The organism is Methanosarcina sp. 2.H.T.1A.6 (genome assembly GCF_000979455.1).
In the GTDB taxonomy this organism is placed as follows: Archaea; Halobacteriota; Methanosarcinia; order Methanosarcinales; family Methanosarcinaceae; genus Methanosarcina.
The window spans coordinates 1-57,671 of sequence record NZ_JJOY01000039.1 but is presented as its reverse complement, the minus strand read 5'-3'; the positions used below and the strand labels follow the sequence as shown (position 1 = coordinate 57,671).

Sequence of the window (57,671 nt, the reverse complement as noted above, 5' to 3'; positions counted from 1 at the left end):
TACTCTACTATTCCTGTGCTTTTCCTATCCAATTTCTGTACTTTTTCTATTAAACACTATTTCTGCACATTTCTGTACTATTCTGCGATGTTGTTTTTCTATATTTTTCTTCCACGTATTTTCTTTATTCAGTAAATTTCCCATTATCAGCTTTCAGTTCTTCCGAACATTCACTTTCAGTGAGGGGCGAGCGCAGATATCCTTATATACTGGCAGCTGCATGTAAAAGAACTCATCAGTATATGCTGTAAAGAAGCTCCTTTAGAGAGCTGCTCCTGAGTTTTTCGTGTATTCTTTAAGGGTATTCGATCAGGGGCTACAGGATGCTGTATGCACTCCAATGGAGGAAGTATATGGTTGAAGCAAAAAATAACGAAGAACTAAGGCATCTTGTTCGGATTATGAATACCGACCTGAAGGGCGCAAAGCCCGTACAGTATGCTCTTACAGGTCTTCCCGGAATCGGGAGGCGTACTGCAATACTCATTGCAAAGGGCGCTGGGGTAAACCCTGCTGCTATACTTGGATATCTTCCAGATGAAGACGTAGCCAAACTCGACACTGCAATCGGAAGTTTTGAGGATCTCGTCCCTACCTGGATGCTTAACAGGCAGAATGACCTGGCCACCGGAGAAAACAAGCACCTGCTCGGAACAGATATAGTACTGACTTTCAGGGAAGACATTAACAACCTGAAGAAGGTCCGTGCCTACAGAGGTCTCAGGCACGAGAGAGGCCTTAAGGTCAGAGGACAGAGGACAAAATCCACAGGCCGCCGCGGATCAACTGTCGGTGTGAGCAGGAAGAAGTAATTTTTCGTTAAGGTGATTTGAAATGGCATATCCAGGTAAAAAAAGTAAAAGTTACGAGACTCCCAGGCACCCATGGCAGGAAGCCAGGATGGCTGCTGAAGTCCAGCTTGTGAAGGCATACGGCCTCAGAAACAAGAAAGAAGTCTGGAAAGCAGCTAGTATGCTCAGGATGTACAGATCCGAAGCCCGAAACCTGCTTGCAAACGTCGCTGGCGGTCAGGAAGGCGGACTTGAAGGTCACCTGAAGACTCAGTCCGAAGAAATTCTTGCCAAGCTCATTCGTTACGGTATTATCAAATCGGACGCTAACATTGACGATATTCTTTCTTTAAAGACTGAAAACATTCTTGAAAGAAGGCTCCAGACCCAGGTTCTCCGCCTCGGGCTTGCCAGGACAGTTGTTCAGGCACGCCAGTTCATCACTCACGGCCACATTGCAATTAACGGAAGAAAAGCTACAATTCCGGGAATGCTGGTCTCAAAGGAGGACGAGATGCATATCGGGTACTATGGAAACTCCCCTCTCATGAGTGAAGCCCACCCTGAAAGACCTGTCCAGGTAGCATCCTACCTTGCAGACAGCGCAACAACCCTTAAGGCTGCCGCTGAGGCAAAGCAGGCAAGAGAAAGACCTGCCGAAAGGAGAGGCGGTCCAGGTGGAAAGAAGAAGAGAGGAGGGAGGAGATAAACATGGCAGACATGAAATGGGCTGTGGCCCACATCAAATCCTCATTTAACAATACGATCATTACGATAACTGATATCACCGGGGCTGAAACTATTGCAAAGTCCTCTGGTGGTATGGTCGTAAAGGCTGCAAGGGACGAAAGCTCTCCTTATACTGCCATGCAGATGGCTGGCCAGCTTGCTGACCAACTCAGGGACAAGGGCATCCACGGCATCCACATCCAGGTAAGAGCTCCCGGAGGAAACAAGCAGAGAAGCCCCGGACCCGGTGCACAGGCTGCAATCAGGGCTTTTGCAAGAGCAGGAATCCGCATTGGCAGGATTGAAGATGTTACTCCTGTCCCGCACGACGGCACCCGTCCGAAAGGCGGAAGGCGTGTATAAAGAGAATTATTCAGAGAATTCTTCAAAATTCTCTTTTTTTAAGGTATTCAAAATTAAGGGGAATTAAGGTATATGACGATGGAAGTAGACATTCTGGAGTTATCGGACAGATCTGCAAAGTTTGTGCTGTCCAGGGTAAGCACGGCGTTTGCTAACGGCATCCGGCGTGCCATGGTCGCTGATGTACCCACTCTTGCAATCGAGTATGTAAACCTTTACGACAACACCTCCGTACTCTATGATGAACAGCTGGCTCTCCGTCTCTCCTTAATACCGCTTGTAACGGATATAGAGACGTACAGGCCTCAGGCTGAGTGCGACGTCTGCGAAGGAGAAGGCTGTCCTGCCTGCGAGGTCTCCCTGACCCTCAGTGCAGAAGGCCCTGGAATCGTCCATTCGCGGGACCTTATCTCCGCTGATCCCAAGATCCAGCCAGCAGATCCGAATGTACCGATTGTTGAGCTGAAAAAGGGACAGAAGCTTGTGCTCGAGGCCATTGCCCATATGGGCTACGGTAGAGACAGCGTTAGATGGCAGGCAGGCGTTGCATGCGGCTACAAAAACGTGCCTGTTATAACCATTGAAAACTGCGATGCCTGCGGGCACTGTGCAGCAGAATGTCCCAAGGACATTATCAAGGTTGAAGAGGCCGGAGCAAAGATTGCCGAGGATGACGTCATAAGGTGTTCCCTCTGCAGGCTCTGTGAGAAGGTCTGTGACATCAATGCGATAAAGGTGAACTATGATGAGAGCGCTTTTGTTTTCACCATGGAGTCCGATGGTTCATATACAGCTAAAGACCTTGTCCTTAACGCCGCACATGTGGTTAAAGGCAAAGCCGAAGGCCTGCTGACAATTCTGGATCAGCTCTGAATCCCGGTTCAACCTGGGTTCAAGCACCATTTTTCCGACCGTATTCTGGCCTGAAAACCCTCTTTACAGGGGATTTCCTGCGCCCGGATACTTCAGGAATTATTCCGTTTACTGCGGGATCTTTCAAAAATTATTGCCAGTGCCCCTCACGGCTCGAAACGTTTATATATTATCCATGATATTGTGAGGAAGTGCAAGGCGTAAAGCGCGCCGGAATTTAACAGGAAACAAGATGCGAGGGTTGCCCAGCCAGGTCAAAGGCGCTAGGTTGAGGGCCTAGTCTTGTAGGAGTTCGTGGGTTCGAATCCCATCCCTCGCACCAGGCTTTTTCTCTTTACTCAATAGGAGATTATACTATTTCTTATACTATTTTTCAGCTTTTTCTGTTTTTTCTTTTACTTTCACTATCAAAGCTTAAAATTCAAGCTGTTTGTACAGTTGATTATAGGCAGTCTCAGCTTTAAATTGAAAAATAATTATTTCATTTGTTATTTTTCAGTAATATTAGCCCGTTTTTTCAGGGCGGGAAGAAAGTTACCTGCTAAAAAAATATTTCGGCAGTATTACCTGCCGGAAGGATATACGCGCGATAGATTCTTACGATAGATTCTTACGATAGATTCTCTCAATAGATACTCACGTACTCTTATTTCACCAAAGCGATGCGATTATCAGATCCGGGAGCTACCGGAGAGAACGTCCTTAGATAATTTATGAGAGCATCTGTATCTATGGATCCTCCCGTCCTATCGACTCCTGCCTTCAGGACAGAGAAATGATCTCCTCCGTCGGCCAGGTAACCATTCACTGTTACGCGATAATAGCTGTTCGGATCGATAGAAGTGCCGTTGATCTTTATACTTGAGATCTCTACCTTTTCACCTGTGGGGGCACTTTCATTCCAGGCATAGCTAAAACCTTTTGAGACTTTCAGTATACGATTTCTTTTAGGAGAAGGGTTGTCGAACTGCTGCTCCAGCAAAGCATCGATCTGAGCTCCGTTCAAGGTCATTGTGACCAGGCTGTTTCCAAAGGGCTGGACGCTGAAGGCTTCACCATAGGTAACCTCACCGGGAAGTTCACCTCCGCTTACCTGCTCATATGTCAGGTTAGCACGAATACCACCCGGGTTCATAAAAGCTATCACAGCGCCGCCATAGTTTGGGTTAGAGGTGGCATAGAGCTGAGCATCGGCTATGACATCGCCAAGAGCGGATTCACCTGAATCACTATCTGATGTTGTAATATTGCCAGTAATGTTTCCGATCACCCTGGTTTCAAGGGGTGCAGCCAGCGATTTGCATTCCTTGACTATCTCGGTTACTCCGGAATCTTTTAGAACATCTCTGGATACTATGATGTTTCTTGAACTGCCTTTGACCACATCATAAGTCTCATTGCTTATTACAAGATCGATATCTGTGAGCACACTGCCTGTTGAGCCAGCTTCTGTCACTATGCGGCCGTCAATAACTGCGTTATATGCCTGGTGGGTGTGGCCGGTGATGAATACATCTACTTCATCGTCAGTGGCTTTAACAACATCTACGATGGGACCAGTCATATTCACACTCTCGTTATATAGTCCCTGCTGGAAGCCTCCATCATGGATTATTACCACTATGGTTTTTACACCCATACTTTTCAGCTTTCCGACATACCTGTTAATGGTCTCAGCTTCATCCAGGAACTTGAGCCCCTCCACTCCAGAAGGTACCACTATGGACGGTGTATCTTTCAAGGCTATTCCAATAAACCCGATGGGAACTCCCTGGATGTAGGTAACATTGTATGCCGGGAATATTGTAGCGTTAGTGCTCTCGTTGACTACGTTCGCAGCCAGGAACTGGAACCTTGCCCCTTCAAAGGATGAGTTCCCAGAGTAGCCATCCTTCGGGTGGCAGCCGCCGTTTTGAATGCGCATGAGCTCATCTGGCCCTTCATCCAGGTCATGGTTGCCCACGGCCGAAAAATCGAATCCCATCATGTTGAGGGCCTTTATTGTTGGCTCGTCGTGGAATAGGGCTGATGCAAGCGGGCTAGCACCTGTAGAATCTCCAGCTGAAACCACAAATGTATTGGGGTTCTTAGAACTGAGATCCTTTATGTGGGTTGCCAGGTACTCCATACCCCCTGTATCGACACGTATGGGAGCCCCTGTCTCATTATATCCTGTAATAATCTTGCTCGTGGGCGGCTCAAGCTGACCGTGGAGATCGTTGACGGCCAGGATCTGGACTTCTATTGTACCCTTTTCAGGCCCTGAAACTTCCAGGCAGCCCGATGAGGCCAGAAAGACCAGTATTATTAAGCCTAACTGAAGGGCAAAATACCGATTGACTTTGTTTATTGCACGATCACAGTTCTTTGACAGTATTAATCCCTCTTTAGTGCTGAATTAAAGCGATTTAAAAGCTCTCAAATCGATAGAGCCTATTGCAAAATCGACTTTATATAAATCTTTAATTATAATGGGTAATTGTTTGCATTTTTTATATATGTTAGTATGTCCCCTCCTCGGCCATCATTTTTCTTTCCAGTAAAATAAGTAGAAAATAAGGCATAATCAAAATAGAGAATATCAAATGATTCATTCTCTAGATGTCATTTCTATGATCTCAAAATTTCATAAGCATTTTCAAAGGTAAAAAAGATGGAAGTAAGCAAGAAGCTAACTGCGAAAACTTAAATAAAAATATGGTGCTGATTTTTTATGATAAACATAACTATAAGATTTACAATTTTATCTAGTGTCGCGTCAATCCTCAAGGATTAAAGGATTACGAATAGTTATAATCGGCTATATACGACATTTTACTGCTGATGCGACACTAGTCCCTTCTTTAATTCGTTACCAAGATAAGGCTTGTAATTCCTTTCTTTCGTTAATGCCGTAATTTACAGTTATCCCCCTAAAAGTACATTTAAAGAATAGTATTTTTGGACATAAAGGCTGGTTTATGTAAACAATATTAACTACTGAGTTAATTATCGAGTTTAATTATTTTTTGAGAATAAGAAGGATTTGAGAAAATGGCAAAGATTTAGACATGAAAAATATATGGATGGTATGTTATACACCATCCGGACTGATTTACGACTTTTCCCACCAAAGCCAGGCAGAGTATGATTTTTCCTTCATCCTGATGTCTCCGTTCTCGCAGGAAAATGCTTCGGATATATACTTTTGTAGTATTGCATCATGTTCGGTTGTGGTCGCGTTGACAATCCGTCTGTAATGATTAACTGCTGCTTCCATTTCCGGATAGATCAGTTCCCAGTAATCAGGGTACACGGTGACGTTCGGGTATATCCCCATGTCGTACAGCACTTTATATATGCAGTCAATCTGCGGGTAGATATTATATGGAGTACCGTGGACCCTCTGCCAGGCTTCCGCATACGTTTTTTCCCAGGACGGCATACCTGCGAACCAGTTCAGGTAGACATATTTCGAGGACATGTCGTTCATTTTAATCACCGCCTCTCTGATGTCCGGCATGGCCAGGGAAAACGAGGCGATAACTATATCGTATGGTGAGTCCAGATCTTTGATATCTACATCTTCCCACCTCTTCTGGATCCAGGAAACATTATTTAACCCATTTGTTTTGATGTTCTCTTTCAGGCAGTATAACATACCATCTGAAGGCTCGACGGCGGTGACGTGCTTGACCATGCCTGCGAGCGGTATGGTCAGTGTACCGGGACCAGCTCCGATATCCAGAACTTTTGAATCCGGAGTAAAATCAATCCGTTTAATCAAGTTTCTGGAAAAACTCCAGTTGTCCATCTTGATCTGCGTGTCATATTTTACTGCCTCTTCCATTGTCCAGAATCTGCCACTTTCAAAGTTCGTCTTCTTACTCTCTGCCATCATCGTTTTCCAGATCTCTCCATAGTCTGTAGTGTTATTCATCATGAAAATTCTCCTCAATAACTTTTTTCTCCTCAATAACTTTTCAAATTTTTCTCCGCACTTCTCTTCCCAATTCTCAGAAGTCTTCCTCTTCCATCCAGTCGAGCCACTGTACTGACCTGAGACCTCTCGCAGTTTCGTCATCGACATTGTATGCCTGTTTGTAGAAGTCCAGTACCCATTCATGGACTTTAATATCCTGGAATTTTTCCGGGTAACATGCCTTCGCTGTTATCATCAGGTCGATAGGGTATTCCAGGCGACGGGCGCAGTTTGAGGGCGTCCACGGCATAGAATAGACTTTTTTGTTCTTGATAGCGCTCAGTTCATTCAGGTTCTGGTAGTATGGCGCTTCGTAAAGTTCCCTGGCTGGATGGTATCCCCATGAGGTAGCCAGTAATATAACATCAGGGTCAATGGCAAGAACCTGCTCGGCATTCAGTATTTTTGCAGTGCCAGTATCCCTGTAGGCATTCTTCGCATGTACAATGCCTTCGATAGTGTACGATTCTGGTGTATCGATTCCCCATGAATGACCTGAACCTCCGGCTTTTCTGGCATTGGGTGAAAGACCTAAATATAATACTGAAGGCTTGTCGGTCTCAGGTATATCCCTGGTCCTGTCCGATATCATCTTCTCCGTGCTCTGGATGTAATCAGCTAACTCGAGAGCCTTCTCCTGTTTACCGAAAATTTGTCCGATAATTTTGATCTCTTCTCTTATGGTAGATAGGTCTGAGTTTGAGTAATATGTAGGTGAATACAGGACTATCACAGGGATTCCAAGTGATTCCATCGTATTGATTGTTTTATTCATTGTATCACGGTTGTCCCACCCGACTGAACAATCTCCTACTCTGAGAATTATTACATCAGGATCTGAACTTGCAAGAGCTTCGAAGCTTATGACGTTGTACTGTTGGGGCGTTAACCGGATTGTATCTTTTATCGAAGGGTCTAGGTAAAGCATTGTGTTTTGGCCATTCTCATACGTAATATTTTCTCCCTTGACACTCGGAATTTCTACTTTATTATTAGGGGTGATCGTGGTACCAACAGCCACAATATTATCCTGGACACCCAGGCTGATCATTACACATTCGACGAAGCCGTCACTTATCACGGCGGTTCTTGTGATGTTTTTCGGCACTTTTACCTGGACACCTCTCATATCCGTGATAATGCTGGATTCATCGTTTGTTGATGGGTCAGTTGCTGGTAAAGTGGCTTTTTCTGATGTGCATCCGGAAAAAGGCAAACTAACGAGTAAAATCAAAAACATACAAACAATCAATTTATTCATAAAAACCTCAACTTCAGTTGTTTACTGATTGATCATTATTTGTAGCGTTTTGTAACCTTCCAGGGAACAATACGTTTGAAAGTGCTGTTTTTATGCTAAATCTTACGTGTAAGTCGGAAAATCGCAGCATTCAATATTTTAATTTACATAAACAACTATTAATGATAATAATAGTTTGTAGCACTTTAATTTAACTTCTTATTAATATACTTGTCTATTTTGTGTTATGTATATTATTAGATGTTATCAATATTAAAAAAGATCTTATCATGTCTTTAGAAACCTTTACCTTATTGATGTGCTTTAGAATTCTGGTAGATGTCTGTCACTTCAGTGATGGTAGTAATCACCTATCGATCATATTACATTAAGTGCCAGCAATGAGGCCAGAATAAAGAGAGTGATTCCAGTTGAAACATTTATGACGGCCCGGTGTTGTGTTCTGATCATGTCCAACTCGTGGGCGGAAAATCCTAAAGAGAGCAGCGTCCCCAGACTCAGTACCGGTAACACGACGCCTATATTGTAAGCCATCAGGCAGTATAATCCCTGAAATGAACTTCTCTGGCCAGCCATCATGCCGAGTATCGCTAGATATGGTCCGCCAGTGCAGGGTATTTTAATCAGGCCGAATCCCAGCCCCATGGCAAAGCTGCACCCAACCATATTTATTTTGCTATAAGGCCGCAGCAAAGAAACGAACTTTTTAAACCCTGAATCCGAGAAGCTGTACTCATAGTGGAATAATTCCCTGATTATCATGGTAGAGCCGATGAAGAGAATCGAAACGATAATTGTATTTTTGGCAAGACTATACATGGAGGGTATGGTTGTACTGATCCTGTAGAAGCAAATGCCTATCAGTGCATACATAAAGAGCAGCCCTGCAGAAAACGCAATTACATTAATCAGCATTAAGTACCGTCTTTCTCCAGAAGCTGCCAGCGCGGTCATATATGCCATGACTGCGAGGATACACGGGGAAAATGCAGCCATGACTCCGGATACAAACGCAATGGGGACTGAGAACACTGGAATCGTGCCGACGGACACATAACTGTCTGTGATAATGTGACTGCCACTGTCATCCTCGTAATATACGGCAGATGGGGATACGTAAGAGGTATTGCCTCCCGATAGCACGTATGTGACCTTTTCCTCAGCTCCCGGCTGCAATGGTCCGCTCCAGAAAAATTGCCCTGAAACTAACCGGGAGCCCTCTGTCAGCCCTCCGGAAAGACTGACATTAATAGGTGTGTTTTCCTGGTTGGATATATACACGGTTACCGTGACATTACTGTCGCTTTTACTCTTTTTCACTGCAGTCGTATGCACGATCACTGGCGAAGCATATCCATAAGAAGACGCTATTGTATCCTTAATATTCTTTAGAACAGTTCCGTGCTCTCCCTCAAGGTTTGAGGGACCAATGATTGTATGGTTATCGATGATCAGATTCGGGATGTCTGTCATACCATATCGATCTACATAAGATGCGCCTTTTTGTGAATTGACCCTGATTTCCTGATAATCAACAGATAAGTCTTCTTTGCGGGCTTCTTCAACAGCCTGCCTGACTACTGGCATTACTTCGGTACACCGGTGGCAGCTTTCATCATAGAGATATATAACTGTGACAGGTTTCACATCATCCGCATAAGCGACTGAAGGCAAAGCAGTAAGAGTTATAATAATAATTATTAAAAATGTGAATAGATCACATACTGTTTCTTCCATTAGATTTCCGGAATACCGATGATCTATAGATCCTACCATTTTTAACCCTTTATACTAAACTGTCCTTTCTTATTTTTGCATATAATGTCTAATTTTTAACAATAACTGTTACGATCTTATATGATCTTATTTATAATACCCAATTCGATAGTATTATGTAGTAAAATGTAATAAAAAACAATCAATTATTATTACGGTGGTCGTATATGAACGATAATCCTAACAATAATCATCGAATAAACAAGCCGTCGAGTTGTTTTCTCTTTAAAAAGGGTTTAATGTTGTGTGTACTTATTGTGTTCCTTATAGTATCAGTAGAAGGGTGCATAGAAAAGACAGGACCGATTACAACAACTGCCGCAAACTTATCAACGACAGCAGACTCACCTGATGAACAATATCGTTACGTGACGGATATGCGTGGCGTGCAGGTAAAAGTGCCAAAGGACATCCAGCGTATTGCTACAATCGATGACGGGTTCGTTGAAGGTGTCCTGACGAATCTTAGCGAGATAGATAAAGTCGTGGCTATCGGGTCATGGTCACTCAAACGAGACTACTCATATTCATACACCACGATATATGGAAGTAATTATTCGTACGTACATGGATGGAATACAATGAAATACCTGCATCCATGGTTGAATGAAACGCCCTGTATTAACTCTCCCCAGGGTAACATAATCAGCTATGAGACATTGGCAGACGTGAATCCCGATGTTGTTATCATGCGGGTTGGGGACTGTACAATCGGCACCAGTAATGAGGAAAAAATCACGAAGACTATATCAGCTATCGAGTCTCTGGGTATACCACTTGTGGTATTGTATTCACCTTCATATTTTCAAAATTCTGACCTGGGAACGATGAGAGATGAAATGCGCGTGATTGGCCAGTTGTTTGGAAAAGAACAGAAGGTGATGGTTCTGGCTGATTACCTGGAAAGCACCGAGAAGATGATCCGGGAACGTACCCGAGACATACCTGACAATGAAAAGAGTAGTGTACTCTATATCGGTTTGTCTCCAAATGCCAGAAGATCTGGCGGGGCAGGGACTGTATCTGGTACTGACACGCCTGAATCTTACATTATTGAAAATATATGTAATGGTAGAAATGTGTACCGTGACACAGGCTCAGGTAAACTATTAAATGCGGAACAAGTGATGGCTTTAGATCCGGATGTCATACTTTTGCCCACTGCAAATGGATTCCACCCGCCGCGCGAGTTGTATGAGGCGCCGTATTATCAGAATCTTCAGAACATGCGTGCAGTCCTGAACAAACGGGTGTATGCCATGCCATGGACGCCAATGAACTGTGCACGCAGGACAGAATACCCTATTGATATGATGGTCATAGCCAAAGCCTGTTATCCTGACCTGTTCAGCGATATCAAGGTTCATGAGTTTGCCCTTGATTTCTACCAGGATGTATATGGCGTGAACAGGACAACTGCAGAGGAACTTCGTTCAAACCAGTGGCTGGATTGGACAGTGGAGTCTGATTTCTAGGTGTAAATCATGGAAGAAGTATCGACTGACGTGAAAATATCACCCCGTCCCGCCCTCGATTTTTTTGAGACGAGGAAATTGTGTATTATGCTTTTTCTCGCTGTTGTTATGGTGGCAGGTGGGATTATCACAATCTGTTTGGGGACATATCATGTTTCTATACTGGAAGTGTACTCTATCATCGCTACTCACCTGTTTTCACCGGATAATGTGGATTCTCTGAATAAACTGAAAAACACGATTATCTGGACTATCCGTTTTCCGAGGATCATTATGGCTATAACCGTTGGTATCGGGCTTTCTGTGGCAGGGTCGATTTATCAGGGATGTTTCCACAATCCTCTTGTGGAGCCGTACATCCTTGGGGTGTCTTCGGGAGCGGCTTTTGGTGCAGCTCTGGGAATCGTTTATCCTCATATCTTTATTTCTATACAGCTGGGTGCTTTCCTATTTGCCTCGCTCTCCGTATTACTGGCATATACACTGGCAAGGAACAGGGGACAGACGCCCGTGGTTACGCTTGTGCTCGCCGGTGTCATCATAGGCTCGATATTTTCCGCGTGCGTCTCTATCATGAAATACCTCTCAAACGACACACAATTGAGGGAAATTGTCTTTTGGATGATGGGTGGCTTCTACTATACCACATGGGATGATGTGTATCTAACTGTGCCTGTTGTGTTAATATCCGTAGCTATTATGTGGTTCTTCGGGTGGAAACTAAACGTCCTTTCCATGGGCGATGAGGAAGCTCGGGCTATGGGTGTGAATCCGGAAGTTTTTAAATTTATTTTCATTGTGCTGGCCACGCTGGTGACTGCCGTCTGCGTATCTTCAGTCGGAATTATTGCATGGGTCGGTCTGATGATGCCCCATGCCGCTCGCCTGATCCAGGGTCCGGATAACCGTTTTGTCATACCTACCGCAGCACTGATGGGGGGTGTTTATATTATTTTTTGTGATACGATTGCGCGTACTCTTACTTCGGCAGAAATCCCTATCGGGATTATCACTGCTATCGTAGGTGCACCTTACCTTGTGTATCTGCTGCGCAGTAAAGAAAAGGAGATTTTTGGGTGATTTATATGTTGAGAGTAGATAACCTCAGCTTTGGGTACAACAGCGTACCTGTATTCAAAGGGGTTTCATTCAGGGTAGAGAAAGGTTCTTTATGTGGACTTTTCGGGCCAAATGGTTCAGGGAAGACAACCCTGTTCAAGTGCTGCATGAGCTTCCTTAAGTACAATAGCGGCAGCATATCCGTTGACGGATGCGATGTCAGGAAGAAGAAGATCGGGGAGCTGGCAAAACTTGTCGCCTACGTGCCCCAGGAACACAAACCGCCCTTTCCTTACCTTGTCAAGGAAGTCGTGCTGATGGGCAGGACACCACACATGGGCGGCATCTTTGGCATTTCCGAGGAGGACAGGAATAAGGTCTGGGAAGCTATGGAAATGCTCGAGATCTCTCATCTCGCCGATAAGCCTTACAACCAGCTTAGCGGTGGTCAGCGCCAGCTCGTGCTTATCGCAAGGGCTATGGCACAGGATACGCCTTTAATGCTGCTGGACGAGCCTACATCCGCTCTGGACTTCTGCAATCAGATCCGGATCTGGGACATTCTAAAGAAAATATCCGCGAAAGGGACAACCATACTGGCCTGCAGCCATGATCCAAACCATATCTCATGGTTCTGTGATGATGTTGTTGTCATGTACCGGGGAGGTCTGGTCGCAAAAGGAAATCCGAAAAGTGTAGTATCCGAGCAATTACTGAGCACTATATTTAACGACATTTGCAGTGTCGGTTATATGGACCATCTGATGATGGTATACCCAAAGAATATCCAGGCCTAATGCCTGGTAGCTGCGATAACCAATTGTTCCCCATAAGTTCGCTATAGTAATTTTGGTAGTGGGTGTGAGTTACTGAAAACCAAGAGTTTCCAAATCTCTCCCTATTTATTTCAAACATGGGACATGTGCTCGTTTTTTCAGATTTGATCAATGACTCACCCCCCATTACCGTAATTTTTAATAGACAGGAAGGATTTTAGTATAGAATGCTTTTGAGCTAAATCTCACTAATAATAGTTTGCCAGCTATTCTCGCAATAACAGCAGGAGCAATTTCTGTAATCCGGCATTATTCCTTTCTTTTCTGTTTTACGGGCCGCCTTATAATCGTTTTAAGTTTAAGTCTATTTTTGGCATTTTCCAGCACCCTCTTATTTCTGCCGATTATTCTGCTTTTCATTGTTTATCATTAGTTCACTGTCATTTAAGTCATTGAACTCGATTTTGTGAAAGCATATCTCATCTTTTCCTATACTCTCGAACCATCTCTACGTACTCAGCCGCATTTTCTTTTATAGCCTCAACCTCTGACTCGTTAGTTTCCCTTTTTATCGTCCCCGGAACTCCGATAATAAGGCTGTTAGCCGGGAACGTCTTTCCCTGAGGCACAAGCGCATTTGCTCCAACGATTGAGTTTTTTCCGATCTCAGCCCCGTTCAGCACAGTTGAGTTCATGCCGATAAGCACATTATCTTCTATTTTGCATCCGTGAAGCACAGCCCCGTGCCCGACTGACACATTATCTCCAACCTGAACCCCATTTTCGGGGTCTGCATGAATCACCACGCCGTCCTGGATGCTTGTCCTGTTTCCGATCTTTATTTTGTTCTGATCTCCCCGAAGCACGGCATTAAACCATACGCTTGAAAAATCCCCTACCTCAACATCTCCTATTATGTCGGCAGAATCCGCAACAAAAGCTGTTTCCGAAATTTTCGGGCTTTTGCCTTTAAAATCCATTATCATCTTTATCCTCCGATTTTCAAGGTGCTATTTTTTCTTTATTTATCTTATTTCTCGCGTCTTTTATGTCGTTTTTCGATTTTAGCTCCTGCTATGCGTGGAGTCTTCTTTCTACAATTCTCAAAAATATCTCCGGGTTCAAACCTCATAACGGTTCAGATTGCATAACGATACACAAGGTATGCGATGACAAGTATTGTCAGGACGGGACGGAAGTTCGGGGTCAATTCCTTGTAGCCTGTATTTCTTCCTTCAGGTTTCTGTCGCTTAAGCATGTGGCCTATTATTGAACTGATTGAAGGGTTTGTCAAATGTTCCTTTTTCCGGTATCTGACCATGAGCTTAAAGTGTGTCACTGTCACAATAAAGGCCAGGACGAAAATTGCAAAGCCGGCGATTTGGAGGTATCCTGCATAATTCAGTAGTGTTCCAATGGCCAAAAAAGAAACAAAATATACCGGGATTGAGCGTAACAGTTCTTCTACCACAATGGGATCCCATTTCAAACTTTAGCTCCTTCTTCTCCTCTCAGTATATGTTTTTTTGTTACGTGCTTACTTTTGTTCATGACTTTAAAAACGTTATGTTTCCCGAATTGCGCCTCGCCCGAATTGCGCCTCGGGAGTACGCGGTCCGTTTCACTCGCTTCGCTCGCTCAAGCGGACTAATTTATAGTTTATCGCAGTGAGCTTCTCTTAAGAGGACTGAATTACAAATATCTCTGACCCGTACAACTTTATTCACTATACCGGGTCGTTCTTGCCACTCTCGACGCAGGAGAGCGGTCTTGCAAAGATAAAATCAGAAAACGCAAATTAAAGAAACAAAGTAAGCCGGTAAGAAATAAAGATAAGAAGGAAAAAATATCTCCAAAAGAAACCAGCAATTAAAAGCGACCCGAGCGCCTGAATTAACAGACTCTGGGGATCGGATCTCCAGCCGGCACGTCCACATAGCGCATGCCGCCGAAGCGGTTTCTTAGGATTACTTCTCCTTTGTTTTCCGCAGTAATTTCTCCGATAAGGGCTGCGTCTTTGCCGTAGGGGTGCTTTCTGAGGATGGAGAGGACTTCTTCTTCAAAGCCGGCTTTCACTCCGATTACCGCCTTTCCCTCGTTTGCAACTTCGAGGGGGTCCAGGCCCAGCATTTCGCAGGCTGCTGTGACTGCGGGCTTGAAGGGGATCAGGTCTTCTTCGAGGAGGATCCCTGTTCCGGCTTTTGCTGCCATTTCGTTGAGGGCGTTTGCAAGCCCTCCGCGGGTCGGATCTTTCATAGCTGTAATTACCGGTTCCCCTTCCGGCGTCCGGAGTTTCAGGATTGGTTCTATGAGTTTCCAGAGGGGCGCGGAGTCCGAGACAAGGTCGGTATCGAAGTCAAAACCTTCCCTGTGAGCCATAAGAGAGATCCCGTGGTCGCCGATCGTGCCTGTGACAAGGAGCCGGTCTCCTGGCTTCAGTCCCGAATCCCTTACCGGGCTGTCCGTTATGCCGAGGCCTGCTGTGTTCAGGATGATTGAGTCAAGGGCAGTTTTTTCCACGGTTTTTGTGTCGCCTGTAATTATAGGGACTCCAACTTCCGCAGCAGTTTTGTCCATTGTTTTGATTATCTCTTCAAACTCATGAATTGGAAAACCTTCAGGGACAATGACTGCGCAGGTAAGGGCAAGGGGCTTTGCTCCCATCACCGTGAGATCGTTGATGGTGCCTGAAACTGCCAGACGTCCTATATTGGTGTCCGGGAAGAAAGCAGGGGTTATCACGTGGCTGTCCGTTGTCAGCACAAGTTCGGAAGCGGGGTTAAAGTTCTCAAGTCTGACCGTAGACCCGTCATCAAGGCTTTCAAGGCCTATTGAGCCTGCGCTTTTGTTGCGGAAGTTTTTAAGGATAATCTCCCCTATAAGCTCCTGCATTACCTCTCCGCCTGCACCGTGTTCCAGGGAAATGGCATTTGCTTTCATATCCGGTCTCCTTTTACTTTTATCCGCGTTTAAACCGCTTTGAATTGCTTTACTTTCTCTGAGTTTCCTGTGCTCTTCCGATTCCAAGTTCAATAAAGCTTATCCAGGTCTCAAGGCTCTCCCAGTCATGCTTTGAAGTAAGGATGACCGGCACATCAGGGTTTAAGGAAAGGATGTCATCCCTCATTTTCTCTGCGTCAACGTCAACTGCATGTGCAATGTCAACCTTATTTATGACCGCAAGTTCTGCAGTTTTGAAAATCATAGGATGCTTGAGGATGATATCGTCTCCTTCAGTGACGCTCACCACAACCACCCTGAGGTGTTCTCCAAGCTTGAAGTCCACAGGGCAGATCAGATTGCCCACATTTTCAATAATAAGGAGGTCCGTATTGTCAAGATCGATCTCATCGAGGGCTTTCTCCACCAGTTTTGCGTCCAGGTGGCATTCCTTTCCAGTGTTTACAGGGATTGTCTGCACCCCGAGTTTCCTGAAACGTGAGGCATCCATCTCTGCGATGACGTCACCTGCGATTACCACTGTTCTGTACTTTTCTTTGAGGTACCTGACTGCCTCTTCGATCAGAGTGGTCTTTCCTGACCCGATGGCTCCCATAACGTTGACTGAGAAGACTCCGTGTTTGTCAAGGGCCGTCTTGTTTTTTTCGGCAATCTTATCATTTGCCTTGAACACATCGTGTCCCATGTGGATTACATGCATTAACATAAACATCACTCGGGGTTGCTTGGTTATCTCGATGAAAAAATCCGTTTGTTGTTTGTGAATTAAATTTTACGGATCAGGATGTCTGTTTAGGTAGATGTATGTTTGAATGTTTAGGTAGTATGTTTGAATGTTTAGGTAGTATGTTTGAATGTTTAGGTAGTATGTTTGAATGAGATTTTAAGTGAGTATTTTTAAGTGAGTATTTTTAAGTGAGTATATTTGATAGACCTGCTACCTTTTACTACATTTATATATTTGTCTGCCTGGAGGTTCACTTTTCTACTTCTGTCTCAATATCAATGCTTTTTATAATCAGTTCTCTGCCCCCTGTGATGCGAGCATTTTTTCCGCATACAGGGCATTCAAGCGCTGCGATGTATTCCAGAAGTTCGCTTTGGAGTTCGCCGTCCTTTCCTATCTGTGTTTCATCCACAGTGCCGGTGTATCCGCACTCGCATTCCAGGGAGGGTGGGATCATCTCTACAATGAACTCCGCATTTTCAGCAATGCTCCCCTCGGCAATGGCCTTAAAACAGAAGCTAAGTTGCTCCGGATTTGTATGGGCAAGCCTCCCCATTTTCAGGATTACATGCCTGACTTCCTGGGCTTCGTGAGCTTCGGCAGTTGCTATTACCTGCTCAAAGATCTCACAGGCGATGGAATACTCATGCAAGCCTGTTTCCTCCTTCCCGCGAGTACCTGAACCAGTTGTAGCACATACCTTCCTGACTGACCATACAGGGTCCCGTCGGATTTTTCGGGGTGCAGTCTTTCCCGAAGTTGGGGCACTGGGATGGTTTTGCTTTCCCTGTGAGGATGGCTGCACAGATACAGCGCTTCTGATCCTTTTTCTCCGCTTTTGCCCTTATCTCTGCAAGAGAAGCAGAATAAAGGTCTTCATGCTTCTTTGAGGCGTCTTTTTCCTCATACTCTTTCCTGAGCACTAGCCCCGAATCTTCAATCCTTCCAATTCCCCTCCACTCGGACTCCGAGGTTTCGAATACCTCATTCATCATTTTCAGGGCTATTGTGTTCCCTTCTGGCTTTACGACCCTTGGATATCCATTTTCTATCCTTGAGACTCCTTTCTCTGCCTGTGCCAGGAGCAGGTTTATTCCGAGGAGGATATCTCTAGCCTCAAACCCGCTCACAACAACAGGAAAGCCTTTTTCTGCAAGAGGTTCGAAAGGCTTTGTCCCTATAATGGTTGCTACATGCCCGGGGGCAATAAAAGCATCAACTTCGGCATCGCTGGCAAGAAGCCCAACTGCTGGAGGCGTCTGTTTCTGAGAGGCAAGGAGGCTGAAGTTTTCGGGAGGATTTCTTAGAAGGGCAGCTGCATTGGCGGGGACTGTGGTCTCAAAACCGACCCCGAAAAAGACCACTTCTAGCTCAGGTTTTTTGTTTGCAAGGGATACGGCATCATCAATGCTGTACACCATCCTTACGTCTGCTCCCTCAGACTTTGCATCCAGCAGGCTTTCTGCCGAACCAGGGACCCTCATCATATCCCCGAAAGTGACTACAGTTGCTCCACTCTTTGCAAGGGCAATCGCAATGTCAATGTCTTTTTCGGGAGTGACACATACGGGGCATCCGGGACCGCTTATTACGTCTATATTCTGCGGAAGCACGCTTCTGAGCCCGTATTTTGCTATGGTCCTTTCGTGCGTACCGCAGACATGCATTATGCGGAGTGGGATTCCGGAGGCTTGAATTCTTTCCAGAAGCTTTTTTTCAAGTTCAGGCATACCGGGCTTTAAAGAAGAATCCTTGTTTTTCATTTCACTCAGCGTCCGTTTCTTCGGAGGTCCTCGTTTCAGAGATATCCGAATCTTCAAGGCCTGATATCTGCCTGAGGAGACGCATGGTTTCTTCACTCTCTTCTTTCGAGATTTCAGATATTGCGTACCCTACATGGACAAGGACATATTTCCCGAGCAGAGTCTCACTGGCACCTCCAAGCAGGTCCATGTTTACATCTCTGCAGATCCCACCCATATCAACCGTGGCAGTGTTTTCATTGACGATGGCCTTGATTTTTCCAGGTATAGCTATACACATATTACCTCTACTGTTTTTCGTCCCTATTTTTTCTTTTCAAAATCTGATAATTGCGAGATCTAATTTTCAGTGAGAACAATACTTTAAGAACAATCCTTTAAGAGGATTGGCCTTAATGTGATTACTCGCTATTTGAATTGATACTCAAATTCTCAAGGGTTAGTATGCTAGAATATGCTAGTGCTAGAATATGCCAGGAACTAAATCCCTGGGCTTTATAAAAGTAAGTATATTGGTGAATATTATTTTGCGCAATTGTATAGTTCTCTATTATATCTTTTTTGTTTTTAATTTCGCCTTCAAAATTGATACCTGTTTTTTGCTCTTATTTTAGAGCCGACCTGGGAAATGCTTTTTACAATGTTCAATAACCTGTTTTGACTATTATTAAGGTTAATTTAATTCAAAATTTGTATTTAATCAAAGTTGTGCTGGCGCACTCCGCTGCAAGCAACGGGGTATGTTCGCACCCCGTTCCAAAGTCCATAAACGGAAACAATAACCCTAATGCGACTTAGTTCGAGCAGAAGTTAACAAACAAAAAATGGAATCGATAAATTGTATTTTCATTAACGGTTCTCGGGGACGTTTTCCATCCCCTCAGCAAGCTGCTGGGTATTCAACTGAAAACAAACTTCTTTTACATCATTAATATATTTATTCTATAGTGTAAAAATCCTTAAATACTATTCCCTCATTGAAAACATTATTGGCATATTTATATACATATTTATATAAATTGCAGCAAATTTAAATTCAAACTTTCTTTCATACATATATTTTGGGTAAAAAACAAGATGTGGTAGAGATGAGTACTGGAATGAAAAATCTTATTCGTACACTGGATAGTTTAGATTTTTTAAAACTAGACCGGCGTACTTTCATGAAGGCTGTAGGCGTGCTTGGCGCAACTACATTTCTTGGCACCTATAAAACAGAGATCGCAAGTGCGCTTGAGTTTGCAGAGACAAAGATTATCTGGCTTCACGGTGCTGAGTGCACCGGCTGTTCCGAATCCATTTTAAACGGAGGCAATCCTGATATTGTCCAGGCAATCAGCAAACTCAATGTCAACATTGCTTACCATGAAACTCTTCTTGCCCAGCAGGGGCTATTTGTCGATGGCGAGCCTGTAAACACCTCTGAATTGAACTCCGAGCTTCTCGTTGACGAACTTATCGAAGAAGGCAACTATATTCTTGTCGTGGAAGGCGCAATTGCAAACGGTCCGGATGGCTCGGGGCGCTACTGCGTTATAGGGAACAGGACTTTCAAAGAGCTCTTTGCAAAAGCTGCAACACGTGCCAACGCTATCCTTGCAGTTGGAACCTGTGCCACTTATGGGGGAATTGCCTGCGCTGACAGCGCTGTTTCCCAGGTTACGGATTACAGGGGAGTGGCTTTCACAAAGGAAGATCGCTCAAAAGGCATGCTCACAGAGCTTGGGATCCACAAGCCCGTAATTAACATCCCTGGATGTCCTGCACACCCGGACTGGATTCTCCTTACCGTAGGTGCGGTAATCCTTGGCAAGATCAAGATTCCAGAAGACCTGGAAACTATCCTTGACCAGTACGGAAGGCCCAAGGTCTTTTTCCCTACCGACCACACAGTACATGAAAACTGCCCTCGCCGCGGCTACTATGACCGTGGAGAGTTCGATGAGCAGATTGGCGGAGAAAAGTGCCTCTGGAAGTTGGGCTGTAAAGCTCCTTATTCTCACGCAGACTGTGCAATTCGCAAATGGAATGGTTCCGTAAGTATGTGTACTCAGGCAGGTTCTCCCTGTATTGCCTGCGTTGAACCCGGCTTCCCTGACTCATCAAGGCCTTTTTATGTTGAAGCTGAAGACAAGGGCGTGCTTCTCGGGGCAAATATTGACACATTATCCAAAGCTGCAGTCGGTGCTGCTACCGTAGTTGCAGGGGTACATGCTGTTCGGAGAATGAAAGGAGAGTGAGTAAAAAATGGTAAACGTTACAGTCGACCCCTTAACAAGAATTGAAGGTCACCTTCGCCTGTCCACTGAAGTAAATGCTGAGGGCGTTATAACTGATGCCCAGAGTTCCTGCCTCATGTTCAGAGGCTTTGAACGCATACTGCAGAATCAAGACCCAAGGGATGCAGCCCTTCTTGTCCAGAGGATCTGCGGGGTATGTCCTACTTCTCATTCCCTCACAGCCGCCAACGCCCTTGACCAGCTCTTCGGTGTGGCTGATACGATTCCAAAAGATGCACTTGTAGCAAGGAACATTAACCAGGCTTTAAACTTCATTGCAAGCCATGCAACCCACATATACATACTCTGGGGCCCTGACCTTGCAAACCCTGCATACCGTGATGTCCTTACCCCCCTCGGGGAAACCGGAAACGCCGTCTGGAAAGAAATGGTCGGCAGGTTTGCCCCGATCAGCTACAAGATTGACGGACAATCAGTGCCTGTAGGATCCTCCTACCTTGCAGCGATTCCTGAAAAGAAACGCCTTCAGGAAGCAATTGCAGTAATCGGCGGAAAAATGCCCCACCAGGTCACATCCTATCCGGGCGGATATACCTACAAGCCAAACGTGGCAGATATTGGCAAGCTTTCCTCTTATTATCTTCAGGTCATGGACTTCGTTTCGAATTACACTTTAAAGGTTCCATTCGAGACCTGGATTGAAAACACTTACAATGCAAGCTCCCCTCAGAAGGCAGTAAGCTTCGTGGTTGAACACCTCAAAGGCCTTGTTGAGAAATCCGTAGCCTCAAATGACTTCTCCAGGGAAGCAGGCTGGGGAGATGCGGAGTTCTATGCAGCCTTTGGTTCCGAACTTGTTGGAGAAACTCTGCTTGGTCTTCCTGCAAGCCTTAAGCACGATAAAATAGGCGGATATAGCGACCCCTCAAAGATCGCCTTCCTTTCATACGGTGGGTTCTACAAACCTGAGAATGGGGACGGATATGATCCGAACAGCCCTGCAGGAGACCGCTTCCTGACTTCAGGTGTTGTGACCGGAAGCCTCGAATATCAGAATTTTGATGCAAGCAAGATTACTGAAAGCGTTGCTCACGCCTTCTATGATGACACAGCTGACCTCCACCCCTCAAAAGGTGAAACCAATCCGTTTACCGATCCTGAGGCAATCCGCTTTGACCAGGGCTCCGAGAGCAGGTACACCTGGAATAAGGCTCCGAGATATGACGGAACTCCCTGTGAGGTTGGGCCTCTTGCACGTATGCTTGCAGCTAAAGAACCTCTTGTGACCGGACTTGCTCTGGCCTTTAACGAGAAAGGTTACTCTGCAGCTAACGTTTACACAAGAATGATGGCTCGTATCCAGGAAACCGCAATTATCGCAAATGAGCTCCTTAAGTGGGTAACTGTCGATTACGACCCTAACGGCAAGATTGCTGTTGACACCGACCTTTCAATGGCAAAGAATTCGGAAGGCATGGGTCTCTGGGAAGCTCCACGTGGTGCTCTCGGTCACTGGGTCTCCACTGACAGCAACTCTAAGGTTATCACCTACCAGCCTGTAGTTCCGAGCACCTGGAACCTCTCCCCGAGAGATGGAGCAGGCGTACCCGGTCCTCTTGAGCAGGCTCTGATAGGGGCAAAAATCAATGCCGTAGACAATGCTCTTGATATCAACTACACCAATCCTGTTAACATCCTCCATATCGGTAGGTCCTATGACCCGTGTGTTTCATGCGCAGTCCACACCATTGACCTAACCGGGAAAAACGCTCCACGTACTTTAAGAATAGTATAAGGAGATGACCCATAAATGAAATCCAAAGACAGCCCGATGGTTGTTGAGCGGTATACCGTCCTTGACAGGACGGCCCATACCATCCACGCTATTTCGATGCTGGTGCTCATCATTACCGGGTTAAAAATCTACGCAGGCTGGGACTTTATGAGTTTCCACAATGCCCGCGCCCTTCACATGATCACGGTTCCTGCTCTGCTTGCAGTGAACTGGATTCTTATCCCGTACAACATCTTCTCTTCAAGCGAAGGTGGAGTTCAGGAAAAACTTGCACATTTCATGGACCATTATGTTTTCGGTCCTGAAGACGCAAAGCGCCTGAAGGCAATAATTCTCAATTTCTTCGGAAAGGGCGAGTACCCCGCATTCACCATTTATGATGAGGTGTCGGGACACTATAAAACCAAACTTCACCCCTTAATGAAGATCCTTATTGTGCTCGAAGGCACCGCCATCTTCGTGATTGCAGTTTCAGGTATTGTCATTTACAGGCTTGACTGGTCGCTTTTCGGACTCCCGATCGGGTCATGGATCCTTTCGGCAGGAGACCTTGTTGCACCTGCATTAGGGATGAGTTCCCTGCAGTTCCTCAGATCTCTTCACCTGCTCATGACATACTGGTTTGTCTTTGAACTGGTTGTCCACGTGGGTATCCTTGAGTTTGACCCGCATGTCTGGAAGTACTACAAGGCTATCTTCTGGTCCGGAAAAGAGGACCTTTCAGATGCTCACTATGTGGAAATCGTTAAACCTAACCCGAAACACCTTCCTGACAGTGAGCTCTGGCACGATTCGCCCGAAAAGTCTTCCGATGCTGTAAAGGAGTAATTTCCCGGAATTCAATCAAATTAAGGGAAAAGTAATGTAGGCATACTCAAAAAACACGGAAAAAACCTGTAGAATCTGTAGAAACCTGTAAAATCTGTAGAATCTGTAAAATCTGTATACACCTTCATAAAGTGAGAATATGCCTATATTACACGCTCCTATAAGAGTCCTGGGCTGCGGAAGCCCGCTAATGGGCGATGATGGCGTCGGCCTGAAAATTATCGAAGCCCTTAAAAAAACGGAACTTGAAAGGCTTGAAGGCCTTGATATCGTAGATGCGGGGGTCTGCGGGCTTGACCTCCTTAACCTGCTTGACGGTGCGAGAAAAGTCATTATAGTCGATGCAGTCCTTACAGGCAGCCGTAAAGGTTCAGTACACCGTATCGAAGGCGGGGACCTGATAACAGGCACTGAGCCACACACCCTGGTCTCGGTGCACGATCTCACAATTACCGATGTGTTGAGAATTGGAGAACAGGTGCAGTCCCTTCCGGAAATTGTGGTAATAGGAATAGAGATTGGAGAATTAGCTACTGAACTCTCACAGGAACTCAGTCCTGAAGTCCTGAATGCTGTAGATGATGCAATAAAACTGATAAGGGAAGAAATCTCTGAGCTTATCTGAATTATTGTCCTTCTTTCTTTTTTTTGTTATTCTTCTTTCTGTTTTATTTTTTCTCAGCAGCTTTTCTTTTATGAGAGTAAAATTCGATTTTCAGGGTGTTTTCGGGAATATGTCAACTTATCAATATGTCAATTTATCAATAATAGGTACTTATTTTTCGAGTTACTTTTTTATCAATTGGGTCTCCTATTAATGATATATTATCTATATTTTTTGCACTGAATTATTCTATTTCTACATGAGGGGTGTGGAATGAGTGGGGAAGGGGATCTTGACAGGTTCAAGAATCTGGATTTCATGAAGATGGATAGGCGTACCTTTCTTAAAGCCGTTGGGGCTCTTGGAGCATCTTTGTTTTTGCAAACCTATCGAGGCGACATTGTACGGGCTCTGGAATTTGCGGAGACCAGGATTGTCTGGCTACACGGCGGGGAATGTACCGGCTGTTCCATCTCTCTGTTGAATGGAGGTGAGCCTGACGTGCTTCAGGCATTCTCTCGCCTTAACCTTCGGCTTGCGTACCACGAAGTCCTGCTCGGCCAGCAGGGGATTTACGTGGACGGAAAAATGGAAGGCACTTCTGAACTCAATTCCGAGATCCTTTTTGAAGAAGTGATTGCGGAAAAAGGGTACATTCTTGTTGCCGAAGGAGCGATTGCTAACGGGCCGAAAGGCACCGGAAAGTACTGCTTCCTGGGTGGGAAGAGCTACAAGGATATTTTCCGGCGGACTGCAGAAAATGCTGCTTTCATCGTGGCTGTGGGACAGTGTGCAACCAATGGCGGAGTAAATTCCGCAGATAGTGAGATCCGGGACCTTATGGACTTCAGGGGAGTTGCCTTCACCATGGAGGACCGGGACAGGGGAATCCTTACGGAGTACGGGCTTGAAAAACCGGTAATCAATATCAATGGCTGCCCTCCTCATCCGGACTGGATGCTCCTCACTCTTGCCGCAGTTGTGCTTGGGAAAATCAAAGTTCCCGATGACCTCCCCTACGTTCTTGATGAATGGCTGCGTCCGAAGATCTTTTTCCCTCCAGACCACGTTATCCATGACAACTGCCCGAGGAGGGGCTACTATGACAAAGGGGAGTTTGACACTGTAGTCAGCGGCCCGAAGTGCCTCTGGAAACTGGGGTGCAAGGCCCCATACACCCATGCGGATTGTGCTATCCGCCGCTGGAACGGTTACCACAGCCTTTGCCCTCAGTCAGGGTCTCCCTGTATTTCCTGTGTCTCTCCGGGTTTCCCTGAGAGTTCACGCCCCTTCTTCCAGGAAATTGAAGATGCGGGGATTGTAGGCACCAGTATAGATACCGTCGCAAAAGTTGCTATAGGGGCTTCCCTGCTTGCTGTAGGCGCCCATGCCGTCCGGAGAATTGCCATCAAAGAAAAGCCTGAAGAAAAGGGAAAACAGCCTGAAGAAAAGGAAAAAAAGTCTGAAGAAAAGCCTGAAAAAGAGGAAGTAATGCCTGAAGAAAAGCCTGAAGAAAAAAGTGAGACCGCAAAAAAAGATCAGGGGGATGAGTAAATGGTCGAGGTTACGGTTGATCAGCTTACCAGGATTGAAGGGCACTACCGGATTACTACCCAGGTAAATGAGGAAGGGATAGTTACCGAAGCTCAGAGTATTGGGCTCATGCTCAGGGGCTTTGAACGTTTCCTCCAGAATCAGGACCCAAGGGATGCTGCCCTACTTACCCAGAGGATCTGCGGAGTCTGCCCGACTACTCACTCCATTGCAGCGGCAAATGCCCTTGACCAGCTCTTCGGGGTCACAGATGCAGTTCCAAAAGACGCCCTTGTAATGCGCAACATTCATCAGTCTTTGAACCTCCTGGCCAGTCACGCAACTCACTTCTACGTACTCTGGGGTCCTGACCTTGCAAACCCCGCATACAGGACCCTTTTAGGAAACTATGGAGATGCCGGAAAAGCTGTCTGGGACGAACTTCTCGGAAGGTTTGCACCTGTCAGTTACAGGCTCGATGGAGTTGACGTTCCAGTTGGAAGCGGGTATGTAGCTGCGCTGGGGGAAAAGCGGCGGTTGCATGAAGCTATTTCCCTCTTTGGGGCAAAGATGCCCCATTCTGTCGTTGCACATGTTGGTGGTGTGACATACGGGCCTACCGCTGCGGACATCGGGCAGCTTGCTTCTTATTACTGGAAATTTATGGATTTCGTCGAGGATATCGCTCTTGGAGTTTCCCCTGAGACCTGGGTCGAAAACACCCGGTTTGCCTCTTCCCCACAAAAAGCTGTAGGTTTCGTGGTTGACCGCCTGCAGGAACTTGTGGATGCTTCTCTCGTTTCAAATGACTTTTCCTATGCGGCAGGCTGGGGTGATGTCCCGCTGTACGCGGCTTTCGGCTCTGAGCTCATAGGCGAGGAAGTCCTGGGGCTTCCGGTGAGTATGAAACTTGACCGGATAGGAGGATACAGCGACCCCTCAAAGATCGGTTTCCTCGCCTACGGGCTGTTCTTCAAGCCTGAACTCGGAGATGGATATGACCCCGCAAGCCCTCCTGAGTCAAGGGTCATTCCTTCGGGTTTCCTGAACGGAAATCTTGAGCTTCAGAAGTTCGATCATAGAAAAATTTCTGAGAGTATTGCCCATTCCTTCTATGTGGATACCGAGTCAGACCGGTACCCTATGGAAGGAACCACTCAGCCGGAACCGGAACCCGATGAAATTGATTATTCCCGGGGGGTTGAAAGCCGGTATTCCTGGGTAAAAGCCCCTCACTACGGTGGGATTCCCTGCGAGGTCGGGCCTCTCTCTCGTATGCTTGTCATGAAAGATCCTCTTATCACGGGCTTTGCGGACCTGTTCCGGGAAAAGGGTTACCCGGTTACCAATACCTATCTGCGCATGCTTGCCCGGCTGCAGGAGATCCTGGTGGTTGCCTCCGAACTCATTAAATGGCTGGCTGAGGATTTGAACCCCAATGGGAAATTTGCGGTCCCCACCGACCTTTCAATGGCAAAAGATTCGGAGGGCATGGGGCTCTGGGAAGCTCCGAGGGGAGCTCTCGGGCACTGGATTAAAACAGGGCCTGACTCAAAAGTTACACTATATCAGGCTGTGGTTCCGAGTACCTGGAATATGGCACCGCGAAACTCCGCTGGAATTCCGGGTCCCGTGGAGCAGGTCCTTTTAGGCTCAAAGATTTCTGTTGCAGAAAACGCGCTTGGAGTAGATTATACCAATCCTCTTGGTATCCTTCATACGGCACGTTCTTATGACCCCTGCCTAGCCTGCGCGATTCATGCTATTGACCTTAAAGGGCAGCAAAAAGGGCAGTTCAGGGTGGTCTGATCGGAGTTGATAATATGGCTGGACAGGAAGGAAATCCGGGTATTGAGGGCAGTCTGGTAGTTGAGCGCTATACGTTGCTTGAACGGGTGACACACCTTGTTCACCTTCTATCCATGCTGATCCTCATTGTTACCGGGCTTAAAATTTATCTCGGCTGGGACTTCATGGAGTTCCATACAGCCCGCACACTTCATATGATTTCAGTTCCGTTTTTCCTGGTCGCAAACTGGATTCTTGTCCCGTATAATGTCTTTTCGTGCCTGGGAACGTGCAGTCTAAAGATCCGCTTTAACCATTTTTTTGAAAGTTACATTTTCGGGGCCGAGGATGCAAAACGTCTGAAGGCAATTATCCTTAATTTCTTTGGCAGGGGCGAGTATCCGGCATTTACTATCTACGATGTAAAAGAAGGGCATTACATAACAAAACTGCACCCCATGCTCAAGCTACTTATCATCATCGAAAGCACGGCAATCTTCTTTATCGCTGTCACAGGTATAGTGCTTTACAACCTTAACTGGTCTCTTTTAGGGCTTCCTGTGGCTCAGTGGATCATTTCCATTGCCGGATACTTCGCACCTTACCTGAGCGTATCCGCATTGGGCCTTATCCGTCTGGTTCACCTGACTGCAACTTACTGGTTCCTGCTTGAACTAACGCTCCACGTTGGAATTCTCGAGTTTGACCCTAAAGTGTGGAAATACCACAAAGCGATCTTCTGGTCCGGAAAAGAAGATCTCTCAGACAGGAATTTTGTCAGGGTAATTGAAGAACATGATAATAAATTATTCCTGAAAGATCAAAAATGATTACTGGAAGAGCATTAATGGTGGTAATAAGTAATAAATGGCTGATTAGTGTCAGAAATCAATTACAGGGCAGAGTAAATCGCTAAAAGAGTAAGAACCTGAAACTTCTTTTCCAACCGGATTTTCAGGCGCACCTATTTTGGAAGCAGGGTGATTTCCATATGGTTATATATTGTCCCTTTCATATTTATATATGGGAATCCATATGCATGAACTGGCGGCAGTCAGGACAAAAGTCGGCCAGATCATCCTCAACCTTTTTATTCTTTTTTTGGTGGTGATGCTAGGGTTAGTTGTGGTTGAGGTTGTTCTCAAATGTTTGGTAATTCGGAGCCCATAATGAAAACTTCGGCTTTTTTATTTTTTCCTATTTTTTCCTATTTTTTCCTATTTTTCCTCTACCCTCTAATTCGGTTCATTTTCCTCAGATTACCTTTAATGTTTTTTCTTCTCTAACTGTTTCTTCTTCCTTTTCAATTTCAGGGTTCTACAAGATCTGTAAAGGATTCGTGACTTCCTTTTCCGGGATTTTGTTTTCAGGTCTTTTTGGAATTCTGAAGGTGAAGGTACTGCCTTTCCCGGGGCTGGCTTTAACCCATACCTTTCCTCCGTGGAGTTCGACAAACTTTTTGACGAGCGCAAGCCCAAGCCCTACCCCTTCATATTTCTTGGATATGGACTCATCAATCTGTACGAAAGGCTGGAAAACTCTTTCATAATCATCTTCATTTATGCCGATACCGTCATCCTTTACACTGATCTCAATCATGTCTTCCTTAAGCTCTGCAGTGATGTGTACTTTCCCGCCTTCGGGTGAGAACTTAATTGCATTGTTCAAAATATTGTAAAGGATCTGTTTGAGCTTTACCCTGTCAGCAATTGTGGTTTTCAGTCCCTGCGCAATATTATATTCTATGCTGATATTTTTCTCAGCTGAGATGGGATAAAGCACTCTCTGAATCTCTTCAATTACTCCGGATATGTTTACTGTTTCGTAATAAAGCTCAATATTTTCCAGCTCAAGCCTTGAGATATCCAGAACATTATTGATCACGTCAAGAAGATGGGCCCCACTGTTCGAAATATTTTCCGTGTACCTCTTTTGTTTCTCGTTAAGGGGCCCGAAATTCTCACTTAAGAGGAGGTCTGAAAACCCTATAACCGCGTTTAGGGGAGTCCTCAGTTCGTGGCTCATGTTGACAATGAAAGTAGTTTTCGCTCTGTTTGCAGTTTCAGCAGCCATTTTTGCCTGAAGCAATTTTTCTTCGGCCTGCTTGCGTTCGGTTATGTCAATCATAATGCCGATGAGCATGGAGTCTTCCTCTATAAGGCCATTGAATACAAATTTGTTGATTATGACCTGATGCATTGAGCCGTCGGCAAATTTAAGAGAGGACTCGTAGACCTGATTTTTTCCTTGTTTTACCAGTGATTTGTCCATAGGATGGTATTTTTCGGCAATCTCTATGGGGGCAAAATCATATAGTGACTTTCCAAGGATATCTCTTTTTTCTAACCCAATAAAAGTTTTAAAAGCCCGATTACAGGCAACATAAATTCCGTTCTTATCCTTACAGAATACAGGCGTTGGGATTGAATCTATCATTTTTTTAAGGGCTTCACTCTGCTGAAGCCGTACAATTTCCAGCCTCTTTACCTCAGTCAGGTCTTCCACAAGAATAATGCCACCGTTAAATCTGGAATTTTCCGAAATCAGAGGCTTGTAGGTAATCTCACCAGGTATACTTTCGTTCTCAAGGCTGGAAATATATTTTATGTCGCAATGGATAGGAACTTCGGGGAGGCATGTAAAGCTTTTTTCTTCCGGCTTCTTCTCTTCTGGAGGGTTCAACAAATTGAAAATAAGTTTTTCGTTCTCACTACTGCCTGTAAAGTTTACAAAGTTTTCGTTGCATACGATGATAGTTCCATACTTGTCGAACTGGGCGATTCCTCCGGGAAACTCTTCAAAAAGCATGCGATATTTTCTTTCGGAATCCTTCAGGGCTTTTTCGGTCCGTCTGCGTTGGCTAATATCCCTGCCTATGGATATTACGGCTGCTTTTCCTTCGTATTCAATTAGCCTGTTATTGATTTCCTGAGGTGTGACCGTGCCATCCCTCCTCAGGGAATCCATTTCAAAAGTAAAATATCCTGTTTGCTTTAGCTTCTCTATCTGTTGTCCGAATTCAGTCAGGTGGATATTAGTCCTTAAATCTTTTATGTGCTTTCCGAGCATTTTACTGCGTGTATATCCGAAAAGTTCGCAGGCTATATGGTTTGCTTCCATGACCCTGCCTTTCATATCATGTATCAGAATAGAGTCACTTGAACTCTCAAGTAATGTCTTAAATTTTTTGTCCGTAGTTTCTTGCTTTATTCGAAGAAATTTCCATTTCCCATCTTTTTTGATCACCAATTTCTCCCCGGCCTCTATAAGGTCGAAGACCTCTCCTGAGGAAATATCTCCCTCTTTAATCATAAAGAGTGGTCTGATTTTCTTTTCAGGCATATTCTCAGCAAGGATACGTCTTAGTTCCTTAAGGGAGCTGGTTATTGATTTTCCGAAGGTTTTAACTTCAAGATTGATGCGCAGGTATCGCCAGTTTCCTGTGTGAATAAACTTAATAATCTCTTTCTGCGGAACCCCTGCTTTCCAATCAAAATAGATCCCTGAAGTCTCTGGCTGTTTGGCAGAAAGGGCTTCTGTTTCCTGCAGGGGAATTATCTTAAGCCTGGCTTTAGTTATGCAGCTTTCTATATCTAACTCTGAGTTTGAAAGCAAATCTTTTGCTAATTCTGCACTCTCGGGATCCGGGACAATCCAGATGCAGCGTTCTTTTTGTTGTAATCCTGCTTTAATATAAGCTGATGTAAGTTCTGTCCTGTCTTCTGTTTCCTTATAGACTGCAGTAAGGCCATTGGGTGGAATAGACGAACAGAAACATAACTCAGACTCAATCTTTTTATTTGTTATGTCTAACACCTTCCCGGAAACCCACAAACTCAGTTCTTTTGACTTCTTAAGTGCAAAATATCTTATGATATTTTTATAGTATATTTATAATCACTTCATTCATTTTATTACTCATTAAGTCTATACATTGGAAGAATAAAAGCTTTTATATCAGAATTCTGAGTGCCTGTTCATTTTATCATACATTTTTCCCAACCGAAATCCTTATTGTAAAGCCCGGGATATGGCAGGAGTATGGAAATGCAAAGGGAAATCCAGGTTATTTGTGGAGCGGTGAGAATCCCCCACCTTCCCGGTTTTCTAAAATTAATAACCACAATCGCTTCCGAAAACAAAGTAACTATTCAGGGCTTGAATGCTGACCTGATCGCGGGCGAAAGGCATCTTCATTTTGCAGTAGGGAAGGCTCTCAGGGCTGTCGCAGCAGGCAGCAACGTAGCAAAAGATCCAGGCATCGAGATCATGCGTTATGCAGCCGGAGAGAGGCAGATTGAAAGGAGTTTTTCTATAGGGCTGCATGAAGGAGAAAATAATGCGATTTTCGTGCTGCTTGGGAAAATGGATGATGTAATTCTTGCTTTCTCCGAAATTCGGAAGCTCATTGAAGAAAAACCATGTTCCGAACTGCTTGCTTATTCCAGTTATAAACGAAAAGGAATTCTTTCTCTCTTCAGAATCACAGATGCAGAAATAGAAGCTTCAGGAGAAGAACTTATCCCGGAACTCGTGATCGAGAGGGTGGCGCTGGCAGATTTCTTAAAATGAGGGAGATTTCTTAAAATGAGAGAGCTTTCTTAAAATGAGCAGGATTTTTATTAATCTTCGGACCTGCCCAAATAATTTTAGCTCCTCATTAATAGCCAGCGGTTAGTTTATACCGGCTTTTTCGCCTTTATTTTCAATTTTCACACTTTTTCTCAAACCAGTCCATCAGGGAAAAAGCAAGATCATTTGAATCTTCAAAAAGGCTTTCCCGCCCGTAGATTTCCTCTTCGGACTGGATGAACTTTCCTTCAACAAGCTCGTGCCCCGAATCATCGATAATATTTCTTATCCACCGCCTGTCAGCTTCAGGGTGAAACTGCAGCCCGATGACGTTTCCTTTGTATATATAACCCTGATTCGGACAGGCTTCGCTTTCGAAAAGTCTTACTGCGCCTGGCGGAATTTCAAAAGTGTCTCCATGCCACATGAATGCGGTAAATTCGGGAAATAAGCCCGCCGGAAGCTCTGAGTTTATCCCTCTCTCATTGTTCAGGTTTTCTTCTGCCAGAGCTTTTACCCTGTGCCAGCCGATTTCCTTGAACCTGTTTCTGGTAACCTTTCCGCCCAGAACCTCTGCAATCATCTGTGCTCCAAAACAGCTCCCAAGCACAGGTTTGCCTGTGTCTATCACTTTTTTTACAAACTCTTTTTCAGGCCTTAGCCATGGGAACTCCTTCTCCTGATAAACACTCATCGTGCCCCCCATTATCAGGAGCATATCGAACTCTTCAGGCTCAGGAAAGACAGGTTTTTCATAAAGCATAGTTTTTGTAAGGCGGTGCCCTTTTAGAGCTGCCCAGGTCCCTATGTTTCCAAGGGTCTCGTTTTTAAGGTGCTGGAGGCAATGTATTTTCATGTTTTTTCACTTTAGTTATGAAGTGGAATCAGTGGTTGTCCTGTTTTAAATATAGAGGTTTTTTTCAGTAATCATAAGGTATTTTATATAAATCTAATTATATGGATTTTTTATTTGTCAGAAATAAGTACAGGTGTGATTTTGAAACGAGTTCGGTATGATTTTGAAACTAGCTCAGTGTGATTTTGAAATGAGTTCAATGGGATACGAGTTCAAGGAATTTTACCGACAGGGCTTGCTTCGATAAACATTTAATGAGATATTTGTATCTGGATTCTTCCAATAGATATTAATATACTATTGTGTTAACAGATCACATTAGCAGATTAAGGGAATATTCAGAACAGGATTTTATTATCAGGATATTATCAGGAATCAGGAAATAAGAGTCGATTATCATGCCTCATCCAAAGACAGTAGAAGAAATGATTGAGTGCGCTGGGCCCATTGAATGTGAGTTACTTCCAAGGCTTATTCAGGTAACAGAAACTGCTGCCATTGCCGCAGCCTATCAGATGGGACGCGGGGACAAGCACTTTGCTGATCAGGTGGCAGTTGCCTCCATGCGGAGGATGCTGAATAAACTTGACATGAAGGGCATAATAAAAATAGGGGAAGGAGAAAGAGACGAAGCTCCTATGCTTTATATCGGGGAAGAGGTCGGGACAGGAATAGGAGACCTTGAGGTTGATATTGCAGTCGACCCCCTGGAAGGTACAAACCTCACCGCAGACGGCTTCCCGGGTTCGGTTGCAGTAATGGCAATGGCTGAAAGGGGAGGGATCTTCCACGGTCCGGATATTTATATGGATAAGATAGTTGTCGGTCCCGATGTCGTTCGTTATGAAAAGAACCACCCCGATGAAAGGATCGACCTTGATGCTCCTGTCAGGCACAACCTCGAAATTGTTGCAAAAGCGCTTGGAAGAAGCGTTGAAGAACTAGTTGTCGTAATCCTCGACCGTCCCAGGCATGTCCAGAAGATCACTGAAATTCGGGAAGCCGGGGCCCGTGTAAGGCTTGTTACTGACGGAGACCTCATGCCGGGCGTTGCAACTGCTATCCGCGGTTCAGGCATCCATGTGGTCATGGGTGCAGGCGGCTCGGGAGAGGCTGTCCTGACAGCTGCTGCAATTAAGATCCTGGGTGGAAAAATCCTTGCAAGGCTTGTCCTGCCAACTGTTGCAAATGGGAAACCCAAGGACAAGATCGATGAAGAAATAGAGGAAAAAATGCCCCGGCTCGAAAAGATGGGGATCACCTTTGAGAAACTTAATGATGTCCTTGACACCAACAAACTTGTTCCAGGTAATGATGTCATTTTTTCCGCAACAGCCGTAACTCCGGGTCACTTCCTGCGTGAAGTCAACCTCTTCGGCAGTGGAGATGCAAGAGTACACACGGTTTCCATGGGTGCATCCGGAGCTGTCAGGTTCACAGACAGTATTTATATCAAGGATAAGCGGGAGACTCCTCTCTACCTGTAAATCCTTTTTTCATATTTTCATTTTTAATCCTTTTTTGAAACACGGACCAGTATTGATCAGGTATCTTCTGGTATAATCAGAAAATACGGATTATGAATGTCAGTTCTAAATCTCAGTTCTAAATTTCAGTTCTAAATTTCAGTTCTAAATCTCAGGACAAACTGTAAAATTTCGAGTCGAAGTATTAATTCAAAGTTTTAAGTCAAATAATTCAAAATTTTAAGTCAAATAATTCTAAGTATTAAATCAAAGCGTGAAGGCAGAGTATGAAGGTCTATCTTGAGAGTTTTGGTTGTTCTGCAAGCCAGGCATCAGCCGAGATTATGAAAGCAAGCGTGGAGAGGCTAGGGCACGAATTATTGAGCCCTGATGCTGCCGGCCAGGCAGAGGTCTATATATGCAACTCCTGTACGGTCAAGTACACAACAGAACAGAAGATTCTCTATAAAATCCGCAGTATGGGCGAGAAGGGCGTGCAGGTGATTGTTTCTGGCTGCATGCCCGAAGTCCAGCTTGAAGACATCCTGCATGCAAACCCCGAAGCCCATATTCTTGGAGTGAATGCGGTTTCTCGTCTGGGCGAGCTTCTTTCCTCAATCGAAAAGAGGAGAATGGGAGGATTGACTGGGGGAGAGCATCTGGAACTGCGGACTTCCGAGCCTCTCGGCTTCCTTAATGTTCCGCGTGAACGCTCAAACCCGAATATCCATATCTGCCAGATCTCCCAGGGCTGCAATTTCGCCTGCTCTTACTGTATCGTAAAGCATGCAAGGGGCAAGCTCCGTTCTTTCCCACCTGAGGAAATTGTAAAAGACATTCGTTCCGCAGTTGCAGAGGGCTGCCGGGAAATCTGGCTCACCTCACAGGACGACAGCCAGTATGGTATGGATACAGGCGTCAAACTTCCTGAACTCCTGCGTATGATCTCGGAAATCCCCGGCGACTTCAAGGTGAGGGTCGGCATGATGAATCCATTTTCCGTCCTCCCCATCCTGGACGAGCTTGTGGATGCCTTCGACTCTGATAAGGTTTTCAAACTTCTCCATCTCCCGATCCAGTCCGCCTCTCACTCTGTCCTGAAAAATATGAACCGCATGCATAAGATGGAGGCTGTGGACACAATCATTACGAAATTCCGTGCTCGCTTCGAGGACCTCTCCCTTTTTACCGACATAATTGTTGGCTTCTGTTATGAAACCGATGAGGATTCCGAAGAAACCATAGAATGGGTAAAAAAGTACCGCCCGGAAAAAATCAATATTTCCAGATACTCCCCCCGCCCGCACACTAAAGCCTTTTCTTTCCGGAACCTCGATTCCCGGATTTCCGCGCAGCGTTCTCACGACCTGCACAAAGTATGCGAGCAGATAAAGCTTAAGTCCAAGCAGGAGCTGATTGGCTGGAAAGGCAGAGCCTTTGTTTCAAAATACACGGAAATGGGGGATGTTCTCACACGCACAGACTCTTACCGTCCTGTTGTGATTAGCGGCTCCGATCTCAAGCCCGGCGAATACACGAAAGTGGAAATTACGAGCGCGAAGCCCGGCTATTTCCTGGGAAAAATTGTCAATTAAGGATGAAGTATATCAGCATCAGTAAATGAAATGTCGGTGCTCCCTGGTTAATTGGTTGGGATTATTCCGAAATGGCCGCAAATGGCATCTCGCGTTCTTTCTTTTCACGCGCCGCGCTCCGCTTGAACCCGCCTGTGTACAGTAGATAAAAACAAACTTTATGACCAGTGCTGGGAGCTCTAATTCCGAAATATCAACCATGGAGCAGGGAACTACCTTTGTTCTTTACTTAGTTTTTTTACTTTTTTCTTTGTTTTTTATTTGCTTATCTTTTATTTTTATTTATAAATCTCTCCAGTATAAAGTAAACTATTTATGCCTATAACTATCTAATCTTTTTTACGTTAAACTCTCAATTTTTTATAATCTTTAATTTTCCGGAGTGAGGCATATAGCTGGGAAACAATCTATTAAATGTTCTAAATTTTCTTGGTTTTTTCAGGATACCAGCGCCTATATTCCTTATGCCATAATCGGAATTTTCATTGTCCTTGCTGCAACCTTTACCTCGGTCTACCTTTTGAAAATGGACAGCGAGGTTGCCGAAACAATCTATACTACAGAGAAAATCGATCCCAGGCAGACAGCTATATCCCTTGCGGCATCTGACCTTGCTCGCTGCCTTAACTATGCCGGAACGGAAGCCCTGGAGTGGCAGGGAGAACATCCTGTGATCCTGCCCGATGGTGCTCCGGTTGAAAGGTTCTCTGAAGATCATTTTATGGTAATTCCGCAAAACCAGAACCTTGAGAAGGGAGACACACTTCAAATCTCCATAAACCTGCCCTCAGATGTCTGGGGAAAAGTCGAATCACTATGGAAAAACAGGGACGTTGTCCTGGTCGTAAATGACTCTGCAGGACAGGAAATCAAACGTGTGAACTATGGGCAGGCTACCGGTTTTCTTCAAAAAGTTTCCTTTGACGAATATCTGGAAATTCCGGAAACTGCAGAATCCGGGTATGCATCCGTTGAACTCTATTATGGAGACGAACTCAAAGCCTCAGACTGGTTCCGGATTGAAGCAAGCCCCATAAAGGATATTGCGGCAGAGGCTTTTAACCGGCTGCTTTCGGCAAACTACCAGGGCAACAGCCATACCTTCATGGAATACGCCATTAATGTAGAACCTGACATAGAACCCGAGCAGATCAAGGTAAGAAAAGTTAACGGGACCCTGCAGCGGGAAATTTCCTCCTCTGGCAAAAACTATGCGATTTACTATATCTTCGAAATTCCTCTTTTGAACTACACCCTTGTAGACCTCGAATCCGGAGAAACGCTCAACATGAGTATGAACCTCTCCACCCTTATCACCTCAAGGGAACCTCTGCTCGAAGAACTTGTCAGGGAATATGAAACCGCACTTGGGACATCCTCAAGCCTGGACTCCACTTCCAATCTCGTACTTGGGGCAACAAACCTGAGGACTTTCATCTACGGCCCCTGGCAGCACTATGCACATGGCCCCCTCAATATTCTGACCAACCCTGCCCTTGCAAGTTCGGTTAACGGAGCCACTCTCTATACTCAAAAAAAGGTTTTTGACTCGGTTGACCCCCTGGCTCTTACATACACCACTTACTACAACGGAAAGGTCCTGTATGAAGACATCCGCGCTTCCAGCAATTCAAAAACCAGCCCGAGCCTTCTGAACTCAACCGGTTCGAATGCTTCCGGATCCTTCTATGAAATAGATGAGGGCGTAAACCTTACGACTACCTACGCTTCCCTTGCAGCAAACAGGTCTTTTTCCATGGACGTGGAAGACGGCATAGAAGAATCCCTTGCGGAAGCAAACACTTCCTATGACGAGCTTTCCGAATATTCGGAAATAACAGTTTCAGCCTCGGACTACACAGAAGGAGTCCTCGACGGCTGGGTCTTCAATGACCATGTGTGGGCAGAGGAAACCCCTGACCTTATCCATGATGTCGCAGACAGTGTTTACACGGCTCCGGTTCAGGGGCAGATCCTGAGGGACGGCTTCAATTCTCCTGCCCCTCTGGCTTCAGCAATTTCAGCGGATTTTGACCGGGATTCGGTTTCATACAGCTGGCATACCGTTAGCTGGGACTCCGATTATCTTGTATCTGGTACGCATTCAGGATCGCGTGTACCTTCCTATGCCTGGAGTGACTCTGTTACAAACTCCTATTCTGAGGCCATGAGCCCGTCAATTGATCCTCCAAGAGGGAAGCTAAAAAGCTGGTATATCACGGATGCTTCTGTTATATTGAGTTCCGTGGAGATAACCGACGTAAGAATCGAGCCTCATTACGAGTACAGGGCTAATGATCTGCTTGTTGCCGAGTACAGGACCGATGACGGCTATCTCAGTAGAGAGGACCATATTTTTGATTGGGGCATCCGGTATGATATCTATTATAATATCAGGACAACATGGAAAATTAATTATGACTATACATACACATACGTCTGGCACACTGTCGTCAAGCATAAGGATGGCCCCAGCACCATAGAAGCACATTATGCCACATCAAGTGGCTCGGATTTGGAAATTGTAAGCAAAACTGACCCTGAATCCCTTTTCCACACCGAAACAGAATCTGAAAACTTTACGATAATTTACCACCAGCGCCCTCCCACAGGCGGCTATACGGGCATATCAACCTATACCGACCCTACAGAAAGGGAATACAGGAAAACAACCCTGTATGCTGCCGGCGCAGAGAGGTTTGATCCCTGCTGTTCCGATGCCGCAGATAAATACAGGGATGCTTATGTGAATATCAGGACGCTCGAAAGCACTTTCTGGACTTACCCTGACGGGATGTATCTCGCACAGCGCGCCGTCAACTGCGATATTCCACCCTGGCTGCACAGGGTGATGGCTGACGAAGTCCTGGTAATGCTTGATGCTGTTGAAAATGACAACCCTACCTTCAGCTACTCTCTCCTTGACTCCCCAGGCCAGGACCCGACAGACCTTCAGGTGGAGACTGCCGAAAAACTAATTTTTGACCTCGAAGCAAGCCGGGAAGCCTACGTAAATAAAGAGCAGTACCTCACCTCCGCCGGAGATATGTACGCATCCAGCGACTCCGCCCGCTACATTGCAAGAAACGAAGCCTATAACCGGCTGCTGGAAGACATCGAGCAGAAGAACAAAAAACTGGATTCCGACCTTAACTCCTATATCCTCGATGCCCTTGAGGAAAAAGGCCTCAGTACCGGTGCGTTTGACAGTGTGACCTCAGGCCCCATGACCCTTTTCGATAACCCTGCAATGGATATGGCTGCCTCTGCCCTCGGGCAGGAAATGGGCATCATCTCCACAATGAAAGTCACAGGCCAGCCCGAAAGCAAATACAACTGGACCGAAAACCTGACCCTCATCGTTGACCAGAAGCCGAACTACCTCTACCACGACCCGGACTTCGACCTCAGGGGAGAATATGAACTGACCGACTCAAGGGGTAGGGTCACTTATCCTATGGGTGTTCGTAACACCTGCATTTTTACAACCAATATTTCTGAGGAAATTGCAGATGCCATATCTTCAAGTGGTGAATACGTAAAAACTGAAACTTCCAAGCAGATAAGCCAGAGCATTTCCACCCTGAACGCAGAAGTTTTCCTGCTGGAACAGAACCTCAGCGAACAGGGAGTTTCCCTGGACACAGCCCGCCTTAACACGGAAGTCTACAACCTGAAACTGATATATGCTCGGGAAATGAGGCTTCAGATAACTGAAGAGGTAGCCGTCGAAGTAAGTTCAAATCCTGTTGTTTCCGGCTGGATAGGGGAAGACCGTGTCCGTGAAGTCACAGCTGGTTATCTTAACAGCCTTTCCGATAAAGAGATTATCGAAGAATCCACCGCAGATGAACTTGCAGACGGACTTGCCGCCGTCTTAATAACCGAAATCCGTAACTCAAATCCTTCGGTTGAACCCGATGAACTTGAAGCTACTTTGAACAGGGTCGATACGGATGTTAGAATCGGCGTTGCAAACGGCATCTGTGCAGTTACAGCAAGCAAAGGTGAGGCTCTTGACATTCTTTTTGGGAAAATTGACGGTGAGCTGAAAAAGATGGCAAATGAGACTGTGGATATGTATTCGGGAGAGGTAGCAGACAAGGTTACAAAAAGACTTGATAGGACTATGTCAGCTGTTCCCTGCGGACTGCCTGTGTTGCCGCCTCACTGGGTATTTACGGTTAATGTATGGACGTATGAGGTGATTGGTAGATATGAAGAATTTACTGTTATTGATAATGATAATGAAGTAATCCCTAAACCTTATTTTGGGCATAAGGGTCAGAAATATGTGAGGAAATATGAGCGTATAAACCATCCTTGCAAAAAAAATATAGATGGAAGTAGTATCTGGATTGGAACTAACAGTAGAGCCAGTTTCCATTTTTGTGGGTACAGCGCTACAATTGTTGGTCCTGGACCAAAGGGTGTTGGTGATAAAACAGGTGGAAATTTCGAGGAATCCGTTGCATATGGAGACCTCTCATCAGAACTTGGGGTAGAGCTATGAATATGAAATTTATATTATCAAGTTTAAGTTTTATTTTGCTGATAAATACTGCATCAGCATATAATTCCTATGGGGAAGTCTATGAATATGACCTTTATTTCAATGACAAACTTTTAGATACTACAGAAGTCCCAAAACCTACATTGAAAATAAATGAACCATTCACAGTAAGGATTGATTTTAAGATATACAAAAAATGTGAATTGTCTGTAATGCTAAGTGAGATCGAAAAGAATAATTTTTATGTGATAAATGGTTCGACTCAAAGAATGAATACATATACTGGTGATATTGTAGAGGAGAATTCCACTAAATCATATGAATGGACAGTTGCCCCTACCGAAAGTTGGGCAGGTGGAGCCTTACCAATAGATTTAGTATACCAAATTAATGATTTCGAAACTGGGAAAATTTTAGTTAACAGTGGATTTACCATAGCATACCCTTACATTTCATACGAATATTACGAAGGCGAAATTCCCACTTCTGAGGAGCAGCCAGTTTCAGAAACCGAACCTTCGTCCACATCCGCATCCACGCCAGCTTTCAGTTTAGTAACCGCCATTTCGGCACTTGTACTTGTATTCCTCAGATTCTCCCGCCAGTAAATGCTGTGATGGGAGATGAAATTTATTTTTAACTCGATTAACTCCAGTTATTCTGAATACCGGGTAGATTACATTTCATCTACAGATAATCTGCTACAATCGTTTGGCCTGGACCAAAGGGATTTTGAGATCAATAGGAGCTGAAATTGAACATCGATATGTATGATGCTCTTTTAACAAAGCTTCGAGGGTAAGCATGAGACGAAAAGTAGCGATAATTGGGATAGTTTTAATTTTATTTACGGACATAACGTCTGCATATAATCCTTATGGAGAAGTCTATGAATATGATCTTTATTTCAATAGCAAACTTTTAGATACTGCAGAAGTCCCAAAATCGATATTGAAGATAAATGAACCATTTACAGTGAGCATTGATTTTAAGATGTATAAAAAATGTGAATTGTCTGTGATGCTAAGCGAGATCGAAAAGAATTATTTTTATGTGATAAATGGTTCAACGCAAAAAATGAATATCTATACCGAGGATGTTGTAGAGGAGCGTTAAATCATATATAAGTACCGAATACTATGAAGGCCAGACTCCTGTCTCAACATCACCAGAAACTACAACTTTCCCTGAATCAACTCCTGACTTCACAGCTATAGGCACTCTCCTTTCACTGGCAATGATCCTTGCAGTATTCCGCCGCTAAAAATTTCCCCAACGCTCGGAATCCTTAATAAGTTTCATTGTTGGCGTAAACTGAATACCGTATATGGTAGTTCTCATTTTCCTCTTCTTTTTTTAACAATTACAGCTGCTAATAAAAGAGCATTGATTATTAAATCAAAATTTATAGGTGCTTGCTTAATTTCTGTATGATTTCTTTGGGGTATTTTTCCATTGTCTTTTAATGGAAGGTAATCCCATCCATCATACTCTACGTCATACCCTTCATCGCAAATCCCATCACCATTTAAATCTGGCAGTTCGTGACTTATCCCATTTCCACCGTCATCTAACCAGCAATTTCCGGCAATATAAGATTCGCCAATTATGTTTTCTCCGGGTGTTTTGCTAACGTTCCAAGTGTTACGGCCATCGCCCCATGCAATATTTTTTGGGTTTCGGAAATAATTGTTGTAGATTAGATTGGAATAAGCACTTGCAAACTCTATACCATATGTATTATCCATAACCACATTGCTGCTGATGTTGTTATGTTTTGAATCATATATGTTAATTCCCTGTCCATTTTCAATAATCCAGTTATTGACAATTACATTATTATCTGCCCAGCTTATAGAAATACCATCATTTTCATTTCCTTGTATCAAATTGTCGTATACCAAACTATTATCTGAATCATGAATCAAGGTAATCCCGTTCCAGTTCTCAGATAAGTTGTTTTCGTGGTATACGTTACCAATTTCGCAGTAATCTTCCCATATTGCACCACCCGATTTTGTAATTGTATTTCTTCGAATTAAATTATTTCCTGCTAAATATAGGTCGATTCCTTTTCCACCTTTTTTGCCTTCCATATAGTTATCTTCAATTGTACAGTTGTAAGACCTTATGATTGTAATCCCTTTCTTACACCCAGTGAATATATTATTTTTAACAGTAACATTTTCATTATCCATAATGACTATGCCATAATCTTGGCCAAGTTTGTAGTACGAAGTGATAGTAATTCCTTTAAATACAGTATTGTTAGCATCGATCTCTACTGCAACAACATCTGGAAGAGGAGCTTTTATTGTCACATCTGTTGGATCTCCGGTTTTAGAAACTATAGTCAAAGGTTTGTCGATGACCAAATTTTCAATATATACTCCGGATAAGACAATTATGTTGTCTCCATTCGATGATTCGTTAATTGCAGCCTGTATAGATGTATATTTCTCAGAACCATTAACATCAACAGTTATATCTCCGGCACAAGCAATAGGTATGCTTGCGGGTATCGCTATCACCAAGAAGGCTAAAAAGAAAAATTTCTTTACAGACTCTAGTAATTTTTCTACCATGTTCCTTGAAACGTCGAGTAAACTAATAAATGTAATGAAGAAAAATATCTTCAAAAATATTCGTTGACATATATTTTATATTTTGAACTTAAAGTACAGGCAATGATAAAATTTCATTTAATCTACTTTCCGCAGTAGTTTTTTGAAAATAAATATTTTCACAATAGTTTTTCAAAACATATTTACTGCATCCACGCCAGCCTTTACACTTACCAGCGCGATTTCAATTCTTGCATTGGCTTTTGCCCTGTTCCGCAGGTGAAAATCCTGCTTGGATATTTCTTTTTGGGCTAATATCCAAATCCATTTTTTTCTAAGCATAGAAGTTCTCAGGGCTGCTTTCGGAACCTGAAGCTCCATTGGTTACTTGAAAGACGAGCTTCAAAAGAGCGATTTTTGAGTTATATGATACTCTCTAATTTCGGTTTCTGATTTTTGTTTCGCGGCACTCTATATTATATTATTATAATATTATTATTGTTTTTATATTCTGGTACAATTTAAAATCACTTTCGTTGGCATATCTAAAGGATAAAATTTACAGATATATTCTGTTCTTTTTTAAACGAATTCAAATGAATTATTGGTAAAATTCTATTTGCTTAGTGTATCTGCTGATGGAAAGCTGATTGAAAAAATAATACACTAAAAATGTATCAAGTTGATCAAAAATTTGGGGTGTATACAATGGGTAAACAAATATTTGAAGGAACGAGAAAGATAGTTTGCGCTTTAATGTTGACTTTCTTCATAATGTCTGTAATCGCAGCGTCAGTAAGTGCAGCCCCTTCGAAAAGTGGCAGTCAGGAGGCTGTAAATACAAAGACAATTGGAACCATAGCTGTTGATTTCTCCGGAGATCCAAGATCAGGACCTGATCCTTTGACTGTCTATTTTACTGGCAGTTACACGGGCCCGGGAACGCCTCAGTGGTCCTGGAAATTCGGAGATGGAGGTACTTCAACAGAGCAGAATCCAACGCATATATACGCTAACCCGGGAAAATATTCCGTCACCTTAACAGTAAAATCGGTCCTTGATTCTGGGTTTATAAGTCAAACGGTAACAAAGGGGTATTATATAACTGTTGGAAGTGCTCTTCCGCCTGTTGCTGCTTTTTCTGCAAATCCTCTCTCCGGTAATGCGCCACTGACAGTCAGTTTTACTGACCAAAGTACAGGAGCACCCACGAAATGGTTCTGGAGTTTTGGAGACCGGACATTTTCAACCCAGCAGAGTCCATCGCATACATACACTAAAGCAGGAAAATATACAGTCAGATTAACAGTAATGAATGCTAACGGTGGTGACATAGAAACAAAGTATGGACTTATAACAGTCTCCTGATTGGTGTTCTGAACTGAAACAGAACCTGTCTGAAACAGAATCTGTTCAAGGGAAGCAAGTCCGAATGTATCTCAGTCTCCAAAAGCGTTGAATCTCGAATTGAAAAACAATAAAAGTTCGGGCGAAAAGTAAATGTGGGGACATGCTCAAAGCTGACAAAACCCCCTCTTCATCTTTTTTGGCTGGATTTGGAACCGACATTCTGGGCACCAAAAAGAGGAGGAACCCGAAAATGACCTCTTCTCCTTCGAGAGCGTGTGATAATTCGTAACAAGCGTAATGAGATCTGTTTCTTTCAGGGTTATATTCAGGTCAGAACAGAAAGTATCTGAACGTCATAATCGGTATTGTGGGATCTAAATGAACTACAAAGAAGAGCTTTTTTCAGTAACAATAGTTTTTCTGCTTTTCATTTTGTTATCGTCTACTGCTCTTGCTGAAGAGACAGGGACACCAATTGCTGATTTTTCTGGTAATGTGACCGGGGGAACATTTCCTCTTGTAGTCAAATTTACTGACATAAGCGCTGGAGGAGTACCTACTTCCTGGTATTGGGATTTTGGAGACGGCATTAACTCAAAACACGCCATGAATTCAACTCACACTTTTGCCAATCCGGGTGTATACAATGTTACTCTGAAAGTAACAAACGCCGCCGGTAGCAGTTCCATTACCAGATCAAATTACATAACCGTGGAAACTCCTACAGATGCATCAGGAAAAGTTTTTGATCCTTCCGGAACTCGATGGAGTGTCGCTGGTTTTGAGGAGGGATACCCACGGGAATATCATCCTGTACCCTGGGAATTTCACTCTCAATATTACATGAACGCAGGGACTATCTGGACCGGAAGCTGGTCATTCGTGCCCAATTATTCTGACCGGGTCCACACTTCGATCACGCATGCCGATGGGAGCACAGATGATTGTGATGTTGTTTTTGTGTCTTCCAACTGGTTCGTTGCAGTTAGGGACGGGGAATTGTTCAGGTTGGGTAAGCGTATTTGAGAAGCAAATGACTATTGACTAAAATATTGCACTTCTCCGGATTTAATTTTTTAATCATATTGGGGTGTGGCCTTGTATTTCAAGGTAATAAATTCCAGGTTTTGAGCTGGTTGAGTATAATTTGACTCATTTGAAAACGGTGGCACGATATCCATTGCTAGCTAGCGGGGGGTGCCAGTGCAACTTTCATTTTTTGAGGCTGATGACTCGAAAAAAACTAATGAGTTTACTCGAATTCCACTATTAAAGGCATGTGATCACTCAGCGAAATCCAATCCTCATATTTACCAACAGAAAAAGTCTTTATCTGATCTATGAAATCCTTTGATGCAAATATATAATCAATATGATAAGGGGTCTTTTTATTTTTCCTGAAAAATAAGGTTGGTTCTTTCTCATGACCAAAACTTACATTTGCAGATCTATGGTATGCGCTATGTATTTCAAGTTGTTTTAGAAAGTAAATTACATTTGTGAGTGTTCCGTAAAGAGGATAAGCAGGTTTTCTATCCCAGATTACGTTCCAGTTGAAGTCTCCTGCAATAATTACTGGAGATTTGAGTATATCTTTATAATAATTCAACGATTTCCAAATCTCTCCTATATACCTTCTTTTAGGATCTTCTTTATTATTCTGTGACCATATTGCGATAAGGTTTATAGCTGTCGGATTAGTCATTTTAATTGGGAGAACATATTTATATTCTTCACAATAGGATTCATGTAACGATATTTCTATGTCGTTGAAACTGAAAACGCCTAAGCCTTTGTTTTTATTACTCCCTATCCACAAAACATTAGAATAAAAATCATCAGTAAATTTGCCTGGATGTTCACATTCTGGAACAATCAGTAAATCTGGATTATATGGAAGAATTTTCCCATATTTCTTTCTGAAGGCCATATTACAATTCCAGGTTATAATTTTCATTTTGACACCATTAAATGATGATATGCAACATTATAATTTTCCAGTATATGAAACCCGTTTTTAGCTTCTCTAGACATTGAGCAGTATTTTGTGCGAATGGAATTTTTGGTCATGAGCCCATTTTTTTAGATTTTGTAATATTCTTTGATCGCTACTATTAAATGATTGATATTTTGATACTTGGTTTTTCTAGTGCTGTTGAGTTTTTCTTTTTCGATCTCCTCGAAGCTCCATAGTTCCAGCCGCGCCGACGCGCGTGACAAGAACGACCGGAAGATGCCAATCAGGTTTCCCGAAAATAATACTCTTGATTTACGACGGATCACCGAAAATTTCTCTTTGAATTCGATGTCCAATTTATGCGAATGAACCAAATTTCTAGCGTTGGAGCGTTAAATTCCCTTATTCAACTGAACCGTGTTTTTGTAGAAATGAGTTAAATACTAATATACAAACTCTTATACCGTTAAAACCAGAGACTGATATTCATGGTTCAGGAAACAAGGATACTCCACACAGCAGACACGCACCTGGGATACCGGCAGTACCACAGCGAGGTACGGAGGCAGGACTTTTTTAAGGCTTTTGAGGTAGTCATTCAGGACGCGGTTGACATGCAGATTGATGCTGTCGTGCATGCGGGGGACCTTTTTGATTCCAGGAACCCGACTCTTGAAGATCTCCTTGAGACGATGAACCTCCTGTTCCGGTTGAAGGCTGCAAACATACCTTTTTTTGGAATTGTCGGGAACCACGAGAGCAAGCAAAATACCCAGTGGCTGGACCTCTTTGAGGAAATGGGGCTTGCGGTAAGGCTCGGGAAAACACCCCAACTGGTAGGGGATACAGCAATATACGGGATAGACAGCGTCCCTAAGTCAAAGATTCCTCTTTACGATTATTCAGGGTTTGAAGTTCCGGAATCCCTGCCGGAAAACTGCAGGAACCTGCTTGTAATGCACCAGACCGTGCAGCCTTTTCCGTATGCGGACTGGGACTGCGCCGAGGTGCTTGAAAACCTTCCTTTTAAGGTTGATGCAATTCTCCTCGGGGACTACCACAAGTACGAGAAAATAAAGGTAGGGGAGACCGAGACCTGGGCTACATACCCGGGCAGTACCGAACGCAACAGTGCATCCGAAAATGATCCCCGTTCTTACAATATTATCACTCTTTCCGGGGAAGGGCTGGAAATCAGCAGGAGGACCATCCCTACCCGAAATTTCCTGTTCATTCCGGCAAAACTTGACGGGGAAGAAAAGCCTTATGAACAGATTTATTCTGCCGTTAACGAGCACCTCGAAGAACTCCCGGACTCTGTTGTGTTCCTGGACATCTCAGGAGACTCAGGTCCAGTCCTTTCCTTCAGTGAGATTGAAGAATACCTGTTGAGCAAAGGAGTGCTGGTGGCAAGGGTCAAAGACCTCAGGATAAAAGAGACCCTCCTCGATGAGGTTGTGAAAGTCGCATTTTCCGACCCTGACCATGCGGTTGCCGAAGAAATCAACAGGTTGAGCTTAAACGACGGCGGGCTGATAGTCGATGAGATTATCCGGAACCCGGGCGTGTCAAGGTCAAGGGTGGACGAAGAAACAGAGAGCCGGCTTTCGGGATTGATTGAAGCACTGGATTTCAAAGACCCTAATTTCAGGATAGAGATTCCTGTCAGCCCTGTTATCCCGGTCAGCTCTGCCAGCCCTGTTAGCCCTGTCAGGATTGGAGAGCCTGAAGAATTCAAACCGGTGGGTGCGGCTGAACCGGTTGAAAATCCTGAGTCCGCCGGAGGGGCTGAATTTGCGGCGGCAATTGCCGAAAAATCTAAATTCCTGAGGGCTTTTGCAAGAATTGAAAGCTCCGAATCTCTCAATAATAGTTTTGAAGATTCTGATGAGAGTCCTGAATCTCTTGATAAGGTCTGTGAATCTCCTGTTGAGGGTCATGAACCTCCTCATGTCCCCGTAATATGCGGAAATACTGAATCACTTGAAGCCGCCGGTTCATGTGAAAATGCTGAATCTGTAGGGGCATCCGTAGAGATCGAAACGCCCAATACTGCTGCTAATTCTTTGGCTGAAGCCCCCTCCCCATCCGAGATTTCGCAGGAAACTCCCGGAACCTCTGTAGAAATCCCTCCAGTAATCCCTTCCGAAGGTGGAAAAAGAGCTGAGCTAGGGATATATGCCGGAAATAAAACCGAAGCAGAAGACGTAGAGGCTGGAAAGCTTCCCCGCTCCGGGGGAGAAGTAAGTCCCGAAAAAGATGGAGAGGGCAAAACCGAAAAGCCTGCGGATCAAAAGTTCCCGGATGAAAAGCCAGCCCAGGCTCCGGATAGAGCCGGAAAACCGGTAAAACAAAGCCATAAAAAAGGAAAAGAAAAGCCTGCTGTGCCCAAACAGTATAACCTTGGTGATTACCTGTGAAGCTGAAAAATCTGTACATAGAAAATATCCGGAGCTACAAAAAGCTGGACTTCACTTTCGAAGACGGAGTGACAGTCATTTCCGGGGTAAACGGGAGCGGGAAATCAAGCTTGCTCGAAGCCTGCTTCATGGGGCTTTTCGGAAGCAAGATCCTTTCAAAGGACTTTGTGCTTGCGGACATGATCTTCAAAGGGGCCGAGAATGCAAAAATCAACCTCGGCTTTGAACATATGGGGCGGGAATATCTTCTTGAGCAGGCTTTCAGGTACTCTTCGAAAAGTGAAAACGCTTCAAGCTCAAGGTGCGTGCTCTATGCTGACGGGGAGAATATTGTCGACCAGGCGACCCGCACCTATGATGAGGTCTGTTCCCTCCTGAACATGGATGAAGAGGCATACAAGAACTGCGCTTACATCCGGCAGGGGGAAATTGATGTGCTTATCAATGCAAAGCCAAAGGACAGGCAGCGCATGATTGATGACCTGCTCCAGCTCGGAAAGCTTGAGGAGTACCGCGAAAGGGCAGGCTATGCGAAGACGGCTGTCCGAAGGCTTGAGAGGGATGCAAAAAACAGCCTTTCAGGCGTGAAAGCCGAAATCGAAGGGCTTGAAGGCACGGAGCCCGTTGCAGCCCTTAATAGGCTCAGGCAAAAAGTGAAAGAAACTGATGCTGCCTTAAACGATCTTAATGACAAAAAAGAGTTTGCGATTGCTCGTAAAGGAGAACTCGACCTCAAGATTGCAGACTACAGGGAACGACTGCAGGAAATTGAGGCTTTGAAACAGGCTATCCATAAGTCTCAGGAGGATAAGGCTGGCTGTTTCAGGGAAAAGGAAGCTTTTTCAGGGGAAGTGCAGGGGCAAAGGCGTGTTTTGCTCGAACTCGGGGACGAAAATGCCGGTCTGAGAGACGAATACGGTTTTGGAGGCCTCGAAATTGAAGCTCTGCTTCTGGGCCAGGAAAAAGAGGAGTTTTCTGCCAGGGAAAAAGTAAATGCCGCATCAAAAGAACTTGCCCTTCTCCTTAAAGAAGAAGAAACCGGCGTACAGGCATTACGCGAACTTGAAAATGAGAAAACTGAGGCTGAGCGCACCCTGATTGAGTGCAGGGCAAGTATTGGGGCTGCAAATAAGGAAATTGAAGAGCACAGGGAAAACATAAGGAAGCTCGAAGAGGAAAACAAAGGGCTGAGAGAAAAAGCAGGCTTTAAAATAGGCTTTAAAGCAGATTCCGGAGCTGCTGATGACATAATTTCAGTCATAAAGGAACTTGAAGAAAAGGAAAGCCTTCTCAGGGACCGGAAAAATGAGGTTTCTACAAAGCTTGGCTTCGCCTTTAAGGAAAAAGAAACCGGCAATCTGAACCTACTCGATCTTGAAATGGAACTGCAAAACAGCAGGGCTGCAGTCCTGAAAGGAAGTACGGAAATTGAGGTTCTTGAAAAGGAACTCGGGAATAACTCAAAGGAAGTACTGGAAGTCCAGGAGCAGAAGTCCGGGGTTTTAGCGGGGCTGGAGGGGCTTGGCTTTACCGGAGACCAGCTCGAAAACCTGGAAGATTTCAGCGAGCTTCTGCTGGAAAACAAAAACAGGCTGCATGGGAAAGAAAAAGAGCTTGAGGCTACTTTAAGGGAACTTGAGAACAGCCTCCGTAAAAACCGGGAACTGCTTGCCGAGGGGAAGTGCCCTACTTGCGGGCAGGAACTTAAAGGGTCAGAAATCGCATGTACAACAGAAGAATGCGAACAGAAAAAAGAAAAGCTTGCCTCGGAACTTACGGATATAAAGCTCCAGAACGCTGAACTTGAGAAAAAACTCAACCGGCTCAAGGATGCAAAGAAGCTGGAGAAGCGAATCTCAGATTATGACATTGAAATTGAAAAGCTCCTGGAGAAGGCAAAAGCTTCCGGGAAACTGATAGAGACCCACAGAGCCCGGATAGATGAGGACTCCCTGAAGCTTGAGAGCCTTGGTAAGCGAAAACAGGAACTTGAAGCCGCAGTGAGTCAGCTCCTCCCTGACATTAAAGCTCTGCAAGATCAGGAAGAAGCGGCTCATACCGCGCACAGTGAAGGTGAAAAAGCTCTCCGTGAGGCAAAAGCTTTTGAAAGAAAGCTTGCCGAAAATGCCTCTGAAATTGAAGCCCTGAACGGAAAAATCCGGACATCTCTTGCGCTTATAGAAAATTACGGGCAGAGGCTTGGAGAACTCAATGAAAAATTAAAGGCATTTGTAGAAAAGGAAGCCCTGTCAAAAGAAAAACTCAAAGCTCTTGAACTTGCCCTTGAAGCTATGCGGAAAAAGGAAGATGAAGCAAAAAGAGCCCATGCCGAAAGTGAAAAGCTTCTCGGACAGGCAAAAAAGCTCCAGGCTAACCTGCTCCGCATGGAAAATCTCAAACATAAAATCTCCGAGCTTGAGACTGCCATAAGGAACCTGGCAGAAAAGGTAGGTTTCTTTGACCGCGAAATCATTGAACGCAGTGAGAGGATAAGGCAGCTGAAAGAAAAACTGGAAGGAAAAGAGCTTGAACATCTCCAGCATGACCGCGCCCAGTTTGAACTTGCCCATACAAAAATTATAGAGAAAATCCGGGAAACAACCGCTGAAAAAGATGTCCATCTTAAAGAAATCGGCATGATTGAAAACAGCTTAAAACGCCTCAGGGAACTCAAAGAAGAACTTAAGGCTCTTGAAAACAGGCGGTTGTACCTTGAAGCTGTATACAGCAATGCCGAAGAGCTTGAAAATACCTATCTGCGCGTCCGGGCTGATATGCGGGCAAGGAATATAGGTGCCCTTTCCGTCCTCTTAAATGAGATGTTTGGTTTCATGTATACAAACAATGCTTACTCCCATATCGAGCTTGACCCCGAGTACAATCTGACTGTCTACAGAAAAGACGGCACCCCCCTCGAGCCCAAACTCCTCAGCGGAGGCGAGCGTGCAATCTTCAACCTTGTCCTGCGCTGTGCCATCTACAGGCTCCTTGCCCTTGGTTTTGCCGGAGACCGTGCAGAAGGGCTTCCTCCTATGATCCTCGACGAACCCACCGTTTTTCTGGACCGCGGGCACATCCAGCAGCTTTTGAAACTCATAGACATGATGCGCAGCATCGGAGTAGGCCAGATCATAGTGGTCTCCCATGACGAGTCCCTGATCGATTCGGCAGACCATATCTTCCAGGTAGAAAAAGACCCTCTTACCAATATGTCCTCAATTACAAGGCTCTGAAAAGTCCTTACCAGTATACAAGGTAGTTGAACAGTTCGTCAGTCTGCTTTTTATATTCCCCAAAAAAGCTGTGGTCCTTTACAAGGTAACCTTCGCCTTCGGATGGAAGGTCTTCCAGGTAACCATACCAATAGACAACCATGCCTTCTCCGAAAATATTGGCATACTCCCCGAACTGTTTCTTTGCGTAATGCTTATGCTCTAAGTCGTCCCCGAAGAGGGCTTTGCTTTCAATCCACCTGACCATACGGTCCTCTATGCGGATCGGGTCTGCAAGGACAAAATCCGGGGTTTTTCCGTCTCCCTGAGCCCTGATTTCAGCTTCAGTGCAGTAGGAAATCTCCCTGTCATCAAGCCATTTGCGGATAATCTCCTCTCCCATCTCACCTTTTTTGCACTGCATCTCATGGGCGCGGGGAGAAAAGAAATAGTCCGCATCAAGGGCTTTTCCAATCTCTTTTCTCAGGCGGCGGTTTTCGATGCAGTCGAGGTGCTTGAAGAGCCAGTTTATGCTTTTTCGGGACAGGTCACAGTTCTTGAGGATCAGGGAAGCCATGAGGGTCGGAGGGAAAAATGTATACTCCGCAAGTTCAAGAATAGACCGCCCCTGCTCCCACCTCAAAAAGAGTTCCTTTTCTCTGGAATAGATCCTCCTGTGCTTGAACCTTGTCATTTTCACTATTTTCTGGTTAAGAACGGTAGCAAGCATGCCTGCAGGTCTGGAATATTCCTCTGAGAGGCGAAAAACGTCTCCAAAGTTATTCAGTGAACTGTATATCTTCTGGTATGTCTGGCGGTCCATCCTCAATCATCATATTCCTGTTCTTGTTTTTAACATAGGAAATTAAATCAAATAACATGAATTGTTTTTAACATATAGGAAATTAAATCAAATAACATGAATTGTTTTTAACATAGGAAATTAAATCAAATAACATAGAAGGCATAAAGCGGAATCAAGCCACAATCCCGAGAAGATATTCATAAAATCTCAGCAGGAAACCCGTTAAATCTTTAGATTTAGCGGGTAATTGACCAGGTAGGCTCTGCAGGCCTGCTTGGAAACTCAGGAAACGAAGAAAGCATTTTCTCCTTTTTTCGGGCTCTAAATGTTTTTTCCGAAACTCCGGCCTGCGGCTCCATTATAAGTTCATTTGAATAATTCTGAGTAATAATAAGTTCACTCAATCAGTTCGGTTAACTTTACTCTAATCAGTTCGGTTAACTTTACTCTAATCAGTTCGGTTAACTTTACTCTAATCAATTCGGTTAACTCTAGTTAGCTCTGCTAACCCTAAGTTTACCTGGAGTTACCCTAAATTAATTCTGCTCTTATAAGTTAATTTTGAGTTATTCTAAGTTATCTCTTTCAGCGACAGAGGATTTTTTAGCTCCAGAATTCCTCTTCGTAATTATCGGGAAGGTCTATTTCCATTACCTCATCAAGTTTTTTGCGTTTGTCCCTGTATTCAGTCGCTTTTACTGGTTTTTCTTCCCTGTCGGAAGGATAAATATTTTTCTTTTCTTCTTCGTCACAGGATACAAAGATTGTTGTATGCTTATCCCTGGAGAGTACTTTCTCCTGGGTTTTTGGTTTCTCCGGCGCCTTTGGCTGCGGCTTTGCGTATATAATCGAGTTTTCAATAGGTTTTTCTTCGACAGGATCTTTTTTCAGCCTAGCCTCCAGTCTAAGGGAAGCTGTCTCAGCCTCGCTGGAAACCTGTCTTCCTTGCAACCTTTTCTCGGGACATTCTTCAGGACGTTTTTCCGTTTTTGCATCCATGGGTGCTTCGCGACATCCGAAGAAATATTTCTGGGCGTCTTTTTCCGTAGTTTGAGAGGGCTTTTCTTCCCTTCTCTCAACAGGCTTTTCAGGGGGTATTTCAACTGGCCTGGTAGGAAACCAATCTCCTTTTTCCGAGACGTTTTTCATTCTGGGTAGGGGCTGTCTCCCTAACTTGCGGAATGTGTCTTCAGCATAGGTATCTTTTTTACGGCCGTCATTGCCGGACCTGATTTTACTTGTTACATTGTAGCCTATAAGGCAGGTAGGTTCCCTTGTTCTCCATTCCAGACAGAAGAGATGGCATTCCAGTCCTTTACATGTCTGGTTTTCATCAAGTGGACAAATTTCTGGAAGGGTCATAATACTAAGAATACACAGACTGTAAAAAATAGTTAACGGTAATGAAACTGGAGTAAATGATTAAAGCCCGGAAAGGGCTTCTGCAATAAGAGGGGCAACACTCAGCCTGCTTTCGGCTTTCTCGAGGGTGTCGGTTGCGATTATATCTTTTACTCCTGCATTGAACAACCTTAAAGTTGCATTTCTTGTAAGGACAGGGTGCACGCAGGCAAGGTGGACATCAATTGCTCCCTGTGCTTTAAGCATCCTAATTGACTCCGCCATTGTCCCCCCGGTCGCAATCATGTCATCTACAAGGACAACGTGCCTGCCGGTTACATCAAGGTTTTTTGTCTTGATCACAACGGTATCTCCGCTGAGCCTTGTTTTCTGAAGATTGTCATGATCAAAACCATTCTCTGAAGACACATTCTTTACAAGCCCCTGAGCCCCTTCATCGGGAGCAACCAGCATGGGGTTTTCAAGGCCAAAGCCAGCGATGTATGCACCCAGCAGGTTTGCCGCATCAAGATTTCTGGCAGGGCAGGGGAAATACTCAAGTACACTCTTTTCATGAATGTTTACTGTAAAGACCCGGTCAGCGTTAATGCAGCGGGCAATAGCGCGGGAACTTATGGGTTCGCCTGGCTTGAACTTCTTGTCCTGCCTGGCATAGCCCATGTAGGGGATCACAACATTGATTTCAGCTGCCCCCTCACAGGCATCAATAAGCTGGAGCAGAGCAACAAGATCGGAGTCTGTGGGCGTGCTCTGGATAATGGTCACTTTTTCGTTTTCTGTTTCTTCTGCGATTCTAAGGTAAAGTTCCCCGTCAGGGAAACAATTAAATTCGCAGAGTACAGGCTCTGTCCCGAGCGCCCTGGCCGTGCGGCTGGCAAGTAACTGTGATGCTGGTCCACCTATGATCTTCAAAATACATACCTCAGTTTGCCGTCTTGATATATCCCATCCTTTAAAAAGCTTATTTTAAATGGACCCTTATTTTTCCGGTTTTTACCTCTTCGAACCTTTACCCTTTGAGCTTTTCAAGCACCCTGATATTTCGTATCAGTGTATGCGGGTAATTTCCTGTCTCATCCTTCTCGGCAGATTTTACCATATCCCAGACAGTAAGCAGCGCAACCGAAACTCCTGTCAGAGCTTCCATTTCAACTCCTGTTTTCCCGACAGTCCGGACCTCTACAATTGCAAAAACCGCATCATCCCCTACCTCCAAATCCACATCTATCCCTGTTATCGGAATCTGGTGGCACATGGGGATTGTCTCGGGGGTCTTCTTTACAGCAAGCACGGCTGCAACCCTTGCAGTTGCAAACACACTTCCTTTCTCAACGGTCCCTGTCCTTATTTTCTCCAGGGTTTCTGCGGAAAGTACGATTTCTCCTGCAGCCCGTGCCAGCCTGGAAACATTATTTTTTTCACTTATATCGACCATTCGCGCTCTGCCGTCTTCAATATGAGTAAATGTCTTTTCCACAAAATCACCGCGTTTTTCTTACATCTCTGGAGCTCTATAGAGCTTTTAATTTCTTTTGTAGATTTCTGATCTTTTTGCCTGCAATCAATTTTGCCCACAATCCCCAGTTTCTTAATTTCCGATTCAGTCAATCCGGATTTGTTTTCGCTGCGAGTAATCCTCAATCGCCTGTTCCAGTTTTTCTGCAAGTTCCTCGGCTTCTTCAAGGTTAAGCTTTACAACTTCTTCGTCTTCCCCATGAAAAACCGTGATCCTGATCCTTGTCCTTTCGATTTCCACATCTATTTTCCTCTCAAAATCACGTACCATATTCTGTTACCCCCTTCCCTGTATACAGTTTTATATTATTTGCAATACCGGACTACTGTTGCAATAGTCCAGGTTTTCAGGTATTGCTTGAATTTTCTGGATATTATCTGATTAATGAGCGGTTATTATTTGAATATTATTTGAATATTGTTTGATTATTATTTGATTATTATTTGAGTATTATCTGAACATTGTTCCACCTGAACATTGTTTCATCTGAACATTGTTTCATCTGAACATTGTTTCATCTGAACATTGTTTCTACATCAGTTTGCCCTTTTTTTAGCTGTTTTTGTGGCTATAACTCTTTCACCCTATTTCTGCCTCTTTGATTATTTCAGGAATCTTCTTAATAACGTCAGTTGCAAGCAGTGCATTTCCCGCTTTCTCGAACGCCAGGTCGCCGGCTGCCCCATTAATGTAAGCTGCACAGGCTGCGGCAAGAAACGCAGGGTTTTTTGAAAACAGAGATCCTGTCACACCTGCCAGGACATCTCCAGTGCCTCCTACAGTCATACCAGGGTTTCCTTTCCTGTTCAGAAGGGTCTGCTTCCCGTCTGAAATAATGTCGATCTTTCCCTTCAGGAGTGTTACCACTCCCTTTTCCTCCGAAAATTCCCTGACAGCTTTTTCACGGGCTTCAGGGGTATCGGGGATTTCCATATCCATCAGGCGCGCAAATTCTCCTGAATGCGGGGTTACTATTATTTCACAGTTTCCTGCAAGGGTTTCAAAGAGAGCGCCTGACAGGGCTGAAAGGGCGTCGGCATCAAGGACTACTTTCCTGCAGAAGGGCAGGATCTTTCTGACAGCTTCAAGGGTCTCTGCTGCTCTCCCAAGCCCCATCCCCATTACAACCACATCATGGGAATTGATAAGGTCAGGGAGGATGGACAGGTCTTCGGGGCAGAGCACGCTTGAGGAAAGTTTTCGGACAATGAGGTCAGGAGAGTAAGAAGCTACAATCCCGGCTACCGATTCAGGCACTGCTGCTGTTACCAGGTCTGCTCCTGCCCTGAGGGCTGCAAGCGCTGCAAGCGCCGGAGCTCCGGAGTAAGGTCCGCCCCCTATGATAAGGACCCTTCCGGCATTTCCTTTATGCGCTTCAGGTGTCCTTTTCTGAAGCATCTGCAGATCACCGGGACCTATATAGTGTTCAGCATCCGCGCAGACTCCGATTTCTGCAACCTTTACCGTACCTGTATGCTCTTTTGCCTGCTCACCCAGGAGCCCTGTTTTCATGCGGTGAAAGGTTACTGTAAGGTCTGCATATACGGCTTTTTCAAAGCTTCCCCCATCAGGGTCAAGCCCGGATGGGATATCCACGGCAATTACGGTTTTCCCGGCTTTTCCTTCGTTGTTTATAAGGTCAATTGCAGTTGACTCTGGTTCCTTTATGTTTCCCTTAACCCCTGTGCCGAAGATGGCATCCACCAGCATGTCGGCTTCTGAAAACCATCCAGAGGCTGCAAGCTGGCTTGAATCTCTGATCTCAAGTGTCTGCACCCTGCTGAACCTCAACAGGGAGAAATTGTGAAACGCTTCTTCAGTCCCTATATCCCGGTCTTTTCCGAGCAGAATCACCCTTACATTATATCCGGGAATGCCGGCAAGGTGCCTGGCAGCAACAAAAGCATCGCCTCCGTTATTTCCCCTGCCTGCCACAAACAGTACCTTTCCGCTGCCAAGCTTTTCCTTTATATTCTGTGCAATAGCCGCGCCCGCATTTTCCATTAACTGAAGCGGGAACAGTCCCAAATATGAACAGTTGGCATCAATCGCCTTCATCCGTAAAGAACTGATATACTTCATAAACCCTCAGCAGGAAACCCCTGAGTCTTTAGCTCAGGGGAGGAATGCGTAAACTTCCCCGTCCTGCTCTGTTGAATTAATGTACTTGTCCTGGCCCT

General features: G+C 44.6%; 46 protein-coding genes and 1 tRNA gene. 25 read left to right on the top strand and 22 right to left on the bottom strand.

Annotation, left to right across the window (positions count from 1 at the left end):
• Positions 1 to 323: 323 nt before the first annotated feature.
• The 5 genes from EO98_RS11300 (at position 324) to EO98_RS11280 (ending at position 3,078) form a co-directional block, all read left to right on the top strand.
• On the top strand, positions 324 to 812 hold the full coding sequence (locus EO98_RS11300) for a 30S ribosomal protein S13 (protein WP_082098585.1): 489 nt from the start codon (positions 324 to 326) through the stop codon (positions 810 to 812).
• 22 nt (positions 813 to 834) lie between these two features.
• Positions 835 to 1,500, top strand: coding sequence for a 30S ribosomal protein S4 (locus EO98_RS11295; RefSeq protein ID WP_048136435.1), 666 nt, complete (start codon positions 835 to 837; stop codon positions 1,498 to 1,500).
• A 2-nt stretch (positions 1,501 to 1,502) separates the two neighbouring features.
• A complete protein-coding gene (locus EO98_RS11290; protein ID WP_048136434.1) occupies positions 1,503 to 1,883 on the top strand; it encodes a 30S ribosomal protein S11 in 381 nt (126 codons plus the stop codon).
• A gap of 72 nt (positions 1,884 to 1,955) precedes the next feature.
• Entirely contained in the window at positions 1,956 to 2,756 is an 801-nt protein-coding gene (locus EO98_RS11285; protein ID WP_048137553.1) for a DNA-directed RNA polymerase subunit D, read from the top strand.
• Positions 2,757 to 2,990: 234 nt separating this feature from the next.
• Positions 2,991 to 3,078 (top strand) — tRNA-Leu (locus EO98_RS11280).
• Positions 3,079 to 3,402: 324 nt separating this feature from the next.
• Here the strand turns inward: EO98_RS11280 and EO98_RS11275 are convergent.
• From EO98_RS11275 to EO98_RS11260, 4 genes are all read right to left on the bottom strand, one after another.
• Positions 3,403 to 4,986 carry a bifunctional UDP-sugar hydrolase/5'-nucleotidase gene (locus tag EO98_RS11275; protein WP_255350276.1) on the bottom strand — a complete coding sequence of 528 codons (1,584 nt, stop codon included), beginning with the start codon at positions 4,984 to 4,986 and terminating at the stop codon, positions 3,403 to 3,405.
• A gap of 864 nt (positions 4,987 to 5,850) precedes the next feature.
• Positions 5,851 to 6,678, bottom strand: a complete 828-nt coding sequence (locus EO98_RS11270) for a class I SAM-dependent methyltransferase (protein WP_052734432.1) — start codon at positions 6,676 to 6,678, stop codon at positions 5,851 to 5,853.
• A 73-nt stretch (positions 6,679 to 6,751) separates the two neighbouring features.
• Positions 6,752 to 7,957 (bottom strand): iron ABC transporter substrate-binding protein, encoded by a 1,206-nt coding sequence (locus EO98_RS11265; protein WP_235283455.1) that lies wholly within the window; start codon positions 7,955 to 7,957, stop codon positions 6,752 to 6,754.
• Between the two features lie 378 nt (positions 7,958 to 8,335).
• Positions 8,336 to 9,754, bottom strand: coding sequence for a cytochrome c biogenesis CcdA family protein (locus tag EO98_RS11260; protein WP_048137558.1), 1,419 nt, complete (start codon positions 9,752 to 9,754; stop codon positions 8,336 to 8,338).
• Positions 9,755 to 10,335: 581 nt separating this feature from the next.
• On the opposite strand from EO98_RS11260, the gene EO98_RS11255 reads away from it, so the two are divergent.
• The 3 genes from EO98_RS11255 to EO98_RS11245 all read left to right on the top strand — a co-directional run bounded on the left by EO98_RS11255 (position 10,336) and on the right by EO98_RS11245 (position 13,085).
• Complete coding sequence (locus EO98_RS11255; protein ID WP_235283452.1) at positions 10,336 to 11,229, top strand: ABC transporter substrate-binding protein; 894 nt, start codon at positions 10,336 to 10,338, stop codon at positions 11,227 to 11,229.
• Between the two features lie 87 nt (positions 11,230 to 11,316).
• The gene (locus EO98_RS11250; protein ID WP_235283453.1) at positions 11,317 to 12,309 is read left to right on the top strand and encodes an iron ABC transporter permease; all 993 of its coding nucleotides are present in this window, start codon (positions 11,317 to 11,319) and stop codon (positions 12,307 to 12,309) included.
• Positions 12,310 to 12,314: 5 nt separating this feature from the next.
• The gene (locus EO98_RS11245) at positions 12,315 to 13,085 is read left to right on the top strand and encodes an ABC transporter ATP-binding protein (protein ID WP_048137571.1); all 771 of its coding nucleotides are present in this window, start codon (positions 12,315 to 12,317) and stop codon (positions 13,083 to 13,085) included.
• Positions 13,086 to 13,543: 458 nt separating this feature from the next.
• Here the strand turns inward: EO98_RS11245 and EO98_RS11240 are convergent, their stop codons facing one another.
• The 7 genes from EO98_RS11240 to EO98_RS11210 all read right to left on the bottom strand — a co-directional run bounded on the left by EO98_RS11240 (position 13,544) and on the right by EO98_RS11210 (position 18,795).
• Positions 13,544 to 14,050, bottom strand: a complete 507-nt coding sequence (locus tag EO98_RS11240; protein WP_048137563.1) for a gamma carbonic anhydrase family protein — start codon at positions 14,048 to 14,050, stop codon at positions 13,544 to 13,546.
• 152 nt (positions 14,051 to 14,202) lie between these two features.
• A complete protein-coding gene (locus EO98_RS11235; RefSeq protein ID WP_048137565.1) occupies positions 14,203 to 14,553 on the bottom strand; it encodes a hypothetical protein in 351 nt (116 codons plus the stop codon).
• A 404-nt stretch (positions 14,554 to 14,957) separates the two neighbouring features.
• Complete coding sequence (hypE, locus tag EO98_RS11230) at positions 14,958 to 16,004, bottom strand: hydrogenase expression/formation protein HypE (RefSeq protein ID WP_048136494.1); 1,047 nt, start codon at positions 16,002 to 16,004, stop codon at positions 14,958 to 14,960.
• Between the two features lie 49 nt (positions 16,005 to 16,053).
• On the bottom strand, positions 16,054 to 16,725 hold the full coding sequence (hypB, locus tag EO98_RS11225; RefSeq protein WP_048137344.1) for a hydrogenase nickel incorporation protein HypB: 672 nt from the start codon (positions 16,723 to 16,725) through the stop codon (positions 16,054 to 16,056).
• Between the two features lie 277 nt (positions 16,726 to 17,002).
• A complete protein-coding gene (hypA, locus tag EO98_RS11220) occupies positions 17,003 to 17,404 on the bottom strand; it encodes a hydrogenase maturation nickel metallochaperone HypA (protein WP_048137326.1) in 402 nt (133 codons plus the stop codon).
• Entirely contained in the window at positions 17,397 to 18,515 is a 1,119-nt protein-coding gene (gene hypD, locus EO98_RS11215; protein WP_048137324.1) for a hydrogenase formation protein HypD, read from the bottom strand. The genes hypA and hypD overlap by 8 nt, the downstream gene beginning before the upstream one ends.
• Before the next feature lies 1 nt (position 18,516).
• Positions 18,517 to 18,795: a HypC/HybG/HupF family hydrogenase formation chaperone gene (locus EO98_RS11210; protein ID WP_048137322.1), complete on the bottom strand. Its 279-nt coding sequence runs from the start codon at positions 18,793 to 18,795 to the stop codon at positions 18,517 to 18,519.
• Positions 18,796 to 19,603: 808 nt separating this feature from the next.
• Here EO98_RS11210 and EO98_RS11205 point away from each other — a divergent pair.
• The 7 genes from EO98_RS11205 to EO98_RS11175 all read left to right on the top strand — a co-directional run bounded on the left by EO98_RS11205 (position 19,604) and on the right by EO98_RS11175 (position 28,133).
• Entirely contained in the window at positions 19,604 to 20,755 is a 1,152-nt protein-coding gene (locus tag EO98_RS11205; RefSeq protein ID WP_200895255.1) for a hydrogenase small subunit, read from the top strand.
• Positions 20,756 to 20,762: 7 nt separating this feature from the next.
• A complete protein-coding gene (locus EO98_RS11200; protein ID WP_048137320.1) occupies positions 20,763 to 22,550 on the top strand; it encodes a nickel-dependent hydrogenase large subunit in 1,788 nt (595 codons plus the stop codon).
• 15 nt (positions 22,551 to 22,565) lie between these two features.
• The gene (locus tag EO98_RS11195; RefSeq protein WP_048137317.1) at positions 22,566 to 23,378 is read left to right on the top strand and encodes a formate dehydrogenase subunit gamma; all 813 of its coding nucleotides are present in this window, start codon (positions 22,566 to 22,568) and stop codon (positions 23,376 to 23,378) included.
• A 139-nt stretch (positions 23,379 to 23,517) separates the two neighbouring features.
• Positions 23,518 to 24,003, top strand: coding sequence for a hydrogenase maturation protease (locus tag EO98_RS11190; protein ID WP_048137315.1), 486 nt, complete (start codon positions 23,518 to 23,520; stop codon positions 24,001 to 24,003).
• A gap of 252 nt (positions 24,004 to 24,255) precedes the next feature.
• Positions 24,256 to 25,536, top strand: coding sequence for a hydrogenase small subunit (locus EO98_RS11185; protein WP_082098584.1), 1,281 nt, complete (start codon positions 24,256 to 24,258; stop codon positions 25,534 to 25,536).
• Positions 25,537 to 27,324 (top strand): nickel-dependent hydrogenase large subunit, encoded by a 1,788-nt coding sequence (locus tag EO98_RS11180; RefSeq protein ID WP_048137313.1) that lies wholly within the window; start codon positions 25,537 to 25,539, stop codon positions 27,322 to 27,324. It abuts the gene before it with no gap.
• Between the two features lie 14 nt (positions 27,325 to 27,338).
• On the top strand, positions 27,339 to 28,133 hold the full coding sequence (locus EO98_RS11175; RefSeq protein ID WP_048137311.1) for a cytochrome b: 795 nt from the start codon (positions 27,339 to 27,341) through the stop codon (positions 28,131 to 28,133).
• A gap of 487 nt (positions 28,134 to 28,620) precedes the next feature.
• On the opposite strand, the gene EO98_RS11170 is transcribed toward EO98_RS11175, so the two are convergent.
• Positions 28,621 to 31,119: a PAS domain S-box protein gene (locus EO98_RS11170; RefSeq protein ID WP_048137337.1), complete on the bottom strand. Its 2,499-nt coding sequence runs from the start codon at positions 31,117 to 31,119 to the stop codon at positions 28,621 to 28,623.
• Between the two features lie 225 nt (positions 31,120 to 31,344).
• On the opposite strand from EO98_RS11170, the gene cgi121 reads away from it, so the two are divergent.
• Positions 31,345 to 31,875, top strand: coding sequence for a KEOPS complex subunit Cgi121 (gene cgi121, locus EO98_RS11165; protein WP_235283442.1), 531 nt, complete (start codon positions 31,345 to 31,347; stop codon positions 31,873 to 31,875).
• Between the two features lie 133 nt (positions 31,876 to 32,008).
• Here the strand turns inward: cgi121 and EO98_RS11160 are convergent, their stop codons facing one another.
• The gene (locus EO98_RS11160; RefSeq protein WP_048137309.1) at positions 32,009 to 32,731 is read right to left on the bottom strand and encodes a type 1 glutamine amidotransferase; all 723 of its coding nucleotides are present in this window, start codon (positions 32,729 to 32,731) and stop codon (positions 32,009 to 32,011) included.
• Between the two features lie 398 nt (positions 32,732 to 33,129).
• Here EO98_RS11160 and glpX point away from each other — a divergent pair, with 398 nt between their 5' ends.
• From glpX to EO98_RS11135, 5 genes are all read left to right on the top strand, one after another.
• The gene (gene glpX / locus EO98_RS11155) at positions 33,130 to 34,218 is read left to right on the top strand and encodes a class II fructose-bisphosphatase (RefSeq protein WP_048137306.1); all 1,089 of its coding nucleotides are present in this window, start codon (positions 33,130 to 33,132) and stop codon (positions 34,216 to 34,218) included.
• Positions 34,219 to 34,484: 266 nt separating this feature from the next.
• Positions 34,485 to 35,792: a tRNA (N(6)-L-threonylcarbamoyladenosine(37)-C(2))-methylthiotransferase gene (locus EO98_RS11150; protein WP_048137304.1), complete on the top strand. Its 1,308-nt coding sequence runs from the start codon at positions 34,485 to 34,487 to the stop codon at positions 35,790 to 35,792.
• Between the two features lie 382 nt (positions 35,793 to 36,174).
• Complete coding sequence (locus EO98_RS11145; protein WP_048137301.1) at positions 36,175 to 40,305, top strand: hypothetical protein; 4,131 nt, start codon at positions 36,175 to 36,177, stop codon at positions 40,303 to 40,305.
• On the top strand, positions 40,302 to 40,913 hold the full coding sequence (locus EO98_RS11140) for a sarcinarray family MAST domain-containing protein (RefSeq protein ID WP_048137299.1): 612 nt from the start codon (positions 40,302 to 40,304) through the stop codon (positions 40,911 to 40,913). Before EO98_RS11145 ends, EO98_RS11140 begins: the two co-directional genes overlap by 4 nt.
• Before the next feature lie 196 nt (positions 40,914 to 41,109).
• On the top strand, positions 41,110 to 41,421 hold the full coding sequence (locus EO98_RS11135; protein ID WP_052734420.1) for a sarcinarray family MAST domain-containing protein: 312 nt from the start codon (positions 41,110 to 41,112) through the stop codon (positions 41,419 to 41,421).
• Between the two features lie 221 nt (positions 41,422 to 41,642).
• Here the strand turns inward: EO98_RS11135 and EO98_RS11130 are convergent, their stop codons facing one another.
• Together EO98_RS11130 and EO98_RS11125 are read right to left on the bottom strand one after the other, a co-directional pair.
• On the bottom strand, positions 41,643 to 42,890 hold the full coding sequence (locus EO98_RS11130) for a nitrous oxide reductase family maturation protein NosD (protein ID WP_048137297.1): 1,248 nt from the start codon (positions 42,888 to 42,890) through the stop codon (positions 41,643 to 41,645).
• 171 nt (positions 42,891 to 43,061) lie between these two features.
• Entirely contained in the window at positions 43,062 to 43,211 is a 150-nt protein-coding gene (locus EO98_RS11125) for a hypothetical protein (protein WP_156161117.1), read from the bottom strand.
• Positions 43,212 to 43,577: 366 nt separating this feature from the next.
• On the opposite strand from EO98_RS11125, the gene EO98_RS11120 reads away from it, so the two are divergent.
• Positions 43,578 to 44,237: a PKD domain-containing protein gene (locus tag EO98_RS11120; protein ID WP_162197888.1), complete on the top strand. Its 660-nt coding sequence runs from the start codon at positions 43,578 to 43,580 to the stop codon at positions 44,235 to 44,237.
• 360 nt (positions 44,238 to 44,597) lie between these two features.
• Complete coding sequence (locus tag EO98_RS11115) at positions 44,598 to 45,245, top strand: PKD domain-containing protein (protein ID WP_048137293.1); 648 nt, start codon at positions 44,598 to 44,600, stop codon at positions 45,243 to 45,245.
• Positions 45,246 to 45,471: 226 nt separating this feature from the next.
• Here EO98_RS11115 and EO98_RS11110 read toward each other — a convergent pair whose 3' ends face one another.
• The gene (locus tag EO98_RS11110) at positions 45,472 to 46,176 is read right to left on the bottom strand and encodes an endonuclease/exonuclease/phosphatase family protein (protein WP_048137291.1); all 705 of its coding nucleotides are present in this window, start codon (positions 46,174 to 46,176) and stop codon (positions 45,472 to 45,474) included.
• A 488-nt stretch (positions 46,177 to 46,664) separates the two neighbouring features.
• Between EO98_RS11110 and EO98_RS11105 the strand changes: the two genes are divergently transcribed.
• Together EO98_RS11105 and EO98_RS11100 are read left to right on the top strand one after the other, a co-directional pair.
• Complete coding sequence (locus EO98_RS11105; protein ID WP_048137289.1) at positions 46,665 to 48,596, top strand: exonuclease SbcCD subunit D; 1,932 nt, start codon at positions 46,665 to 46,667, stop codon at positions 48,594 to 48,596.
• Positions 48,593 to 51,829: a DNA double-strand break repair ATPase Rad50 gene (locus EO98_RS11100; protein WP_048137287.1), complete on the top strand. Its 3,237-nt coding sequence runs from the start codon at positions 48,593 to 48,595 to the stop codon at positions 51,827 to 51,829. Before EO98_RS11105 ends, EO98_RS11100 begins: the two co-directional genes overlap by 4 nt.
• A 7-nt stretch (positions 51,830 to 51,836) precedes the next feature.
• On the opposite strand, the gene EO98_RS11095 is transcribed toward EO98_RS11100, so the two are convergent.
• From EO98_RS11095 to EO98_RS11070, 6 genes are all read right to left on the bottom strand, one after another.
• Entirely contained in the window at positions 51,837 to 52,631 is a 795-nt protein-coding gene (locus tag EO98_RS11095) for a C15orf41 family protein (RefSeq protein WP_048137329.1), read from the bottom strand.
• A 585-nt stretch (positions 52,632 to 53,216) separates the two neighbouring features.
• Positions 53,217 to 53,975: a hypothetical protein gene (locus EO98_RS11090; protein WP_048137285.1), complete on the bottom strand. Its 759-nt coding sequence runs from the start codon at positions 53,973 to 53,975 to the stop codon at positions 53,217 to 53,219.
• A 60-nt stretch (positions 53,976 to 54,035) separates the two neighbouring features.
• Positions 54,036 to 54,887: a ribose-phosphate diphosphokinase gene (locus tag EO98_RS11085; protein ID WP_048137283.1), complete on the bottom strand. Its 852-nt coding sequence runs from the start codon at positions 54,885 to 54,887 to the stop codon at positions 54,036 to 54,038.
• 97 nt (positions 54,888 to 54,984) lie between these two features.
• Complete coding sequence (gene moaC, locus EO98_RS11080; RefSeq protein WP_048137282.1) at positions 54,985 to 55,452, bottom strand: cyclic pyranopterin monophosphate synthase MoaC; 468 nt, start codon at positions 55,450 to 55,452, stop codon at positions 54,985 to 54,987.
• A 123-nt stretch (positions 55,453 to 55,575) separates the two neighbouring features.
• A complete protein-coding gene (locus EO98_RS11075; protein WP_048136471.1) occupies positions 55,576 to 55,761 on the bottom strand; it encodes a hypothetical protein in 186 nt (61 codons plus the stop codon).
• Between the two features lie 309 nt (positions 55,762 to 56,070).
• Positions 56,071 to 57,573: a bifunctional ADP-dependent NAD(P)H-hydrate dehydratase/NAD(P)H-hydrate epimerase gene (locus tag EO98_RS11070; protein ID WP_048137280.1), complete on the bottom strand. Its 1,503-nt coding sequence runs from the start codon at positions 57,571 to 57,573 to the stop codon at positions 56,071 to 56,073.
• Positions 57,574 to 57,671 lie beyond the last annotated feature (98 nt).

What these genes read in the sequence shown, in the direction of transcription:
- EO98_RS11300 (WP_082098585.1), top strand. Translation starts at nt 324, where the DNA reads ATGCTGTATGCACTCCAATGGAGGAAGTATATGGTTGAAGCAAAAAAT.
- EO98_RS11295 (WP_048136435.1), top strand. Translation starts at nt 835, where the DNA reads ATGGCATATCCAGGTAAAAAAAGTAAAAGTTACGAGACTCCCAGGCAC.
- EO98_RS11290 (WP_048136434.1), top strand. Translation starts at nt 1,503, where the DNA reads ATGGCAGACATGAAATGGGCTGTGGCCCACATCAAATCCTCATTTAAC.
- EO98_RS11285 (WP_048137553.1), top strand. Translation starts at nt 1,956, where the DNA reads ATGACGATGGAAGTAGACATTCTGGAGTTATCGGACAGATCTGCAAAG.
- EO98_RS11270 (WP_052734432.1), bottom strand. Translation starts at nt 6,678, where the DNA reads ATGATGAATAACACTACAGACTATGGAGAGATCTGGAAAACGATGATG.
- EO98_RS11265 (WP_235283455.1), bottom strand. Translation starts at nt 7,957, where the DNA reads ATGTTTTTGATTTTACTCGTTAGTTTGCCTTTTTCCGGATGCACATCA.
- EO98_RS11260 (WP_048137558.1), bottom strand. Translation starts at nt 9,754, where the DNA reads ATGGTAGGATCTATAGATCATCGGTATTCCGGAAATCTAATGGAAGAA.
- EO98_RS11255 (WP_235283452.1), top strand. Translation starts at nt 10,336, where the DNA reads ATGAAATACCTGCATCCATGGTTGAATGAAACGCCCTGTATTAACTCT.
- EO98_RS11250 (WP_235283453.1), top strand. Translation starts at nt 11,317, where the DNA reads ATGCTTTTTCTCGCTGTTGTTATGGTGGCAGGTGGGATTATCACAATC.
- EO98_RS11245 (WP_048137571.1), top strand. Translation starts at nt 12,315, where the DNA reads ATGTTGAGAGTAGATAACCTCAGCTTTGGGTACAACAGCGTACCTGTA.
- EO98_RS11240 (WP_048137563.1), bottom strand. Translation starts at nt 14,050, where the DNA reads ATGATAATGGATTTTAAAGGCAAAAGCCCGAAAATTTCGGAAACAGCT.
- hypE (WP_048136494.1), bottom strand. Translation starts at nt 16,004, where the DNA reads ATGAAAGCAAATGCCATTTCCCTGGAACACGGTGCAGGCGGAGAGGTA.
- hypB (WP_048137344.1), bottom strand. Translation starts at nt 16,725, where the DNA reads ATGCATGTAATCCACATGGGACACGATGTGTTCAAGGCAAATGATAAG.
- hypD (WP_048137324.1), bottom strand. Translation starts at nt 18,515, where the DNA reads ATGAAAAACAAGGATTCTTCTTTAAAGCCCGGTATGCCTGAACTTGAA.
- EO98_RS11210 (WP_048137322.1), bottom strand. Translation starts at nt 18,795, where the DNA reads ATGTGTATAGCTATACCTGGAAAAATCAAGGCCATCGTCAATGAAAAC.
- EO98_RS11205 (WP_200895255.1), top strand. Translation starts at nt 19,604, where the DNA reads ATGAGTACTGGAATGAAAAATCTTATTCGTACACTGGATAGTTTAGAT.
- EO98_RS11200 (WP_048137320.1), top strand. Translation starts at nt 20,763, where the DNA reads ATGGTAAACGTTACAGTCGACCCCTTAACAAGAATTGAAGGTCACCTT.
- EO98_RS11195 (WP_048137317.1), top strand. Translation starts at nt 22,566, where the DNA reads ATGAAATCCAAAGACAGCCCGATGGTTGTTGAGCGGTATACCGTCCTT.
- EO98_RS11190 (WP_048137315.1), top strand. Translation starts at nt 23,518, where the DNA reads ATGCCTATATTACACGCTCCTATAAGAGTCCTGGGCTGCGGAAGCCCG.
- EO98_RS11185 (WP_082098584.1), top strand. Translation starts at nt 24,256, where the DNA reads ATGAGTGGGGAAGGGGATCTTGACAGGTTCAAGAATCTGGATTTCATG.
- EO98_RS11180 (WP_048137313.1), top strand. Translation starts at nt 25,537, where the DNA reads ATGGTCGAGGTTACGGTTGATCAGCTTACCAGGATTGAAGGGCACTAC.
- EO98_RS11175 (WP_048137311.1), top strand. Translation starts at nt 27,339, where the DNA reads ATGGCTGGACAGGAAGGAAATCCGGGTATTGAGGGCAGTCTGGTAGTT.
- cgi121 (WP_235283442.1), top strand. Translation starts at nt 31,345, where the DNA reads ATGGAAATGCAAAGGGAAATCCAGGTTATTTGTGGAGCGGTGAGAATC.
- EO98_RS11160 (WP_048137309.1), bottom strand. Translation starts at nt 32,731, where the DNA reads ATGAAAATACATTGCCTCCAGCACCTTAAAAACGAGACCCTTGGAAAC.
- glpX (WP_048137306.1), top strand. Translation starts at nt 33,130, where the DNA reads ATGCCTCATCCAAAGACAGTAGAAGAAATGATTGAGTGCGCTGGGCCC.
- EO98_RS11150 (WP_048137304.1), top strand. Translation starts at nt 34,485, where the DNA reads ATGAAGGTCTATCTTGAGAGTTTTGGTTGTTCTGCAAGCCAGGCATCA.
- EO98_RS11140 (WP_048137299.1), top strand. Translation starts at nt 40,302, where the DNA reads ATGAATATGAAATTTATATTATCAAGTTTAAGTTTTATTTTGCTGATA.
- EO98_RS11135 (WP_052734420.1), top strand. Translation starts at nt 41,110, where the DNA reads ATGAGACGAAAAGTAGCGATAATTGGGATAGTTTTAATTTTATTTACG.
- EO98_RS11130 (WP_048137297.1), bottom strand. Translation starts at nt 42,890, where the DNA reads ATGGTAGAAAAATTACTAGAGTCTGTAAAGAAATTTTTCTTTTTAGCC.
- EO98_RS11125 (WP_156161117.1), bottom strand. Translation starts at nt 43,211, where the DNA reads ATGCTTAGAAAAAAATGGATTTGGATATTAGCCCAAAAAGAAATATCC.
- EO98_RS11120 (WP_162197888.1), top strand. Translation starts at nt 43,578, where the DNA reads ATGGGTAAACAAATATTTGAAGGAACGAGAAAGATAGTTTGCGCTTTA.
- EO98_RS11115 (WP_048137293.1), top strand. Translation starts at nt 44,598, where the DNA reads ATGAACTACAAAGAAGAGCTTTTTTCAGTAACAATAGTTTTTCTGCTT.
- EO98_RS11110 (WP_048137291.1), bottom strand. Translation starts at nt 46,176, where the DNA reads ATGAAAATTATAACCTGGAATTGTAATATGGCCTTCAGAAAGAAATAT.
- EO98_RS11105 (WP_048137289.1), top strand. Translation starts at nt 46,665, where the DNA reads ATGGTTCAGGAAACAAGGATACTCCACACAGCAGACACGCACCTGGGA.
- EO98_RS11095 (WP_048137329.1), bottom strand. Translation starts at nt 52,631, where the DNA reads ATGGACCGCCAGACATACCAGAAGATATACAGTTCACTGAATAACTTT.
- EO98_RS11090 (WP_048137285.1), bottom strand. Translation starts at nt 53,975, where the DNA reads ATGACCCTTCCAGAAATTTGTCCACTTGATGAAAACCAGACATGTAAA.
- EO98_RS11075 (WP_048136471.1), bottom strand. Translation starts at nt 55,761, where the DNA reads ATGGTACGTGATTTTGAGAGGAAAATAGATGTGGAAATCGAAAGGACA.
- EO98_RS11070 (WP_048137280.1), bottom strand. Translation starts at nt 57,573, where the DNA reads ATGAAGTATATCAGTTCTTTACGGATGAAGGCGATTGATGCCAACTGT.